Here is a 41,267-nt window from a genome sequence, read left to right on the forward strand (position 1 = left end):
CCTGCTCGTCTCCCGCAAGGGCCAGGCGATCCGGTTCCGCGCCGACGACACCCAGCTGCGCCCGATGGGCCGCGCGACCTCCGGCGTGAGCGGCATGAAGTTCCGCGACGGCGACTCGCTGCTGTCCCTGTCGGTGATCCGCGCCGTCCAGGTCGCGGCCGAGGAGGCCGCCGGCCTCTCCGAGCGCGACGAGGACTCCGCGGGCGTCGAGGCCACCACCGAGCAGGTGGAGGAGGTGAAGGCGCAGTACGTCTTCACCATCACCGACGGCGGCTTCGCCAAGCGCACCCGGATCAGCGACTACCGCCTGCAGTCGCGCGGCGGCCTCGGCATCAAGGCGATGGCGCTGGCCAACGAGGCGCGCGGCCACCTGGTCGGCGCCTTCATCGTCGAGGACGGCGACGAGGTGCTCTCGGTGACCGAGAGCGGCCAGGTCGTGCGCAGCCCGATCAACGACGACTTCCGCCCGACCGGCCGCTCCACGCAGGGCGTGAAGTTCGTGTCGCCCAAGTCCGGCGACTCGGTCAAGGTCGTGGCCCGCTCGGTCGAGGCCAAGGCGGAGCAGGAGGCCGAGGAGGTCGACGCCACCGCCACGGACGGCTCCGACAGCGCTTCGCCCGATGCGGAGGACAGTGCAACAATCGTGGGGACCGACACCGACGAGGGTGCTGACCCTGGGGATGAGGCCTGATGCCCGACCGATCCGTCGAGAGCACCTCGACCCGCCTCCCCGCTCAGGGGACCGACGCCGACGCCCAGAAGGCCCAGAAGGCCCAGAAGCAGGGCACCAAGGGCGGCAAGAAGGGCGCCGGCAAGCCTGCCGAGAACGACACCGAGAAGACGGCGGTGCGTCCCGGCTTCGGCGAGCGGATCCAGGCGAAGCTCGCCGGCGCCGCCGACGAGCACCGTGCCAACACCGGTGCCGCCGCTCCCGCTCCGACCGGCTCGGGCTCGGGGCGTCCGCCCCGGCGCGCCCGGCTGCGCCTGACCCGGGTCGACCCCTGGTCGGTGATGAAGACGGCGTTCCTGCTCTCGATCGCCTTCGCCGTGGTCACGATCGTCTCGGTGCTGATGGTGTGGTCCGTGCTCGGTGCGGCCGGCGTCTGGGAGTCCATCAACTCCTCGGTGCGCGACATCGTCGGTGGTGACCAGGCCGAGGAGTTCAACATCGAGAACTACCTCGGGACCGCCCGCGTGCTCGGCTTCACCACCATCGTCGCGGTCGTCGACGTGGTGCTGCTCACCGCGATCGCGACCCTGGGCGCGTTCTTGTACAACATGGCTGCGGCGCTGCTCGGCGGCGTCGAGGTCACCCTGGCCGAGGACAACTGAGGCCTGCACCACATCGCCCCTCCCGCACGGGCCCCGTTTTGTCCGGGTCCGCGCGGGTGGGGTAATGTCACCGCTCGGTTGCCCCGTGCGACCGCGGCCGGTTCGTCCGGTTGCGGGCCTATAGCTCAGACGGTTAGAGCGCTTCCCTGATAAGGAAGAGGTCACAGGTTCAAGTCCTGTTAGGCCCACCGAAGTTCCCAGCACCACCAGCTCAGCCCACGTCCGCGAAGCGCCGGGAGGCATGATGAAGAAGATCATCCTGGTGGCGCTCGCCGCCCTCGGGGCCGTCACCGCGAAGCGCCGGATCGACGCCGGTCGCGCCGAGCAGGCACTGTGGGCCGAGGCGACCGACTCGGTCACCGGCAACCGGCCCGCCGAGCGTGCCTGACGCCCGCACCGCACCCGCACCGGGGGCCTTGGCGCAATTGGTAGCGCACCTGCTTTGCAAGCAGGGGGTTGGGGGTTCGAGTCCCCCAGGCTCCACTGACAGGACCTGCAGGCTCCACTGCGGGTCCTGTCTTCATTTCGGGGCCGGCTCGTCCGACGTGGCGTCGGCTCTAGGGCAGTGGACAGAGGAATACGCAACGCTTGGGCTGCGCCCCGCCCCGATCAGGCTCTTCCTCGAGCCCGCTTGAGCTCATCGCGCCTCGCATCTTCGCCCCGCGCACGGGCCAACTGGAATATCGGTGAGACGGAATCCGCGACATTGTCGATGGGAACGGTCGACGTACGACAAGCTTGTGATCGTGTCGAAGCAGATCAACGTCGTGGGGGCCGTCATCGTGCGTGACGGACTAATCCTGTGCGCACAGCGTGGACCGCTCGGCTCTCTCGGTGGTATGTGGGAGTTCCCCGGCGGCAAGATCGAGCCCGGTGAGTCGCCGCGCGATGCCCTCGCCCGGGAGATCGACGAGGAGCTGTGCTGCGACGTTGTCGTCGGGCAGGAGGTCACCACGACGACGCACCTCTATGACTTCGGCACCGTCACCCTGACCACCTTTTGGTGCGAGCTCGTCAGTGGGACACCGACCTTGACCGAGCACGCCGCGGTGCGGTGGTTGGCGCCGGCCGAACTCGACGGCCTCGAGTGGGCGCCGGCTGATGTGCCGGCCGTCGAGATCATTCGCGCTGCATGAACGACGACTTCGTCTGGCCGGAGGGCTTCGATCTCGACATCGAGTTCGGTTATCTCAATCCCACGGTCGTCGCACCCCGACGTCACAACCCGCGGGTCGTCCTCAACACCGACGGGACCTCCGTGCTCCGGACGGTGCGCGAGGAGCTGGGCAACTGCGAGTCTTTTCTCTTCTCAGTCGCCTTCGTGACACCGCGGGCGATCGCGTTGCTCAAACAGGAACTGGTCGACTGTCAGGAGAAGGGGACGCGCGGAGCGATCGTCACCTCCGACTATCTGGCGTTCAACTCACCCGCCGCCTTCGAAGAGCTCCTCAACCTCCGCCAGCTCGACGTCGACGTCCGCATCCATCCTGCCCTGGCGTTCCACCCCAAGGGCTACGTGTTCGGGCGTGCGGATTCGGTGACCGCGATGATGGGCAGCTCCAACCTCACTGAGAACGCCCTGGTGAAGAACCATGAGTGGAACCTGAAGGTCTCGGCCGCGTCGGCGAGCGACCTTGGTCATCAGCTCACGGACCTGGTCGATCGACAGATCGAAGAGTCGGAGCCGATCACGGCCGAGTGGATCAGCAGGTACGCCGAGAGCTACATGCCGCCAGCACCACGCCCGAGGCGGGACGTCGTTCCTGGAGTCCCGGAGATCCCGGTCGAACCGATGCAGATCGTCCCCAACGCGATGCAGGAGACCGCGTTGGCGGCAATCGCCGGCGTGCGTGCGGCGGGGCACGACAAGGCGATAGTCATCTCCGCAACCGGCACCGGCAAGACCATCCTCTCAGCCCTCGACGTGCGCGCCGTCGATCCGGTGCGATTGCTCTTCGTGGTGCATCGTGAGCAGATTCTCGACAAGACGATCACCGAGTACAAGAAGGTCCTTGGTGGCAGTGATCGGGAGTACGGCAAGCTGACCGGCTCGGTAAAGCAGGGTGATCGTCGCTACGTCTTCGCCACGGTCCAGACCCTGTCGCAGCCCGACGTCCTGCACAGCTTCAAGTCAGATGCGTTCGACTACGTGATCATCGACGAGGCGCATCGAGCCGCCTCGGCCACGCACCGGCGAGTGATTGAGCACTTCCGTCCCGAGTTCATGCTGGGCATGACGGCGACGCCGGAGCGCACCGACGGGTTCAACGTCTTTGAACTCTTCGATTTCAACGTGCCTTACGAGATTCGCCTCAACCATGCGCTGGAAGAGGAGATGCTCACCCCGTTCCACTACTACGGGGTCGCCGATCTGACCTACGACGACGGAGGCACCACCACCGAGGACGCCGACTTGCGGGTGCTGACCTCACCCGAGCGGGTAGATCACCTGGTCCATGCCCTCGAAATCTACGGCCACGCCGGAATCGCACCGCGGGGGCTGATCTTCTGTAGCCGCAAGGACGAGGCCCGTGCGCTCGCCGCTGCGCTCAACGAGCGAACCCTGCGGGGCAGACCGCTGCGCGCCGTCGCGCTGACCGGGGAGGACTCGATCACCGAACGAGAACGGCGGGTAGTGCAACTCGAGCGGGGCGAGCTCGACTACATCCTCACCGTCGACGTCTTCAACGAGGGCGTCGACATCCCGTGTGTCAATCAGATCGTGATGCTGCGTCAGACCCAGTCGGCGATCGTCTTCGTACAGCAGTTGGGTCGCGGCCTGCGCAAGGCGACCGACAAGAGCCATCTGGTCGTCATCGACTTCATCGGCAACTACGCCAACAACTTCCTCATCCCGATCGCGCTCTTCGGCGACGAGTCGCTCAACAAGGAGTCGCTACGCCGCAGCTTGATCGCGGCCGAGGAATCCGGAGTTCTTCCGGGGTTGTCGAGTGTTCGCTTCGACCGCGTCGCGCAAGAACGAGTGCTGCGCTCGATCACTGAGACCCGACTCGACTCGATGCAGAACATCAAGAAGTCGATCGACGTGCTGCGCAACCGACTCGGCCGGATGCCCGCACTGAGCGACTTCATGCGCTTCGAGTCTGCCGACCCGGTGCTACTCGCGACCAAGGACAGGCACTATCCGGCATTGCTTGAGCGCCTGTACAAGTCCTACGACGCCGGGCTGAGCGAGACCGAGCGGAAAGCCCTCGAACTGCTGTCTCATGAGGTCCTCACAGCGCGTCGCCTCCACGAGCAGGCGCTCGTCAGGATCCTCTTGCAGCGGGGGTCGGTGAACACGTCCGAGATCGAGGCGGACTTCGCTCGTTGCGGCATCGAGAGCACGACGCGTCAGGTCCGCAGCGCAATGGACACGCTGACACTGGCGCAGCACGCCGAGGTCGACGTCAAGAGATACGGCTCCGGCCTGGCTACGCTGCTCGGCGATCGGGCCGAGCTACGCGCCGACGTTCGCACGGCGTACCGAGCCGGAGGCGCGTTCGCCGGAGCAGTCGACGATCTGCTCGACACGGCACGGGAGCTCGTTGTCAGTCGGTACCTTCCCGGTCGGCCCTTCACCCCGGGCCGGCAGTATTCGCGGAAGGAGACCACTCGGCTGCTGACGATGCCGCGCAAGTGGACTTCTACCCTCTACGGCTACAAGGCCGACCGCGAGTCGATGACCTGCCCAATCTTCGTGACCCTGCACAAGGCCGATGACGTCACCGCGAGCACCGCGTACGAGGACACCCTCCTCGACCGCCACACCATGCTCTGGTACACGAAGTCGAGGCGCCGGTTGGACAGCCCGGTCGAGGCCGCGATCATCGCCGGCAAATTCGACCTGCACGTCTTTGTGAAGAAGGACGACGCCGAAGGATCGGACTTCTACTATCTCGGCCAGGCCACCCCATCAGATGCGGAGCAAGCCAAGATGCCCGGCAGCAAGGGTCAACCACTCGACGTGGTTCGGATGCTGCTGCGGTTCGAAGAGCCGATCGAGTCGGCGCTCTTCGACTACTTCCACCCCGAGATCACGGCCTGAGAGCTCATCGGTGAGAGCGGCTCCGCCCGGGCCGTTCGTCATTTCGGGCCCGGCTCTCCGGCGTGGCGTCGGTCTCGATCGCCGCCCGGGAGGGTGAGTGAACGGGGTGGGCTCCGTACCATGAAGGTCGTGTCCAGACTGCTCGCGCCGCGTGCCTGGGGCGCGCACCTCTTCGCCCTCCTCGCCCTGGTCGTGACCGTGTGGCTCGGGGTCTGGCAGTTCCAGTCCTGGCAGGCGACCCGGGAGGCCGAGGCGGCCGACCTGACCCGGCTCGACCCGGTGCCGCTCGAGGACGTGTTCGGTCCCGACGACCCGTTCCCCGGCGACAAGATCGGCCAGCCGGTGGTGCTGGACGGCACCTGGGTGCCGGACGGCACCGTCTACATCTCCGGGCGCGAGTCCGAGGGCGAGGCCGGCTACTGGGTCGTCACCCCGCTGGCGATCGGGGGTGGAGCCGACGCGCCGGCGCTGCCGATCGTGCGCGGCTGGACCGCCGACGTCGACGACGCGCCCGCGCCGCCGTCGGGCACCGCGGAGCTGGTCGGCTGGCTCCAGCCCGGCGAGGGCACCAACGAGGTCGACACCGACCGCAGCGACGACATCCTGCCCCAGGTGCGGCTCGCCGACCTGGTGCAGCACGTCGACCAGGACCTGTACGGCGGCTACGCGATCGTCGCCACGCCCGAGGACGTCGCGCCGGGGACCTGGCCAACCGGCGGCCGGGCCACCAACGACGGCAGCGCCGGCCTGGTGCCGGCCGAGCTCGACCAGCTGCCGAAGTCGGAGGCCTTCACCGGCCTGCGCAACTTCCTGTACGCCGTGGAGTGGTGGCTCTTCGCCGCGTTCGTCGTCTTCATCTGGGTGCGCTGGGCGCGCGACGAGATCGCCGAGGAGCGGGCCGAGGCGCTGGGCCTCTCCGGTGCCGGTCCCGACCCCGAGGCGCCCAGTGCCCCCGACGGCGCGCTCGCCTCGGGCGCAGCCACGACGGCCACCGGCGTCGCCGCGGAGCCGATGGCGCCCGTGACGCCCGGGCACTCCCGCACCGACCTGGGCTTCCTGCTCTACCGGGTGATGGCGAGCGTCGTGGGTGTGCTGCTGGTGGTGCTGTGCCTGGTCGGCGTACCGCTGGCCAACTTCGACGGCACCGGCATGTGGGGGATCTTCGGCAGCACCCCCGGCCTGGTCACGCCCGGCTCGTCGGTGCAGCAGTTCGGCGACGAGATCACCACCAACCTCGGCGTGCTGCACGGCTGGCTCTACATGGGCTTCCTGCTCACCGCGATCTCGCTGGCCAGGCGCGAGCGCTGGCCGCTCGGGTTCACCGTCGTCACGCTGCTCTCCGGCACCGTGCCGGTGCTGAGCTTCTGGGCCGAGCACCGCGCGGTGGCCCGGGTGCGCGCCCGCCGGGAGGCCGCGCAGGCCGGGGCCGTGCCGGTTGAGACCGCCGCCACGGGAGTACGGTCGGACTCGTGAACCGCTCTCTCGTGGCCTACCGCGTGATGGCCCTCATCGTCGGCGTCCTGCTCATCGTGCTGTGCCTGGTCGGCGTACCGCTGGCCAACTTCGACGGCACCGGCATGTGGGGGATCTTCGACAGCACCCCGAGCTGGGTCACCCCCGGCGGGTCGGCCCAGGAGGCCGGGGAGTGGATCACCGGCACCCTCGGCGTGCTGCATGGCTGGCTCTACATGGGCTTCCTGATCGCGGCGTTCAACCTCTCGCGCAAGGAGGGCTGGGAGGTCGGGTTCACCATCGTGACCCTGCTGTCCGGCACCGTGCCGGTGCTGAGCTTCTGGGCCGAGCACCGCGCCGTGAAGCGGGTCCGCGCCGACGAGGCCGCGGACCTCGCCGAGGCCCAGGCCGCCGCCTCCGGTTCCGCCGCCGGTCCCTCCACGTCCGCCCCGCGCGGCTGATCCGCACCTGACGGGGCCGCGCCATGACCACCGCCTACGTGCTGGGCGGTGGTGGCGTGCTCGGCGCCGTCGAGGTCGGGATGCTGCGGGCGCTGCTGGAGCGCGACCTGCGCCCCGACCTGGTGCTGGGCACCAGCATCGGCGCCGTCAACGGCGCGCTGGTCGCCCAGGACCCGAGCCTCACGGTGGTCGAGCGGCTCACCGAGCTGTGGCGCACCGCCAACGACCCCGGCCGTGAGGTGTACGGCGGGCGCCCGCTGGAGGCGGTACGCCGTGCCGTCACCACCGGCACCCACGTCTACTCCTCCGAACCGCTCGAGCGGCGGCTGCGCGAGGAGCTCGGCGCCACCACGTTCGAGGAGCTCGCGGTGCCCTTCCAGGTGTGCGCGTCGAGCATCGAGCGCGCCGCGGAGCACTGGTTCGACAGCGGGCCCGTGGTCGAGGCGGTGATGGCGAGCGCCGCCGTGCCCGGCCTGCTGCCGCCGGCGCGGGTGGGGAAGGAGCACTACCTCGACGGCGGCATCGTGAACTCGATCCCGCTCGGGCGCGCGGCCCGGCTCGGGGCGACCCGGATCTTCGTGCTCCAGGTGGGCCGCAGCGACCGGCCGCTGCCGGTGCCGCGCCGGCCCTGGGAGGTCGCCCGGGTCTCCTTCGAGATCGCCCGGCGCCACCGCTTCCACCGCGAGCTCGAGGAGCTGCCCGACGGCGTGGTCGCCCACGTGCTGCCGGTCGCGGGCACCTCCGAGCGCGACGACCGGCTGCGCTCGGCCTTCGACTTCTCCACCGTGCAGCAGCGCATCGAGGCGAACCACCGGGCCGCGGCCGCCTATCTCGACGGCCTCGAGTGAGCGCCCGCACGCTCGGCACCTGGGTGCTGCGGCGCTGGGTGCTCGCGCCGCTGGTGCTCGCCCTGACCGGGCTGCTCTGGGTGGCGGCGCCGGCGTGGCTGCTCGTGACGATCGCGCTCTCGCCGCTGCTGCCGGGCCACTGGCGCGCGCTGCGCGTGGCCTGGCTCGCGCTGGTCTACCTGACCATGGAGAGCCTGCTCCTGCTGGTGCTGCTGGGCTTCTGGATCGCCTCGGGCTTCGGGGCGCGGCTGCGCACGCCGTACTGGGAGGGGGTGCACTACGACCTGGTCCAGGGCGTGCTGTGGGTCTTCTTCACCGAGGCGCGCCGGGTGCTGCGGCTGCGGATCGTGACCGACGGCCCGACACCGGACGCGCACCCCGGCGTACCGATCCTGGTCTGCTGCCGTCACGCCGGGCCGGGGGACTCCTTCACGCTGCTGCACGCGCTGATGCACTGGTACTCCCGCGAGCCGCGGGTGGTCCTCAAGGACACCCTGGCCTGGGACCCGGCGATCGACGTGGTGCTGCGGCGGGTGCCCGCGCGGTTCATCTCGCCGGACCCGCGGGCGGGGGAGGACCTCGAGGCGCAGATCGCCTCGCTGGCCGAGGGCCTGGACGAGAACGACGCGTTCGTGATCTTCCCCGAGGGGGGCAACTTCACCCCGGAGCGCCGCGACCGGGCGATCGCGCGCCTCGAACGGCTCGGGATGCACCGGATGGCGCGCCGGGCGGCGGCGATGACCCACGTGCTGGCGCCGCGGCCGGGCGGTTTCCTGGCCGCGCTCGACGCCGCGCCGGACGCCGACGTCGTGCTGGTGGCCCACACCGGGCTCGACCACCTGCTGACGGTGGGAGACGTGTGGCGCGCGCTGCCGATGGACAAGCAGATCGTGATGCGGTGGTGGCAGGTGCCGCGCGAGCAGATCCCGCTCGGTCGCGAGGAGCGCATCGACTGGCTCTACGCCTGGTGGGAGCGCGTGGACGCCTGGATCGAGCAGAACCGGCCGGAGGAGCTGCGCCGCTAGGCGGCGAGTCCTCCGGCCGGTCCGGGTGCCGTCAGGAGCGGCGCTGCTCGTCGAGGTCGACGACCTCGGCGGGGGCGTCCGGCGTGGTCGGCGTGTGCGGGGCCTCGGCCTGGTCGGCGAGGGCCTCGTCGGGCGACGCGCCGCCCGCGTCGTCCTCGGGGGTCACCTTCGGCGCACCGGGGGCACGCGGCGAGGTGGGCCCGGCCGGCGGCGGCGCCGGGACGTAGGAGGACTGCCAGCTGTCGGTGCGACCCGCCTGGATCTTCTTGGCCACGAACCCGGCGGCGCCGGCCACGAGCGCGACCAGCGCGACCTTGCGCAGCCTGCCGCCCTTCTTCTCCGGCGGCGGCTCCGTGGCGGTGAGCTCCGCGAGCTTGACGTCGGCGGCGCTCTTGGCCGCGGCCGCCTTCTCGCTGGCCAGCGCGACGCCGGACGCGATCACCGGGGCGGCCTTGGCGCGGGCGTCGGCGATCACGGGACCGGCCTTGTCCTTGGCCTCGAGGGCCTGGGCGACGGCCTTCTCCCGGGCATCCGCGAGGACGGGCCCGGCCTTCGCACGCGCGTCGGCGATCGTGGGCCGAGCGGTGTCGTCGACGAAGTCGTGAACTGCCCCGCGTGCGTGGGCGACGGCCTGCTCGACTTGAGGACGCACCACCCCGACGTAGGACTCCACGCTCTCGGTCGCCTGCTCGAGAAGGGACTTCTTCTTGCGGAGACGCATCGCGTCACTTCCTCTCGTTCGGTGCTGCCATTCGACCACGTCGCGCAAGCCGCCTGCCCTGGATCGACCTTCCGGGCCGGGCGCTGGGCTGGCGTGCAAGGATCGACGGCGCGACGAGCGACGTGAGCCGTTCGTGCCCAGTAGTACCCAGCCGGCGTACGGATCCAACGCGCCGGCCCATCCATCGATATCGGCACCATCAGAAGGGCAGCCATGGCGCAGCAGCAGGCCATCCTGAAGACCAACCGGGGCGACATCGTCCTGAACCTCTTCCCCGACCACGCACCCGAGACGGTCGCCAACTTCGTGGGTCTGGCGACCGGCGAGAAGAAGTACGACGCCGGCAACGGCCGTACCGGCCCGTTCTACGACGGCCTCGGCTTCCACCGGGTCATCGACGGCTTCATGATCCAGGGCGGGTGCCCGCTCGGCACCGGCACCGGCGGTCCCGGCTACACGTTCAAGGACGAGCCGCACCCCGAGCTCACCTTCGACAAGCCCTACCTGCTCGCGATGGCGAACGCCGGCCCGGGCACCAACGGCTCGCAGTTCTTCATCACCGTGGGCGCGACCCCGTGGCTGAACTTCAAGCACACGATCTTCGGCGAGGTGGCCGACCAGGCCTCGCGCGACGTCGTGGACGCGATCGCGACCACCAAGACCGGCCCCGGCGACCGCCCGGCCGAGCCGGTCGTCATCGAGAAGGTCGAGATCGTCGAGGCCTGAGGCCTCGCAGACCCGCTCATGAGCGACTCGTCGACTCCCCAGGCCGGGGTGCCCGTCTGCTATCGGCACCCCGGCCGGGAGTCGCACATCCGCTGCCAGCGGTGCGGGCGACCGATCTGCCCGGACTGCATGAACGACGCCGCGGTGGGCTTCCAGTGCCCCGACTGCGTCGCCGAGGGGGCGCGCACGACGCGCCAGGCGCGCACGACGTACGGCGGCGTACGACCGGGGCGACCGGGGGTCGTCTCGCTCACCCTGATCGGGATCAACCTCGCGGTGTACGCCGCGATCATCCTCACCGGGTGGAGAAGCAGCCGACTGCTCGACTGGCTGATGCTGCGCCCCAACGGGGTGTGCGCGGTCGAGGACCGCGGCGGCTTCGCGATCAGCAGCGCCCAGTGCGCCGACGTCGCCGGCGGTGAGTGGCTCCCCGGTGTCGCGTCCGGCGCGGTGTGGCAGGTACTCACCAGCGCCTTCACCCACGTCGAGATCTTCCACATCGGCTTCAACATGCTGGCCCTCTACGTCCTGGGCCCGCAGCTGGAGACCCTGCTGGGCCGGGCGCGCTTCGTGGCGCTCTACCTCCTCAGCGCCCTCGGCGGGTCCGCGGCCGTCATGTGGCTCGGTGCGGAGTACGGCGGCGTCCTCGGCGCCTCCGGCGCGATCTACGGCCTGATGGGCGCGCTGCTGATCGTGATCCGCAAGGTCGGCGGCGACCTGTCCCAGCTGATGCTGTGGATCGGCATCAACGTCGCGATCACCTTCATCGCCCCCAACATCTCCTGGCAGGGCCACCTCGGCGGCTTCGCCGTCGGCGCCGTCGTCGCCGCGATCCTCGTCTACGCCCCCCGCGGCCCCTCGCGCGCCCGCGTCCAGGTCCTCGGCCTCTCCGCCGTCACCGTGGTCGTCCTCGGCCTCATCGCCACCCGCGCCGCCCTCCTCGCCTGACCACCCCCCGCTCTTCGCCGAGTCGGCCCGTGTGGCGCGCCGAGTCGGCCCTTGTGGTGCGGCGAGTCGGCCCTTGTGGTGCGCCCAGTCGGGGCTTGTGGCGCGAGAGGCGGCGTACGCCGCGCGCTCAGCTCCGTAGCGCCGCCAACCGGTCGCGGATGCGGGCGTACGCCAGGGAGCCGTCCCGTTCCGGCGCGGCGACGCGCACGAGCGGTGGATGGCCCAGGGCGGGGACGACCAGGTCGCGCAGCGCGTCGTGATAGGCGCGCTGCGCCTGGCGTCGGTTCGCGCCGAAGGCGATGGCGGCCTTGCCCGGGCGATAGCGGTCGGCGCGGGAGGACCACTCGTGGCAGAGCGCGGCGTACTCCTCGAGGTCGAAGGCGAGAGGGGCGTTCTCGGGGTAGAGGTCGAGCGTTGCGAGGCGCCGGGTGGTGAAGTGCTGGTGCTCGTCCACCTCGATGAAGGTCATGGACTCGAGGTGGACGAAGTCTCCCGGTAGCGCGGTGAGCCGTTTGGCGGCCTGCTCCGGCTCGTTGCCGCCGAGTGCGAGGAAGATGCTGCGCAGAGCGGGGACGACCGACGCGGCGGCGTCCGGCAGGCCGAGATGCCCCCGCTGGTTCAGCCAGGGGACCCGGGCGCGCACCAGCGCGATGCCGTCGTCCGCCGCGGCTCTCTGGAAGGCGTTCTCGGTGTCCCCTCGAGGCATGTGGCGACCCTAGGGATCGACGCCCCACCACGCCCCGCATTCGCCGAACCGACCGGCTCCCCACCACAAGCGCCGACTCGGCGCACCACAAGCCCCGATTCGGCGCACCACAAGCCCCGACTCGGCGCACCACTGGAGCCGACTCGGGGGACCACTGGAGCCGACTCGGGGGAGAGTTGTCCACAGGAGGGGGTGGGGAGGGGGTTGCCTGTGGGTGCGTCGTACCCAGGTCTGTCCCCAGCTGTGGACAACCTTGCGAAAGGGCAGGCGAGGCCGGGGGTGGCGATGTGGAGGCTGGGGAAATCTGTCCACACCTGTGCAATGACATGTGGATAACTACACGGATGTAGTTCTCCACAGGGTTCTCCACCGCGGTGCATAACTCTGGATGTGCACAGGCCGGGCCCTCCGGGAACGCGAAACGGCCCGCCGCTGAGCGACGGGCCGTTCGTTCGGTGAAGGGTTCAGCGAGGGGGGAGGACTACTCCCACTTGGTCGCGTAGGCGAAGCCCACGGCCATGAAGCCGATGCCGACGAAGAGGTTCTTCTGGCCCAGGTCGTTGAAGACCGGGAGGTCGGAGAGGTCGTTGCTGAAGATGTAGAACAGGCAGATCCACACCAGGCCCACGAGGAAGCAGCCGAGCATGCCGACCACCACGCCCCGGCCGCGGCCCAGCGGCGTCGAGGGGTGCGCGGCGAGGATCAGGCCGAGGAAGATCGCCCCGAAGCCGATCAGGTAGTTCCAGTCGCCGAGGTCGGCCATGAAGGCCGGGGAGCCCGGGTCGCCGGTCTCGGCGCGCACAGCGAGGTAGTAGTACGCCATCCAGGCGATCCCGAGCACCATCGCCGCGAGCGACACCAGGAACCGCACCGAGAACCTGGGTCCCGCGGTGGGATCGACCAGGTTGCTGTTCGGCTTCGACTTCGACACGCGTGGCTCCTCGTTCGTCACTGCCGTGGGGTCGGCCCACCGGTCCCGGGCTACCTTAGTGGTCGTGACATCTGGAACCCACGCGAGGCCGCACCGGCCTGCCGAGCACGAGTCCGAGGCGCCCCAGCCCTCGGGACGGCGCTGGCAACGGCGCCCGTTCCGGGTGTGGGCGCTGGGTACCCCGATCGTCGTCCTGCTGTGCGGCGGACTGTTCGTCGTGAGCGCGGACAACAGCGACGGGACCGACCTGCGCCCGGGGCGCTACACCGACCTCGCCTCGCTCGTCGCCTCGGAGTCGCGGGCCTACGAGCGCCTGCAGGAGCGGGTCGACCGCCTCAACGCCGACATCGACGCGCTGGCCGTCAGCGTCGACGACCGCAACGTGAACCGCTACCGCGGTCGCATCGACGAGCTCAAGGACCCCGCCGGCATGGTCCCGCAGACCGGCGCCGGCGTGACCGTGACCCTGACCGACAGCGACCCCAGCCTCGCCGACGAGGCCGCGGAGAACGCCGACAGCGGTCTGGACGTCAACTGGTTCCTGGTCCACCAGCAGGACATCCAGGCGGTCGTCAACGCCATGTGGAAGGGCGGCGCCAAGGCCGTCACCGTCCAGGGCAAGCGGATCATCTCCACCACCGGCATCAAGTGCATCGGCAACTCGGTGACCCTGCAGGGCCGCCCCTACTCCCCGCCGTACACCATCACCGCGGTGGGCGACCAGGGCGAGCTGATCACCGCGATCCAGGAGGACGAGTACCTCAAGGAGTACCGCGCCCAGGCCGAGCGCCCCGACATCGCGATCGGCTGGGACCTCCAGCTGGAGGACGAGGTCACGGCCCCGGCGTACGACGGCCTGCTCGACCTGTCGTACGCCGAGCCGATCCGCTGAGGGTCGCCTGGTCCAGACGCTCCAGCAGGCTGGGCACGCCGCTGGGGACCTCGGTCTCCGGGTCCTCGGGGTCCTCGCCCTCGTCGGTCGGGCTCCCGCTGGGCGAGGGGTCGGGCGTCTCGCTCGGCTCCACGTAGCTGGAGACGGTGATGTAGACGCTCGCGCCGTCGTCGGCCTCCTGGCCGGCGGGCGGGTCCTGCGCGATCACCGTGCCCGCGGGCTGGCGGGTGTCGTCGGAGCGGACCACCTTGGGCACGAAGCCGCGCTCCTTGATCTTCTGCTCCGCGATCCGCTGACGGTCGTTGACCACGTCGGGGACCTGCTCGCGGCCGTCGGAGTAGTAGACGACCACGGTGGTGCCGGTCTGCACCTGCTCGCCGGGGACCGGGTCGGTGCGGACCACCTGGTCGGCGGGCTCGTCGGACTCGGTCTCCTGCAGGTCCGGGACCAGGTCGAGCTCGAGCAGCCGGCTGCGTGCCTCCTGGCTGGTCGTGCCGACGATGTCCCCGGGGATGGCCACCTCGGGCTTGCCGGTGGAGACGGTGAAGGTGACGGTGGTGCCGGGGTCGACGTAGCGCCCGGCCGGCGGGTCCTGGGTGCCGGGGATGACCCGGTTGGGCCGCACGGTGTCGTGGGGCGCGGTGTCGATCGGCCCCACCGCCAGGCCGGCCTCGCCGATGGCGGTGCGGGCCTGGTTCTCGGTCATGCCGCGCAGGTCGGGCACCGCCTCCTTGGGCGGGGCTCCGGGGAAGATCCGCGGCCAGAGCACGAGGCCGGCGACCACGAGCGCGAGCACCAGCAGCACCGCGGCGATCACGCCGCCGCGGCCGCGACGCTCGTCGGCCTCCGGAAGCGCGGGGCGCTCGGCGGTGGGGTCGGGGACCGGCGCGCCGGCCACCGCGGTCGGGGCGGTGTCCGGGAGCGGCGGCGGCACGGTGGCCTGCACCGGGTTGCCGGCGAGGTAGCGCTCGATGTCGTTGCGCATCGCGGCGGCCGACTGGTAGCGGTCCTCGAGCCGCTTGGCCAGCGCCTTCATCACGATCGCGTCGACCTCGGGCGGCAGGTCGGTGTCGTGGTCCGACGGGGGCCGGGGCTGCTCGCGCACGTGCTGGTAGGCCACCGCGACCGGGCTGTCGCCGACGAACGGCGGGCGACCGGTGAGCAGCTCGTAGAGCAGGCAGCCCGCGGAGTAGACGTCCGAGCGCGAGTCCACGGTCTCGCCGCGCGCCTGCTCCGGGGAGAGGTACTGCGCGGTGCCGACGACGGCCGCGGTCTGGGTCATCGTGGAGGAGGCGTCGCTGATGGCGCGGGCGATGCCGAAGTCCATCACCTTGACGTCGCCGGACGGCGTCAGCATCACGTTGCCGGGCTTGATGTCGCGGTGGATGATGCCGGCGCGGTGGCTGTAGTCCAGCGCGGAGAGCACGCCGCTGGTGAACTCCAGGGCGCGCTCGGGCAGGATCTTGCGGCCCTCGCGGAGGATCTCGCGCAGCGTGCGGCCCGCGACGTACTCCATCACGATGTAGGGCTGGTATACCCCCGACCCGTCGGCCGCGGGCTCCTCGCCGGTGTCGTAGACCGCGACGATCGAGGGGTGGTTGAGCGAGGCCGACGACTGCGCCTCGCGCCGGAAGCGCGCCTGGAACGTCGCGTCGCTGGCGAGGTCGGTGCGCAGGCGCTTCACGGCCACCACGCGTCCGAGGCGGGTGTCGACGCCCTTGCGGACCTCGGCCATGCCGCCGCGGCCGAGGAGCTCGCCGAGCTCGTACCGGCCGCCCACGACGGTGGGATTGCTCATCCGGTGGTGCCTCCCTCGGAGGGCTCAGGGGTGGTGTCGGTCGGCGCCGACGAGCTGGGGGTGCGGGGGGTCTGCGTCGGTGTGGCCGGCGGTGCCCCCCAGTAGCGGACGGTGACGCGCGAGCCGCGCTCGACGTCGCCGGAGGGGCTGACGCTGACCACGACGCCCTCGGGACGGTCACCGGGGTTGTCGGCCTCCTCGAGGGTGACCTCGAGGCCCAGGCCGCGCAGCGCGGACTCCACCGCGGCCACGTCGCGCCCGACGTAGTCGCCGGCCACGACCGAGACGGTCTCGGGCGCTGGCGGCTCGGTGGTCGGCGGGGCGCTCGTCGTCGGCGGCGCGGTCGTCTCGTCCTCGGTCGGGGTCTCGGTGGGCGAGGGCCGCTCGCTCGGCGAGGTCGTCTCGCGCGGCTCCCGGGTCGCCGTGTTCGTCGGCCGGTTCGGACGGTCGTCGTCGGGGGAGCCATCGTTGTCGCCGCTCAGCAGCACGTACGCCGCCACCGCGAGCGCCACCACCAGCAGGACGACCAGCAGCGGCACCCAGATCCGACGGCGCCTGGCCGCCTCGTCCTCGTCGGGGTCCGCGAGCGGGGTGCCCTGGGTCGGCGTGGGGAGCGGCGTCGCGCCGGTGCTCAGCACCTGCGTCTGCTCGCCGGGCGGTACGGCGCCGACCAGCTGCGTCGGCTGGTCGGCCGCGGCCGCGGGGTCGCGCAGCGCGGCGGCGAAGGCGTTGCCGTCGGGGAAGCGGGCGACGGGGTCCTTCTCCAGTGCCCGTCGTACGACGCGGGCCAGGGCGGGCGGCACGCTGCCGGGCAGCTCCGGCACCGGCTCGCGCAGGTGGGCCAGGGCCGTCGCGACGGGGGTGTCGGCCTGGAACGGGCGGCGCCCGGCGAGGCACTCGTAGGCGACCACGCCGAGGGAGTAGACGTCGGAGGCGGGGGTGGCCACCTCGCCGCGTGCCTGCTCGGGGGAGAGGTACTGCGGGGTGCCCATGACCTGGCCGGTCTGGGTGAGCCCGACGCTGTCGCTGGCGCGCGCGATCCCGAAGTCGGTGACCTTGATCCGCCGGTCCGGGGTGACCAGCAGGTTCGCGGGCTTCACGTCGCGGTGCACGATCCCGGCGGCGTGGGCCGCGCCCAGCGCGGCGGCCGCCTGGGCGAGCAGGTCGCGCGCCGCGTCGGGGTCGAGCGGCTGGCCGGCGCGCAGCAGGTCGGAGAGCGGTCGGCCGTCGACGAGCTCCATCACCAGGTAGGGCCGCGGCGTGCCGGACCCGTCGTCGGGGTGGGCCTCGCCGAAGTCGTAGACCGACGCGATCCCGGGGTGGTGCAGGGCCGCGGCGTGCTGGGCCTCGGTGGCGAAGCGCGAGCGGAAGCCCGCGTCGTCGGCGTACTCGGCCTTGAGCACCTTGATCGCGACCTCGCGGTGCAGCGTGGTGTCGCTCGCGCGCCAGACCACGCCCATGCCGCCGGTCGCGATGCGCGACTCCAGGCGGTAGCGCCGGGCGTCGTCGACGAAGCTGCCGGGACCGGACCCGGGGCTGGTGGTCATCGCAGCACCGCCTCCATCACGGCCTTGGCGATCGGCCCGCCGATGCGGCCGCCGGCGATCTCGCCGCGGTCGATGTCGGCGGACTCCAGCATCACCGCGACCGCGACCTGCGGTTCGTCGGCGGGCGCGAAGGAGACGAACCAGGCGTACGGCGGGTCGTCGGTGCCGCTCTGGGCGGTGCCGGTCTTGCCGGCGACGCTGCGACCGGGGATCGCGGCGGGGCTCGCGGTGCCGGAGTCGACGGTGTAGACCATCATCTTGGTCAGCTCCGCGGCGGTGGCCGGCGAGACGGCCTCGCTGAACTCCTCGACCGGGGTGGTCGCGACGACGTCGAGGTCGGCGGACTGCACCTCGTCGACGACGTAGGGACGCATGACGACGCCGTCGTTGGCGATCCCGGCGGCGACCATCGCCATCTGCAGCGGGGTCGCGCGCACGTCGAACTGGCCGATGCCGGCCTGGCCGGTCTGCGCCTCGTCGGCGTCCTCGGGGTAGGTGGAGATCGCCTGGGGGCGCAGGTCCTCGAGGTAGTCGCGGTTGAAGCCGAACTTCTCGGCCTGCTCGAGCATCGCGTCGGCGCCGACCTCGATCGCGAGCCGGGCGAAGGTCGTGTTGCACGACTGGCCCAGGGCCTGGGTGAACGGGATCCGGTCGGTGCCGCAGGAGCGGCCCTCGTTGTCGATCAGGCCGGTGTCGCCGCTGGTCAGCGGGAGCTGGTAGGTCGCCCCGCCGGGGACCAGGTCGTCGGCAGCGGCGTACTCGCCGCTCTCGATCGCGGCCGCGGCGGTGACGAGCTTGAAGACCGAGCCGGGCGGCAGCGTCTTCTGGATGCCGCGGTTGAGCAGCGGCTCGGCGGGGTCGTCGTTGAGCTCGGCCCAGTACTTGTTGACCTCGCTGAAGTCGTGCGAGGCGAGCCGGTTGGGGTCGTAGGTCGGCAGCGACACCATCGCCAGCACCTTGCCGGTGCGCGGCTCCAGCGCCACCACGGAGCCCTCGACGCGGCCGGAGACCGCCGAGAGGGCCTCGTACGCCGCGTCCTGGGCCGCGCGGTCGATGGTGAGCGCGACGTTGCCGCCCTTGGTGCCGTCGTTGCTGAGCAGGTCGACCAGCCGGGTCACGAAGAGCCGGTCGTCCTCGCCGGACAGCACGGCGTTCTGGCTGCGCTCGATGCCGCTGGCGCCGTAGGAGTAGGTGAAGTAGCCGGTCAGCGGGGCGTACTTGAACGGCTGGGGGTAGGTGCGCAGGTACTTGTACTGGTCGTCGACCGGGCGGCTGGTGGCGACCGGGTCGCGCCCGACGATGATCGAGCCCCGCTCGCGGGAGTACGCCGCGTTGAAGACCCGCGCGTTTCCGGCGTGGTCGTTGAGGTTGTCGGCGCGGAAGTACTGCAGGTAGGTCACGTTGGCCATCAGGGCCAGGAACAGCACGAGGCAGAAGATCGCGATCGTGCGGATGGGCTTGTTCACGACAGCTTCACCACCTGGGTCGCCTCCGAGTCAGAGCCGTCCTGCGGGTCCGCCGACAGGTCCGGGACGGGGCGCCGGGCCTGGTCGGAGATGCGCAGGAGCAGGGCGATGATCACCCAGTTGGCCACGAGCGAGGAGCCTCCGTAGGAGAGGAACGGTGTGGTCAGTCCGGTCAGGGGGATGAGGCGGGTGACGCCACCGATGACCACGAAGATCTGGAGCGCGAACACCGCCGCCAGACCGGTCGCCAGCAGCTTGCCGAAGCCGTCGCGCGAGATCAGCGCCGCGCGCAGCGCGCGCTCCACGATCAGGCCGAACATCAGCAGCACGGCGAGCACGCCGGTGAGGCCGAGCTCCTCGCCGATCGCGGCCATGATGAAGTCGGACTCGGCGTAGGAGATCCGCCAGGGACTGCCCTCGCCGAAGCCGCGGCCGATCAGGCCGCCCCACGCCATGCCGAACATCGACTCGACGATCTGGCGGCCCTTGTCGCTGGTGCCCTCGCCGTAGTAGGCGAACGGGTCGACCCACAGGTCGACGCGGGTCTGGACGTGGCTGAAGATGGTCGCGGCCATGAAGGCGCCGGCGAAGAAGAGCAGCCCGCCGACCACCAGCCAGCCGGGCCGTTCGGTGGCGACGTAGAGCATCACCAGGAAGAGGCCGAAGAAGAGCAGGCTGGAGCCGAGGTCCTTCTGCAGGACCAGGACGCCGAGGCTGATCGCCCACATGACCAGGATCGGGCCGAGGTCGCGGCCGCGCGGCAGGTCGATGAAGAGCAGCCGGCGCCCGGCGAGCGCCAGGGCGTCGCGGTGCAGCACCAGGTAGCCGGCGAAGGCGACGACCAGCATGACCTTCGCGATCTCGCCGGGCTGGAGGCTGAACGGGCCGACGCTGATCCAGATGCGGGCGCCGTTGATCTCGCGCCCGACGCCGGGGACCATCGGCAGGATCAGCAGCACGAGGGCGGCCAGGCCGCAGGTGTAGGTGAAGCGCTGGAGCACCCGGTGGTCGCGCAGCACCACCAGGGTGATGATGAACAGCACCACGCCGACGGTCATCCAGGTCAGTTGCTGGCGCGCGAACGTCGTGTCGCCGGCGGCCAGGTCGAGGCGGTGGATGACCGCCAGCCCGAGGCCGTTGAGCGCGGCCACCAGTGGCAGCAGCACCGGGTCGGCGTACGGCGCGACGATGCGCACCACGATGTGGGCGGCGATGACCAGGCCGGCCAGCCAGCCGCCGTACCCGAGCAGGTCGGCGGGGACCTCGCCCTGCACACCGATGCCGACCGCGGCGTAGGCGCCGATGCCGACGAGGAGCGCCAGGACGAGCAGGAAGAGCTCCGCGCCCCGGCGCCGCCGGTGCACGAAACCCATGATTGCGCCTTGCTGAGCCATCGTCCTCAGCCGCCCGTCCTGGACGCGCTCGGCTCGAGCGGCGACATCTCGTCGGCGAGGTTCTGCACGATCGTGCGGGCCCGCTCGCGGTCGTCGGCGGCCATCCCGTCGGAGACCTGCTCGCGCAGGTGGTCGGGGAGCCGGTCGACGGCGACGTCGGTGGTCTCGTAGGGCTCGGAGAGGGAGACGCCGGGCAGGTCGGCGTTGAGGCCGCGGAAGATCACGACCAGGCCGTCCTGCTCGCCGACGAAGTACTGGTGCTGGCTCCACGACCAGGCGGCCGCGGCGGCGATCCAGCCGAGGCCGAGCAGCACGAGGGTGACCAGCACCCGGCGCAGCCACAGCAGCCGGTCCGGCGGGCGCGGGGCGTAGCGGGCCTGCTCGGGGTCGATCGGGTCCGCGGGGATCGCGTGCACGTCGTCGGGCAGGTCCGGGACCGGCTCGAGCTCGCCGGTGTCGCCGGTGCGGTGGGCGCGGAACAGCCCGGTCATCGGTGCCCGGCCGGGACGGCGGCGCAGCTCGGCGGCCGCGCCGACCAGCAGCGGGCTCAGCTCCTCGCCCTCGGCGTCGACGACCGGCTTGCCGTCGTCGTCGACCGCGTCGGCCACGACGCAGGTGACGTTGTCGGAGCTGCCGGCCTCGATGGAGGCGCGGACCAGCTCGACGGCGGCGTACGCCGGGGTCCCGTCGCCGAGCACCGCGGCCAGGCGCGGGTCGGTGAGCGCCCCGCTGGCACCGTCGCTGCACAGCAGCAGCCGGTCGCCGGGGGCCAGGTCGAGGAGGAAGAGGTCCGGCTCGGTGTCGCCGGGGCCGCCCAGCGCGCGCAGGATCAGGTTGCGGTGCGGGTGGACGCGGGCCTCGTCCTCGGTGATCCGGCCCTCGTCGATGAGGCTCTGGACGAAGGTGTGGTCCTTGGTGAGCTGGCTCAGCTCGCCGTCGCGCAGCAGGTAGGCGCGGCTGTCGCCGACATGGCCGAACGCGACGCGGTGGCCGTCGAAGAGGGCGACGGTGGCGGTGGTGCTGGTGCCGTTGAGGGAGGCGTCCTCGTCGACCAGCTCGTTGATGCGGTCATGGGCGCGGTGCAGGGCGCCGGAGACGAGGCCGAGGAGGTCCTCGGGGGACTCCACGACCGGCGCGACGTCGAGGCGGCGCAGCTGGCTGATCGCGGTGGAGGAGGCGATGTCGCCGCGCGCGGCGCCGCCGACGCCGTCGCAGACGGCCAGCAGCCAGGGCCCGGCGTACCCGGAGTCCTGGTTGTCCTTGCGGACCCGCCCCACGTCGGAGACGGCCGCGTAGGAGAGGCGGAGCATCGTGGTGGACGTCACTTGCGCAGCTCGAGGATCGTCTTGCCGATGCGGACCTGGGTGCCGAGCGTGAGGGTGGTGGGCTGGGTGATCCGGCTGGTCCCGATGTAGGTGCCGTTGGTGGAGCCGAGGTCCTCGACGAACCACTGGTCGCCCGACGCGGCGATGCGGGCGTGGCGGGTGGAGACGTAGTCGTCGTCGAGGCGGATCGCGGCGTCCGAGCCGCGGCCGATCAGCACCGGGGCGTCCTCGAGGCTGGCCTGCTCGCCGGCGTTGGCGCCCTCGACCACGAGGACGTGGGTGGGCGAGCCGCGCCGCCGGCTGGGCGGCTTCGGCGCCTTCTCCTTCTTCGGGCGCTGCCCGCGGCGGCGGTCGGCCTCCGGGACGCGCGCGCCGAACATGTCGGAGCGGATCACCGAGACGGCCGAGAGGACGAAGATCCACAGGATCGCCAAGTAGGCGATCTTGACGAGCAGGAGGGTGAGCTCAGACAACGTGGTCCTCCTCGACCACCCGGACGGTCAGGGTGGTGGTGCCGATGCGCACCACCGAGCCGTCGTGGAGCCGGGCGCGGGGCACCTTCTGCCCGTCGACCAGCATGCCGTTGGTGGAGCCGAGGTCGTGGACCTCGATGCGCAGGTCGGCGGCGCGCCCGGCGTCCTCGCCGACCCGGAACTCGATGTGGCGCCGGCTCACGCCGGGGTCGTTGATGCGCACGTCGGCGTCGGTCCCGCGGCCCACGACCACGCCGGGCGCCTGGAGCGGCTGGCGGGTCCCGTTGACCTCGAGGAACGCGCGGGCGCGGCGTACCTGCGTGGGGGAGGCGTGCCCGGTGACCTTCGCCTGGACCCGGCCGCGGACCCGGAACCGACCGGTGGTCAGGTCCTCGGCCTCCTCGAAGGAGAGCGTGATCGGCCCGGGGAAGGAGTAGCCCTGCTCGCGGGCGTGCTGCTGGACCTGGGCGACGAGCTCCTCGGCCATCGCGCTGTCGTACGGCGCGAGCCGCTCCAGGTCGGAGCCGGCGAGCTCGACGTGGAAGTCGTTGGGGACCAGGCGCCGCTCGCGGGAGAGGATCTGGGCGTTGTTGTCGCACTCGCGCTGCAGCGCGGCCGCGATCTCCACCGGCTGCACGGCGGAACGGAACGCGCGTGCGAACGCTCCGGAGATCATCTCCTCCAGGCGCTGCTCGAAGCGCTGCAACCCACGCACGTCGCCTCCTCTCGCCCGAACCCCGGGTCGTACGTCGGACCGGTCGCGATCCGTGGCGGACGGCCGCAGACCGAGGACCCCGGACGAGCCGGGGTACGGCCCGATCGTAGCCATGCCCTGTCGGTCGATCTCGTTACCCGTTCGCCGGTTTGGGAATGTCGGCGCGCCTGGGCTAATCTCAAGGCGCTTCAGAGCGCGAGTGGCGGAATAGGCAGACGCGCACGGTTCAGGTCCGTGTGTCCGAAAGGACGTGGGGGTTCAACTCCCCCCTCGCGCACAGAAGCGGGGCAACACCCCGCACCCGAGGCCGGGACACCCAGAGATGGGGGTCCCGGCCTCGAGTGGTTTCCGGGGTCGGTACGCCGCGGTGGCGAGCGCCACTGCGTGCCTCGATCCGCCGAGACGGCACCGCACAACGACGACGGGCCGGGCTGGAGCAGTCTTCGACTGTCCGCCCGGCCCGTCGTCGCACGGGGTGGTGAGAGGTGCTGAGGGTCAGCCGCCCAGACCGGCGAGGTCGACGACCTCGTCCTTGGTGGGCGCCTGCACGTCGAGGGGCTCGTTGAACTCCGAGAAGGTGAACTCGCCGGGCTCGTCGCCGCCGACGACCTCCATCTTCAAGATGTAGTGCTTGTCCTCCTCGCTGCCGATCCAGACGGTGGTCTCCTCGTCGTCCTCCTTGGAGACGATCTCGACCGCGGGGGTGCCGTCGAGCTCGGTCTCGCCGACGACCTCGCCCTTGTCCTTGTCGGACTCGGACGCGTCGTCGTCATCGAGGTTGTCGAGGAAGGCGTCCAGGTCGCAGATCTCGCTGAAGCCGCCGCCGGGGACGACCGCCCACTTGTCGCCGATCATCTGGATCATGGCCTGGGCCTGCTGCTCACCGCCGGGGCCGGCGCTCTGCGTCCAGAACTCCTCCGAGCCGCGGAGGTAGGAGTCCTCGCCGATGCCGATGATCTCGGCCTCGGCGCCGTCCATGGAGATGCTGCCCGTGCAGTCACCGGCAGTGGTGAGGCGCAGGTCCAGCGACATCTCGGCGCCGTCGTCGGTGATCGTGCCGGCCATCCGGACGGAGTCGAGCGCCTTCATGTCGGTCAGCGCGGCGTCCTGGATCTCCTCGACCGGCTTGTCGGCGAAGCTCTCGGAGGACTCCCCGGATCCGTTGCTCGTGTCGTTGCCGTCCTCGTCGTCGCCGCACGCTGCGGCGGTCGCGGTCAGCATCACGGCACCCGCCACGGCTGCGGCCAGGCGGGTTCGCCTCTTGTACGTCACGTGTTGTTCCTCCTGCGTCTGGGGCGTGTCAGTCCTCAGTGTCTCCTTCCGGGCCTGAGGTCATGCAGGCGCACCGCGGCCACGCGGAGGTCAGGGCGAGCGCAGGAGGTCGGCCGGCGGATCAGTCCGAGGGCGAGGCCGAGGGGTTGGCGAGGTCGAGGACGTCGCTCTTCGGGGGCTCCTTCACCTCGAAGGCGTCGTTGAACTCCGAGAACCTGAAGTCGCCCGGGTCGTCGCCGCCCTTGACGCGCATCTTCAGGATCCAGTGACGTCCCTCCTCGCTGCCGACCCAGGCGGTCGCGACCTCGGGCCCGTCGTACAGCTTGAGCTCGACGGCAGGGATGTCGTTCACGGTCGTCTCGCCGACCACCTCGTCCTGGACGTTGTCCGGCGAGTCGGAGGCGTCGAAGTCGTCCAGCTCGTCGAGGAAGGCGTCGAGGTCGCAGAACTCGTCGAAGTTGGCGTCGGGGATCTTGGCCCACTTGTCGCCGATGAGCTCGACGAGGGCCTGCGCCTGCTGGGCGCTGCCTCCCCCGGAGCTCTTCTGCCAGAACTCCTCGGAGGCCTTGAGGTACGACGCGTCGCCGATGCCGATGATCCGGGCCTTGGCGCCGTCGATGGAGACGGTGCCGGTGCAGTCGCCCTGGGCGCTGAGCCGCAGGTCCTGGGCGAGCTCCACCCCGTCGCTGCGCAGCCGTCCCTGCATCCGCACGAACTGCAGGGCCCGCATGTCCTTGACCACCGCCTCCTGGATCTCGGTCACCGACTTCTCGGCGAAGGCCTCGGACTCCGAGTCCTCCGAGCCGGACATCGAGTCCGAGGGCATCGGGGACATCGACTCGGAGGCATCCATCGACTCGGAGGAGGACTCCGAGTCCGCTGCCGGCTCGTCGGAGTCGTCGCCGCACGCCGCGGTCGCGGTCAGCAGGGCGGCGCCCGCCAGGGCTGCGGCCAGTCGTGTTCGCCTGTTGTACGTCACGTCGTACCTCCTGGGTCCGGGGCCGCTCCGGTCCCGGGTCTGCCCCGCGTCCTCGACGCCCGGTGGGCGGCGTACCTGCCGCCGGCGCCTGCGCGTGCGGGCGGCTGTGGCGGGTGGCGCGGCTGTGGTGGTCCCCCTCGGATCTCCTCAGGCTCTCACGCCCTTTCCGGGCCGTCACGGGCCCGATGTCACGGGTCCTTCGTCACTCCCGGCCCTGTGCAGCGGCGCGGTGATCCCCGACACGGCCACCCCGGGCGGGGCCCCGCAGCCCTACCCTTGTCAGACGTGAGCGTCGACGCGATCCCCCCGGCCCGGCTGCCCGACGACCGGGGCGCGCACGGCTGGGCATCGGTGGCCGGCGCAGCGAACCGCGAGACCCTCCAGCTGCTGGCCGAGACGGTGACCGACCTGGCCGGCTTCCGGGTCGCGGCGATCAGCGTGGCGCGCGACGACGGGCTGCTGGAGGTGGTCGCCGTCTCCGGGCCGCCGGAGGTGCGCCGCCAGCTCGAGGGCAATCGCACCCCGCTGCCCTGGCTCGTCGAGGAGCTGGCCAAGGGCGAGGACTGGGGACCGGTCCGCTTCGTCCCCCACGAGCGCCGGGACGGCGGCACGCGGGACTGGGGGTGGGTCGCCGACGTCGCCCCGCTCGACGTGCCGGACGCCTGGCACCCGCTGGACGTGCTCGTGGCGCCGCTGCACGACGACGCCGGCACCCTGCGCGGCGTGCTCTCGCTCGACCTGCCCGTCAGCGGCCGGCGGCCGGCGCCCGAGCAGCGCCGGGCGCTGGAGCGCTGCGCCTCCCAGGTCGCCCGCGGGGTGATCGCCGAGCTGGTCCGCGAGGAGCTGGCGGGCCAGATGCGGCTCGCCGAGGCGGCGCGCACCGTCGTACGCAGCGTGACCGGGGAGCCCTCCCTGGAGCGGGTCCTCGCGCTGGCCGAGCCGGCGCTGACCGAGGGGTTCCAGGCCGCGGGCCTGGTTGTCTGGATCCACGACGCGCCCGGGCCGGACCGCGTGCACCGCACGCCGGGCGTGCCCACCGAGCCACCGCACCTGGCCGCCGCGCTGCGCCGGGTGGCACGCGACCTGTGGCGCGAGCAGCGCCTGAGCTTCGCCGGCCGCGGCCAGCGGAACCTCGCGCGGCTCGACGACGTGGAGGCGGGTGCGCTGCTCGAGCACCTGACCGAGATCGGCGTCGCCTCGATCCTGGTGGTGCCGATCGGCGTCGCCGACCAGTGCCTCGGCTGCGTGGTCCTGGGCCGGCGCGAGGGCGACCACGACTGGAGCGACGTGGAGGCGGCGGGCGCGCTCGCGGTGGGCCACGACCTGGGCAGCGTCGTGCTCAACGCGCGGGCACTGGAGCGCGAACGGCGCACGAACGAGGAGCTGCGCGAGCTCGACCGCTACCGCACCCGCCTCATCGCCACGGTCTCCCACGAGCTGAAGAACCCGCTCACCTCCGTGCTCGGCCACCTGGAGATCCTCGACTCCGTCGACGGCCTGCCGCGCCCGGTGGAGCGCTCGCTGGGCGCGATGGAGCGGGGCGCGCGCCGGATGCGCCGGGTCGTGGACGACCTGCTGCTGCTCTCGCGCGTCACCGACCCCGACACGCCCCTGGCCCTGCGGCCGACGGACCTGCGCGTCCTCGTCGACGAGGCCGTCGACCTGCACGCGGTGACCGCGGCCCGCAGCGGCGTCAACGTGGAGGTGGTCGACGACGGCCGCTCGGTGCGGGCCGTGGTGGACGTCGACGAGATGGACCGGGTGGTCAGCAACCTGCTCGGCAACGCCGTGAAGTACTCCCCGGAGGGCGGGACGGTGCGGCTCTCGCTGCGCCGCGTCGGCGGTGAGATCGAGCTGTGCGTCACCGACGAGGGCATCGGCATCTCCGCGGAGGACCAGGAGCGATTGTTCGAGGAGTTCTACCGCTCGACGAACCCCATCGCGCTCGCGCTGCCCGGCACCGGCCTGGGCCTGCCGATCGTGCGCCGCATCGTGGACCGCCACGGCGGCCGGATCGAGGTGGACTCCGAGCTCGGGCGGGGATCGACCTTCCGGGTGGTGCTCCCGGCCGGCTGAGCCACGGGGCAGGGCCGGGATACTGGCTCCATGTCGTCCCCGACCCCGCTCGCGAGCCCGCGCCGCGCCCGCCTCGGCCGCGGGGTGGTCCTGCTGCTCCTCGTGCTCGTCCTGGTGAACCTGCCGACGCTGATCGGCGCCTTCAACCGCCAGCAGGTGCGCAGCGGGGGCGAGGACGTCGCGGCCCGCGTGATCGAGACCCGCGACACCGGTGCGGGGGTGCTGGTGAGCTTCACCTACCCCGAGGACTCCGGGGTGGAGGGCGGCGGCGCCACGGCGTACGCCGTCGAGGTCGACCAGGAGACCGGTGAGCGCGCCGAGGAGAGCGGCACCCTGACCGTGCGGGTGCGCCCCGACCACCCCGCGACGTACGTCGTGGACGGCGAGGTCAGCAACCCGGGCGCGCTGTGGATGCCGATCGGCCTGAACGCGCTCGTGCTCCTCATCGCGCTGCTGCTGTGGCGGGTGCGCGGGCGGCTGCGCCCCGAGCTGGTGCTGCGCGCCGGCGGGGACCTCGAGGCCGGCGGCGCCGAGCCGCTGCTCGAGCGGGTCGCCGGGCTGGAGTACGTCGTGCAGGGGCGGGTCGTGGCGCTCGAGCCGGCCGGCGACGGCGGTGACGACGAGCTGCTGCTGGAGGTGGCGGACCGGCGGGTCCGGGTGCTGCTGGACGGGCACGCGAACCCCGTCGAGGTCGGCGCCGACGCCCGGGTCCAGGGGGTCATGGTCGGCTGACGCCGGCTGCTGACCAGACCGGCTTGCCGGTGAGCGCCAGACTGTCGCCATGCACACCCTCGCCGACTTCTCCGCCCGCTCCATCGAGGGCCAGGACATCGACCTCGCCGACTACCTCGGCCAGGTGGTCCTGGTCGTCAACACGGCCTCGAAGTGCGGGCTGACGCCGCAGTTCGAGGGCCTGCAGGCGCTCTACGACCGCTTCGGCGAGCGCGGCTTCACGGTGCTGGGCTTCCCCTGCGACCAGTTCCGCGACCAGGAGCTCGACGACGACGCCGAGATCGCGGGCTTCTGCCAGCGCAACTACGGCGTCAGCTTCCCGATGTTCTCCAAGATCGACGTCAACGGCGAGGACGCCCATCCGCTGTACCGCTGGCTGCGCGCGGAGCAGAAGGGCGTGCTGAGCGACCGGATCAAGTGGAACTTCACCAAGTTCCTGCTCGACCGCGACGGCACCGTGGTGGCGCGCTACTCGCCCACCACGAAGCCGGAGAAGATCGCTGCGGACATCGAGCGCGCGCTCGGCTGAGGCCGCCGAGCGGGCCGCGACCGCCTGAGGGCCCAGCACGCCGTACGGCCCAGGAGCACCGGGGTGCTTCCTGGGCCGTACGTGTGCGTGCGGGTCGTGCGGGTCTCAGACGGAGACGCGCTCGCGCTCCTCGACCTTGAGGTGCGGCCGCTCGAGGCTCTCGCCCTCGACGTCGACGTTGGGCAGGATCTTGTCCAGCCACTTCGGCAGCCACCAGGCCTTCTCGCCGAGCATGTACATCAGCGCCGGGACCAGCGCCATGCGGACCACGAACGCGTCGAGGAACACGGCGACGGCGAGCGCGAAGCCCATCGACTTGATGATCGGCTCGTCGATCAGGATGAAGGCCGCGAAGACCGAGATCATGATCAGGGCCGCCGCGGTCACCACGCGGGCGCTGTTGCGGAAGCCGTCGACCACCGCCTCGCGGGTGCTCATGCCGTGGACGTGCGCCTCGCGCATGCGGGTCACCAGGAAGACCTGGTAGTCCATCGCCAGGCCGAACACCAGGCCGATCAGGAAGATCGGCATGAAGCTGACGATCGGCTGGCCCTCCATGATGCCGAAGGCGCCCTCCTGGAAGACCGCGACGGTGACGCCGAGGGTCGCCAGCACGGACAGCAGGAAGCCGAACGTCGCGGTGAGCGGCACCAGGACCGAGCGGAAGACCAGCATCAGCAGGATGAACGCCAGCCCGATGACGACGGCCAGGTAGATCGGCAGCGCGTCGTCGAGGCGGTCGGAGACGTCGGTGGTGATCGCGGTCAGGCCGGTGATGCCGATCTCGGTGCCGGTCTCGGCCTCGAGGGCGTCCTGGCCGTCGCGCAGCGAGCTCAGCAGGTCCTTGGTGGCCTTGTCCTCGGCGCCGGACTCGGGCGTGATCATCACCAGCGCGCCGGTGGCGGGCTCGGTGACGGCGCCCTCGTCGTCGACGACCTCGTTGCTCGCGACGACCTGGGCATTGGCCACGTCGTCTTGGCCGGCGGCCCAGGCGGCGACCTCGCCGAACACCTCGCCGCGCTCCTCGGCGGGCACGTCACGGGCGTCCACGACTACCTGCAGCGGCGCGTCGCGGCCGGGGCCGAACGCCTCGGCGGTCAGGTCGGAGGCCTTGCGGGTGGTGGTGTCGCTCGAGGCGGTGCTGTCGGTCGGGAAGGCGAGGTAGAGCTCCTTCATCGGGATCGCCAGCGCGCCCAGCACGATCACCGAGACCAGGGCGACCGCCCACGAGCGCTTGCCCACGAAGCGGGCCCAGCGCACGCCGTTGTTGAGCACCCGGCCGTCGTCCTCACGGGCGGGGGCGTACTTGCGGACCTGGCCGCCGAAGGCCTTGGACTTCAGCAGGCCGAGGATCGCCGGCAGCAGGGTCAGCGCCACCAGCACGGCGATGAAGACGGTGCTCGCGGCCGCGAGGCCCATGGTGGTGAGGAACGGGATGCGGACGACGGCGAGCGCGGCGAGCGCGATGAGGACCGTCAGTCCGGCGAAGACGACCGCGGAGCCGGCGGTGCCGACGGCGACGCCGACGGCCTCCTGGCTGTCATCGGTGTGGTCGTGCTCGGAGCGGTAGCGCGCGAGGATGAACAGCGCGTAGTCGATGCCGACCGCCAGACCGATCATCGTGGCGAGCATCGGGGTGGTTGAGCCGATCTCGGTGAACGCGGTCATCGCGGTGACCCCGGCGATGCCGATGCCGACGCCGAACACCGCGGTCAGGATCGGCAGGCCGGCGGCGACCAGCGAGCCGAAGGTCAAGACCAGCACGAGCAGCGCCACGGCGATGCCGACGAGCTCGGAGGTCATGCCGATATCGAGCGTGCCGGTGGAGCCGGAGCCGTTGGCCTCGATCTCGAGGCCGTCGACGCGGTGCTCGTCCATGGCGTCACGCAGTGCCTCGATGGTCTCCGGCTCGACGTCGGCGACGGTGTCGACGTCGAACTCGAAGCTGATCTGGCCGACCCGGCCGTCCGGGGACAGCGGCGACACCGCCTCGGCGTTGGCCTCGGCGACGTCCTTCGGGGTACCGCTCTGCTGGGCCTGGCCGACGATCATCTGGCGCTGCTGCTCCGCGGCCTCCACCGGGTTGGCCAGCGGGGCCTTCCCCGGCATCTGCGGCAGGGCGGCGAGGTCCTCGATGAGGGCGTCGACCTCCGCGGCGTACGCCTTGTCGCGCAGCGTGCTGCCCTCGGGCGCGGCGACGACGACGTTGACGGTGGCCTGGTCGAAGGGGTCCTTGGCGCCGGGGAAGAGGTCGGCCTGCATGTCGGCGGCCTTCTCCGAGGGGATGCCCGGGATGGAGAAGGAGTCGCTCATCGGCTTCGACATGGTGGCGGCGAAGCCGCCCACGGCGACCAGCACGACCAACCAGCCGGCGATGAAGAACGGCCAGCGCCGGAAGGCGGTCCTGCCGAGTCGGTACAAGAGGGTGGCCACGGTGGTCTCCTGAAGATGTCGTGCGGGGTGGGGCGCTGCGAGGGCGGGGTCGGGAAGTCGGGGGGTGTGGCAGAGGTCAGCTGAAGAGGTCGCGGGCCGCGGCCAGGGTCTGGTCGAACAGCTCGGTGATCGGCCGTTCGTCGCCGGCGACGAAGCTGGTGAGCGCGGACTCGAAGACGGTGACGAACAGGCGGATGAGCAGACGTGCCCGGAACGCGTCCACCCGTCCCTGCTCGCGCTCGACGATCAGGTCGACGAACCCGCCGACGAACTCCTCGAAGCGATCGATCACCGCGGTGAGCAGGCGGGGCGTGCCGGTGATCAGGCAGGTCACTCGGGCGATGTCCTCGCGGTCGAGCACGTCGCTCTTGCCGTCGAGCACCTCGTGGGCGATCACGGAGAGGTCGTCGACCAGCGTCCCGTGCGGGCCGCCGGCGAGGAACGCCTCGCGCGTCGAGTCGCCGATGACCGGGACCGGGCCGAGGACGGCGTCGAGCTTGCCCGGGTAGTAGTTGAACAACGTGCGGCGCGACACCGCGGCGGCCTCGGCGAGGTCGTCCATGGTGAAGCCGTCCAGGCCGTGCTCGGTGGTGAGGACCTGGGCGCAGCGTGCGATCCGCATCTCGGTCGCGAGGCGACGGGCCTCGCGGGCCGAGAGGGCGGGTGCGGTCATGACGGAATTCTTGCACTAAGGTCCAAAAAGTGCAGAACTGTGAGGGTGGTCACAGGGCGTCCCGTCACAGGGCGTCCAGCGTCCCGTCCCGCGTGGGACAAGGTGGGGCACAGCCCCTTGCTGCGGCGTCGCGCCCGGCGGATGGTGGGAGGGTGCCTCCTGTTTCCAGCATGCGTCGGGTGCCATGACGGCCCCGGTCCGGCGGTACGCGCGCGGGCCCGCCCGCGCCGCCTGGGCGCTCGCGCTGGCCGTGGCGCTCTCGGGGCTGGGGTGTGCCTCGGCGCCGCCGGGGCAGGACGGCGTACCGGACGGGAGTGCGTCGCGGTCGTCGGCCTCCTCGGCCTCGTCCGGGCCGCCCGGGCAGGTGGCGCGCGATCGCCCCGAGGCACCCGCGCAACCCACGGGGCCGCGCCGCCGGGTGCTCGCGGTCTCGGTCGACGGGCTCGGCAGCGCCGTGCTGCGCCGCCTCGGTCCGCGGCAGGCGCCGACGTTCCACCGGATGCTGCGCCGGGGCGCCTCGACCCTCGAGGCGCGCACCGAGGTCGAGATGACCGTGACCCTGCCCAACCACACGAGCATGCTGACCGGGCGCCGCATCGACGCCGCGCGCGGCGGGCACGGCGTGACCTGGAACGACGACGTCGCGGACCGCTCGGTCCCCCGGGACGCGAGCGGCCGGGTGGTGCGCTCGATCTTCACCTCGGCGCACCGGGCCGGGCTGCACACCGCGATGTTCGCGGGCAAGCAGAAGTTCCACACCTTCGACAACACCTGGTCACGGGCGATCGACCGGGTGCTCGTCACCTCCGACCAGGCTCGGCTGGTGCGGGCCGCGCGGCACGACCTGGTGCACGGCCGCCGCGCCTTCACCTTCCTGCACCTGCGCGGTCCCGACTCCGCCGGCCACGAGGACGGCTTCGACTCCCCGGCGTACGTCGCGGCGGGGCGGGAGGCGGACCGGCAGCTGGGCGGAGTGCTGCGCACGGTGCGCACCCACCCGCGGCTGCAGCGACACCTGGTCGTGGTGCTCACTGCCGACCACGGCGGGCGCGGCGCCGACGGGCACGACGTGGCGACCCGGGCGGCGAACTACCGGGTGCCGTTCCTGGTCTGGGGACGCGGGGTGGTGCACCGCGACCTCTACCGGCTCAGCCCCGGTCGCCGGAACCCGGGCGGCGCGCAGCCGGGCTACGGACGCCCGCGTCAGCCGGTGCGCAACGGCGACGTGGCCAACCTGGCCGCCGACCTGCTCGGGCTGCGCGCGGTCCCGGGCAGCACCATCGGGGCGCGCCAGGACCTGCGGGTGCTCGCCCGGCGTCGCTGACCCTCTCCTCGGCGGCGGGGGAGGGGCGGTCGCGGGTCGGTCGGGGTCAGCCGCGGGACGCGAGCAGCGCGGCCCCGACGATGCCGGCCTCGTTGCGCAGCGTCGCCGGCACGATCTCGGTCTCGAGGTCGAGCAGCGGCAGGAACTCGTCCGCGCGCTTGCTGATCCCGCCGCCCACGACGAAGAGGTCGGGGGAGAAGAGCTTCTCGAGGGTCGAGTAGTAGCGCTGGAGGCGGTGCGCCCACGACCTCATCGACAGGTCCTCGGCCTTGCGGGCGCTGTTGGCGGCCCGTTTCTCGGCGTTGTGGCCGTCGATCTCGAGGTGCCCGAGCTCGGAGTTCGGGATCAGCACGCCGTCGTGCACCAGGGCCGAGCCGATGCCGGTGCCCAGGGTGGTGACGATGACCAGTCCGCGGCGCCCGCGCGCGGCGCCGTACTCCACCTCGGCGAGGCCGGCCGCGTCGGCGTCGTTGACCACGTGGACCTGGCGTCCGGTCGCCTCGCTGAACAGCACGTCGGCGTCGGTGCCGATCCAGGAGCGGTCGATGTTGGCGGCCGAGCGCACCACCCCGTGCCGCACGACGCCGGGGACCGTCACGCCGACCGGCCCGTCCGCCTCCGGGAAGCGGCGCAGCAGCGCCACCACCGTCTCTGCGATCGCCGGCGGGGTCGAGGGCTTCGGGGTCTCGACCCGCGCCCGTTCGCCGGGCTCGCCGTTCGCGAGGTCCACCGGGGCGCACTTGATGCCGCTGCCGCCGAAGTCGATGCCGACGGGCGAGCCCTGCAGGGGAGTGGGTGGGGTGCTCATGGACTCACGGTAGAGCCCCGGCGTGCTTGACAGATATCCGTCCCTTGTCAAGCAGGTTGACATTCCCTAGTGTTCTGTCAATCACGCGGCATGACCGCCGTCACGCTCCCTCGACGCATCTCCCCCAGGAGGACCCCATGGCAGCGCGCAGCACGACCTCGACGAACCCGAGAACCACGAGGGAGACCATCGCGAACAGCACGGTCCCGCCGGGCTCGGTCGAGCGCTGGCGCGACCCGAAGCGCCACCTGTGGCTGATCGGCCTCGTGGTGCCCTCGCTGGCGTTCGTGGCGTACGGCGGCTGGGCGCTGACCGGCTTCGGCGGGTTCTTCTGGGTCGGGCCGCTGGTGATCCTCGTGGTCGTACCGGTCATCGACCTGCTCACCGGGCTGGACCGCTCCAACCCGCCGGACGACGTGCTCGAGCAGCTGGAGGAGGACCGCTACTACCGCTGGATCACCTATCTCTTCCTGCCCGTGCAGTACGTCGGGTTCCTCGGCGCGATGTACCTCGTCGCGCACGGCGACCCGTTCCTCGGCCAGGGCGACCTCGCGACCTGGGAGAAGATCGGGCTGGCGGTCTCGATCGGCTGCATCGGCGGGATCGGCATCAACACCGCCCACGAGCTCGGGCACAAGAAGGAGAGCCACGAGCGCTGGCTGTCCAAGATCGCGCTCGCGCAGAGCTTCTACGGCCACTTCTACATCGAGCACAACCGGGGCCACCACGTCCGCGTCGCCACCCCCGAGGACCCCGCGAGCAGCCGGCTGGGGGAGACCTTCTACGCCTTCTGGCCCCGCACCGTCCTCGGCTCGCTGAAGAGCGCCTGGCGCCTGGAGAAGCGCCGCTACGCGCGCCGCCAGCAGCACCCGTTCCGCCCGGGCAACGACGTCCTCAACGCCTGGGTGATGTCCGCGGTGCTGTGGGGCGCGGTCGTGGTGTGGCTCGGCCCGGGGGTGCTGCCCTACCTCGTGGTGCAGGCCGTCGTCGGGTTCTCGCTGCTCGAGGTCGTCAACTACATGGAGCACTACGGAATGCTGCGCCAGAAGGTCGGCGTCGGGAAGCGCGAGCGCTACGAGCGCGTCGACCCCTCGCACTCGTGGAACTCCAACAACGTCGCCACCAACGTGCTGCTCTACCACCTCCAGCGCCACAGCGACCACCACGCGAACCCGACGCGGCGCTACCAGACCCTGCGCGACTTCGAGGAGAGCCCGGTGCTCCCGACCGGGTACGCCGGGATGATCGTGCTGGCCCTGGTCCCGCCGCTGTGGCGCCGGGTGATGGACCCCCGCGTGCTCGCGCACTTCGACGGCGACGTGACCCGCGCCAACATCTCCCCGCGCCGGCGCGAGCGGGTGCTGGCGGCGTACCCGCCCCCGGTCGCCGAGGCGGACGAGGCCCCGCGCGCCGACCTCACGGCCGTGGACGCCGACGAGGTGCTCGCCGCCGCCTGCCCGGGCTGCGAGTACGTCTACGAGGTCGCCGCGGGCGACGAGCACGAGGGCTTCGCGGCCGGCACCGCCTGGGCCGACATCCCCGCCGACTGGTGCTGCCCGGACTGCGGGGTGCGGGAGAAGGTCGACTTCGTCCCCCTCGAGCGGGTGGCGGCCGGCTGAGGCGTGGCCGGTCGGCGGGCGGTTCCTAGACTGGAGCCATGACCACCCGCGAGCGAGTCCTCGACGCTGCGGTCGCGATGACGACCGAGGACGGGTGGGCGAAGGTCACCATGGCCCGCCTCGCCGACCGGGTGGGCGTGAGCCGCCAGACCGTGCACAACGAGATGGGCACCAAGGCCGGCCTCGCCGAGGCGATGGTCCAGCGCGAGCTGGAGCGCTTCCTCAGCGTGGTCAGCGCCGCCTTCGACGCGCACCCCGACGACCTGGTCGCCGCGGTGCGTGCGGCGTCGCTGGGGGTGCTCGAGCACGCCCAGGACAACCGGTTGCTGCACGCGGTCGTGTCCGCCACCCACGGCGCGGACACCGAGCTGCTCCCGCTGCTGACCACCCACTCCGCCTCGCTGCTCGCGGGCGCCAAGGCGGTGGTCGCCCTGCGGCTCTCTGCGTACGACGTCCCGCTCGTGCCGGCCGAGCTCGAGGCCGGCATCGACATGATCGTCCGGGTCGTGCTCAGCCACGTCATGCAGCCATCCGGCTCGCCCGCCGCCACCGCCGACTCGATCGCCTGGGTCGCCGCGCGGGTGCTGGGCGCGGAGCTGCCGGGTCGCTGAGGCGGCCGCTCAGCCCTCGACGCGTACGCCGAGCGCCTCGGCGAACGCCGGGGCGAGCAGCGTGAGCTGGTCGGGGGTGACGGTGGCGCCGCGCAGGTCGAGCGGGCCGTCGATGACGGCGAGGTCCGCGCCGCGCAGGTCGAGGGCCTCCAGCGTGCTGCCGCGGACGTCGAGCTGGGCGACGCGGGTGTCGGTCAGCCGGACGCGGCGCACCTTGGCGCTGCTCAGGTCGAGCTCCTCGATCAGGCAGTCGGTGAACGCGACGTCGAGCAGCTCGGCCCCGCGCAGGTTGACGAAGCTCAGCTTGCAGCCGACGAAGTGCACCGAGCGCCACTGCGACTCGTAGGCCTCCAGCGAGCCCAGCCGGCCGCTGACCCGGACGTCGCGCCACTGGCCCCGGGCGGCGCGCACCACCGGCATCGCGACCCGGTCCAGGTGCACCTCGGAGAGCCGCGCGCCCTTGAGATCGGTCTCGTCGGCGGACACGGCCGTCAGCTGGGTGGAGGCCAGGACCGCGCCGGTGAGGTCGAGGTGCCCGAGCGTCAGGTCGGCGTACCGCACCGACTCGAGGTCGGCGTTGCGGCGCAGGTCGGCGGGGTCGCCCTCGCCCAGCGCCCCGAGCCGGAGCTCGTCGATCTGGGGGGCCTGCGTGGTGGTGCGGCGGCGGGAGGCGCTCACGGGGGTCCTGACGGGTCGTTCGGCTGGATCGGGGCCAGCGTAGGCCGGGCGGGCGGACCCGGTGGCCCGCGGCCCCGACCGGGCGCATGCTGGAGGTGTCGGTGACGCGCGGGCGCACGTCCGCGGCCGGGCTCCGGCGTCCCGGGAGGACCCGATGTGTCGATGGCTCGCCTACTCCGGCTCGTCCGTGCCCATCGAGGCGCTCGTCTACCGGCCGGAGAACTCGCTGGTGGTGCAGAGCCTGCGTGCGCGCATGGGCGCGGAGCCGACGAACGGGGACGGCTTCGGCGTGGGCTGGTACGGCACCGCGCCGACCCCTGGGCTGTTCCGCAGCCCCGCGCCGGCCTGGAACGACCTCAACCTGCGCGAGCTGGCGGCGCAGATCAGCTCGCCGCTCTACTTCGCGCACGTGCGCGCCTCCAGCGGCACCCCGGTCCAGCAGACCAACTGCCACCCGTTCCGGCACGGGCAGTGGCTGTGGATGCACAACGGGCGCCTCGCCGGCTTCACCGCGATGAAGCGGGACCTGCTCCTGGCCGTCGACCCGGAGCTGTTCGCCACGATCGAGGGCTCGACGGACTCGGAGGTCTTCTTCCACCTCGCTCTCACCCTCGGGCTGACCGAGGACCCGCCGGGCGCGGTCGCCCGCGCGGTGGGACTCATCGAGGGGACCGCGCGCCGCCACGGGATCCCCGCGCCGGTGCAGATGACCGTCGCGACGACCGACGGCCGGACGGTCTGGGCGTTCCGCTACTCCAGCGACGGACACTCCCGCACGCTCTTCCACAGCACCGACGTGTCCACGCTGCGCCACCAGCACCCCGAGAACCCGGTGCTGCGCCAGCTCTCCGACGAGACCCGCATCGTCGTCTCCGAGCCGCTCGGCGACCTGCGCGGCGCCTGGCGCGAGGTCCCGGAGTCGACCTCCATCACCGTCCGCGGGGGTGTCGAGGAGCTGCGCCCGTTCGCGCCGGCGTAGCGGCCGGCGACGCCCCGCGAGGCGGAGGCGCCGGTCAGGGCCGATCGAGGTGGGACGGCGTGCTGTCGGCGACCACCGCGCCGCGCTGGCCCTGCGGGCGCTCCGGGCCGATGGTGGAGTCGCGCGAGGTCTGGCGTTCGGACTCACCGTTGACGGCTGCTCCGATGACGACGAGCAGGACGGTGAGCCAGAGCCAGAGCATGCTGATGGCCACCCCCGCCAGCGAGCCGTACGTCGTGCCGTAGGTGCCGAGGTTCTGCACGTAGGCGAACAGCGCGGCGGAGGTCGCCGCCCACAGCACGGTGGCACCCATGGCACCCCACGTCGTCCAGCGCCACCGCGGGTCCTTGCGATCGGGGGCGAATCGGTAGAGGACGGCCAGCATCGTGCTCATCAGCACCGCCAGCGCCGGCCACACCAGCACCGCCGCCAGGGCACGCACGTGGCCCGAAGAGTCCGCCAGGCTCCGGGTGGTCACGCCGGCGAGGGAGATCACCGCGCCCAGCAGCAACGCACCGCCGAGGACGAACAGCAGCCCCAGGAGGGTGCGCCGGAGGAAGCCGCGGGTCTCCTTCTCGTGGTAGGCCACGGTCAACGCGTCGATGAGAGCCATCACGGCAGTCGTGGCGGTCCACAGCGCGAGCACCAGACCGACGAGCCCGCGCACCGTCAGCACCTCGGTCGAGGCGGTGGTGATGCTGGTCAGCTGGTCGCTGACCAGCGATTGCACCTGCGGCGGCAGCACCTCCGCGACCCGGGACAGCTGGCTGCGCGCCTGATCGGGAGTGTTGAGGGCCCCGTAGACCGACAGCGCGGTCACCAGCACCGGCGCCACCGACAAGACGGCGAAGAACGCCACCCCGGCACTGAGGATGGGAAGACGCGCCTCGACCACGTGCGCTCCGGCCCGACGCAGGAGCTGTCGCCAATCCTGGGCGGACAGCTGGGCAGGGGTGACAGCGCCGTCGGCGGCGGTGTCGGCGTCTGTGTCCTCCTGCGAGCTCCGCGTCACCGGTCCCATGATTCGCCGCGCCGGCGCGGGTGTCGAGGCCAGCCGACGCCCGCTCGGCCGGTGTCGGCGCTAGCGTGGGTGGATGGTGACCTACCGCTTCCTCGACGGTCTGGGCCAACCGTTGCTCGAGCGCGAGTTCGCAGACCACGCCGCCGCCCTCGCCTGGGCCGCCGAGGAGGACGAGCTCGACGCGGAGGTGCAGCGGGTCGAGTACCGCGGGCCGGATGGTGACTGGCGCTGGGCGGGGCCGTTGTTGGGGTGAGGTGCGGGTGGACGCATCGATGGGCGAACTGCTCGCGCAGGTCCGCTCACTCTGGTCCGTTCTTGTTGTGTCCAAGCGATCGCGCCTGAAGCACTTCCTTCCAGTACGACTCCCGCTCTAGGACGTGTGCGTCGTCGGTCCGCATGGACCAATACTCAAGAAGCGCGAACCGCATGTTGGTCCGGTAGTACTCCTCGCCCTTCTGCTCGGCGAGTTCCTTGAGGCCGACGTTGCCCCCGTGCAGCGTGGCCGCGTACGTCGCCCACCGTTGCCAGACGCCGGTGTCGCCGTAGGCGGATCCGACGTAGCGCTGCCCGGTCTCCTTGTCATGGATGACGTAGACGCCCTTCATGCTCTCCAGTGCGATCCGCCAGTCGACTCGGGCCTGAGCGACGACAGCCTGTAGATCGGCGAGGCTGTGGTTGATTCGGTCGTGCCCCGGGAAGGGGTCACCGGCAAACGGCTCTTCCAGGATCGACGAGACGGTCATCGCGGGCAGCACCGACTCCATCCTGCGTCGAATGTTCCAGTTCCAGCCCTGCCACTCCTCGTGGTTGGTCGCCAGCACGTCGATGGCCTGCTTGTTGCCGTCCCAGACTGCGAAGTGGACCTTGAATGCTGTCGGGTCCAGGCCGGCGGGGAGGAGCGCGGCGAGCGGAATGGCTTCCCTAGGTGGACCATGGGCAGTCCCCGCCGAGTAGCGGGTTCTGCGCGCCGGGGGCAGCATCCAGGATCCGGACGCCGAGGTGACACGCTCTGCGCCGAGGTCGATCGACTAGTGCAGCCTCCGGATGCGGTAGCTAGCAACCAGATTCGCGGCGGCCGACCTCCGCTCTGGGCGGTCGGGCGGTTGTCCACAGGGCCCCTGACCTGCGACGACGACGGTCCGGGACTGTCGGTGGTCGGTGGTTGAGTAGGTCCATGGAAGCACCTCGTCAGCCTCGATCCGGCCACCCGCTGGCCGCGGCGGTGGCGTGCGTGCACGAGGTTCTGGACAGCGTCGCTGATGCTCCGGTGTGGTCGCTGAGCGAGGCCGAGGCCGGTGCTGCCTTGCTGGAGCTGGGTGCCGAGATCGACCGGTTGCAGGAGCTGCGGCTGCGGGTGGCGGCGCACGCGCATGCGGTTGAGGTGGGTGATGCGGTGGGTGCGACGAGCACGGCGAACTGGTGGGCGCACCAGTCGCGGCTGACCCGGCCGGAGACGCACCGGTTGATGCGCGTTGCCCGGGCGCTCGACAGCGGTCACCACGACGGCGTCCGCGACGCACTGGGAGCTGGGCGGATCCACCTGGATCAGGCGCAGGTGATTGTCGATGCCGTCGAGGATCTGCCCGCGGACCTCGTGGACGACGAGATCCGCGCGAAGGCAGAGGAGTTCCTCCTCGAGCAGGCGGATGAGCACGATGCGATCACGCTGCGGCGCCTGGCGAAGCGGCTGGTGGAGGTCGCGGCCCCGGAGCAGGCGGACGCTGCTGAGGCCGCCCGGTTGGAGCGTGAGGAGGCAGCCGCCCGCGCCGCCGCGCGACTGACGATGTCCGATGACGGGCACGGCAAGACCCATGGTCGGTTCACGATTCCCACCCACCACGCCGCCATGCTCCGCGCGGCGCTGTTGGCGATCGCGGCGCCGAAGCACCAGCACGCGGTGAACGGCGCCGGAGCCGCGGGCGCCGAGCGGCGGCCCGGTCCGGAGCGGATGGGGCAGGCGTTCTGCGAGTTCCTCGAGCGCTACCCCACCGACAAGCTCCCCGACGCCGGTGGGGTGGCCGCCACGATCGTGGTCACGATGCCGCTGGACTCGCTGCTCGGCGGTCTGCGCGCGGCGCACCTGCACACCGGCGAGACCATCTCGGCCACCGAAGCCCGCCGCCTCGCCTGTCAGGCCGGGATCGTCCCCGCCGTCCTCGACGGCGAAGGCCGCCCCCTCGACGTCGGCCGCAAGCGCCGCTTCCACACCAAGACCCACCGCGTCGCACTCGCCCTACGCGACGGAGGCTGCACCGCAGAAGGGTGTGACTGGCCACCCGGCCTGTGCCACGCCCACCACGACGTCCCGTGGTCACGCGGCGGTGTGACCAGCGTGGCCAGCGGCCGGCTCCTCTGCCCCCGCCACCACGCCCGAGCACACGACCCCGGCTATGAGACCAAGACCCTCCCCGGCGGGAAGCTCACCTTCCACCGCCGGTGTTAGACCGAGCGTCCATGCGCGGCGGTGATGCGGTCGTCGTCTGCTGTCCTCGATTCGCCCTACTGCCGCACCTGGGGTTCGCAGCGAGCGGTCCGGCATGTCCCCAACGCGGCGGAAGGACGCAACCTCGGTTCGGCAATGCGAGGTCGACCAGTCTTGGGGACTGCCCCCGGTCTTGTTGACACTCGGGGTTTGCGGGGATCAGGCCGCTTCTGAGATCGCGTAGATCATCTCAAACTCGACCGGGGTGAGCTTGCCGAGGCCTCGTTGGCGACGCCGGCGGTT

At 71.7% G+C, this 41,267-nt stretch carries 39 protein-coding genes and 3 tRNA genes (1 of these 42 only partly in view); 24 read left to right on the forward strand and 18 right to left on the reverse strand.

Annotated elements, in window-relative coordinates; all coding sequences use genetic code 11:
• The 11 genes from gyrA to HOQ23_RS18710 all read left to right on the forward strand — a co-directional run.
• A protein-coding gene (gene gyrA / locus HOQ23_RS18660; protein ID WP_172216758.1) for a DNA gyrase subunit A crosses the window boundary here: on the forward strand, window positions 1–691 show its end. The gene continues 2,030 nt to the left of window position 1, outside the view; 691 of the gene's 2,721 nt are visible here — the last part of the coding sequence; its start codon lies beyond the left edge, outside the window; its stop codon occupies window positions 689–691.
• Window positions 691–1,332: a DUF3566 domain-containing protein gene (locus tag HOQ23_RS18665; protein WP_172216760.1), complete on the forward strand. Its 642-nt coding sequence runs from the start codon at window positions 691–693 to the stop codon at window positions 1,330–1,332. The genes gyrA and HOQ23_RS18665 overlap by 1 nt, the downstream gene beginning before the upstream one ends.
• 114 nt (window positions 1,333–1,446) lie before the next feature.
• Window positions 1,447–1,520, forward strand: a tRNA-Ile gene (locus HOQ23_RS18670).
• A 56-nt stretch (window positions 1,521–1,576) separates the two neighbouring features.
• Window positions 1,577–1,720: a DLW-39 family protein gene (locus HOQ23_RS18675; RefSeq protein WP_172216639.1), complete on the forward strand. Its 144-nt coding sequence runs from the start codon at window positions 1,577–1,579 to the stop codon at window positions 1,718–1,720.
• 22 nt (window positions 1,721–1,742) lie between these two features.
• Window positions 1,743–1,815: transfer RNA gene (locus HOQ23_RS18680), tRNA-Ala, on the forward strand.
• Between the two features lie 263 nt (window positions 1,816–2,078).
• Window positions 2,079–2,468 (forward strand): (deoxy)nucleoside triphosphate pyrophosphohydrolase, encoded by a 390-nt coding sequence (locus HOQ23_RS18685; protein WP_172216762.1) that lies wholly within the window; start codon window positions 2,079–2,081, stop codon window positions 2,466–2,468.
• Window positions 2,465–5,380 (forward strand): DUF3427 domain-containing protein, encoded by a 2,916-nt coding sequence (locus HOQ23_RS18690; protein WP_172216764.1) that lies wholly within the window; start codon window positions 2,465–2,467, stop codon window positions 5,378–5,380. The genes HOQ23_RS18685 and HOQ23_RS18690 overlap by 4 nt, the downstream gene beginning before the upstream one ends.
• A gap of 129 nt (window positions 5,381–5,509) precedes the next feature.
• Window positions 5,510–6,853 (forward strand): SURF1 family cytochrome oxidase biogenesis protein, encoded by a 1,344-nt coding sequence (locus tag HOQ23_RS18695; protein ID WP_172216766.1) that lies wholly within the window; start codon window positions 5,510–5,512, stop codon window positions 6,851–6,853.
• Entirely contained in the window at window positions 6,850–7,293 is a 444-nt protein-coding gene (locus tag HOQ23_RS18700) for a DUF3817 domain-containing protein (protein ID WP_216654425.1), read from the forward strand. Before HOQ23_RS18695 ends, HOQ23_RS18700 begins: the two co-directional genes overlap by 4 nt.
• 23 nt (window positions 7,294–7,316) lie before the next feature.
• On the forward strand, window positions 7,317–8,141 hold the full coding sequence (locus HOQ23_RS18705; RefSeq protein ID WP_172216768.1) for a patatin-like phospholipase family protein: 825 nt from the start codon (window positions 7,317–7,319) through the stop codon (window positions 8,139–8,141).
• Complete coding sequence (locus HOQ23_RS18710; RefSeq protein ID WP_172216770.1) at window positions 8,138–9,166, forward strand: 1-acyl-sn-glycerol-3-phosphate acyltransferase; 1,029 nt, start codon at window positions 8,138–8,140, stop codon at window positions 9,164–9,166. The genes HOQ23_RS18705 and HOQ23_RS18710 overlap by 4 nt, the downstream gene beginning before the upstream one ends.
• Window positions 9,167–9,197: 31 nt before the next feature.
• Here the strand turns inward: HOQ23_RS18710 and HOQ23_RS18715 are convergent, their stop codons facing one another.
• A complete protein-coding gene (locus tag HOQ23_RS18715) occupies window positions 9,198–9,887 on the reverse strand; it encodes a hypothetical protein (RefSeq protein WP_172216772.1) in 690 nt (229 codons plus the stop codon).
• A 213-nt stretch (window positions 9,888–10,100) separates the two neighbouring features.
• Between HOQ23_RS18715 and HOQ23_RS18720 the strand changes: the two genes are divergently transcribed.
• Both HOQ23_RS18720 and HOQ23_RS18725 read left to right on the forward strand, forming a co-directional pair.
• The gene (locus tag HOQ23_RS18720) at window positions 10,101–10,613 is read left to right on the forward strand and encodes a peptidylprolyl isomerase (protein ID WP_172216774.1); all 513 of its coding nucleotides are present in this window, start codon (window positions 10,101–10,103) and stop codon (window positions 10,611–10,613) included.
• A gap of 129 nt (window positions 10,614–10,742) precedes the next feature.
• On the forward strand, window positions 10,743–11,561 hold the full coding sequence (locus HOQ23_RS18725; protein WP_253945694.1) for a rhomboid family intramembrane serine protease: 819 nt from the start codon (window positions 10,743–10,745) through the stop codon (window positions 11,559–11,561).
• Window positions 11,562–11,688: 127 nt separating this feature from the next.
• On the opposite strand, the gene HOQ23_RS18730 is transcribed toward HOQ23_RS18725, so the two are convergent.
• Together HOQ23_RS18730 and HOQ23_RS18735 are read right to left on the reverse strand one after the other, a co-directional pair.
• Complete coding sequence (locus HOQ23_RS18730; RefSeq protein WP_172216778.1) at window positions 11,689–12,267, reverse strand: hypothetical protein; 579 nt, start codon at window positions 12,265–12,267, stop codon at window positions 11,689–11,691.
• Between the two features lie 481 nt (window positions 12,268–12,748).
• Complete coding sequence (locus HOQ23_RS18735; RefSeq protein WP_367650577.1) at window positions 12,749–13,198, reverse strand: cell division protein CrgA; 450 nt, start codon at window positions 13,196–13,198, stop codon at window positions 12,749–12,751.
• Between the two features lie 64 nt (window positions 13,199–13,262).
• On the opposite strand from HOQ23_RS18735, the gene HOQ23_RS18740 reads away from it, so the two are divergent.
• Window positions 13,263–14,090, forward strand: coding sequence for a DUF881 domain-containing protein (locus tag HOQ23_RS18740; protein ID WP_172216780.1), 828 nt, complete (start codon window positions 13,263–13,265; stop codon window positions 14,088–14,090).
• Here the strand turns inward: HOQ23_RS18740 and pknB are convergent.
• From pknB to HOQ23_RS18775, 7 genes are read right to left on the reverse strand one after another with little or no spacing between them, the layout of a single operon-like run.
• Window positions 14,032–15,888, reverse strand: coding sequence for a Stk1 family PASTA domain-containing Ser/Thr kinase (gene pknB / locus HOQ23_RS18745; RefSeq protein ID WP_172216782.1), 1,857 nt, complete (start codon window positions 15,886–15,888; stop codon window positions 14,032–14,034). The two genes, HOQ23_RS18740 and pknB, sit on opposite strands and share 59 nt — an antisense overlap.
• Window positions 15,885–17,435: a serine/threonine protein kinase gene (locus HOQ23_RS18750; protein ID WP_172216784.1), complete on the reverse strand. Its 1,551-nt coding sequence runs from the start codon at window positions 17,433–17,435 to the stop codon at window positions 15,885–15,887. The genes pknB and HOQ23_RS18750 overlap by 4 nt, the downstream gene beginning before the upstream one ends.
• Window positions 17,432–18,901 carry a penicillin-binding transpeptidase domain-containing protein gene (locus HOQ23_RS18755; RefSeq protein WP_172216786.1) on the reverse strand — a complete coding sequence of 490 codons (1,470 nt, stop codon included), beginning with the start codon at window positions 18,899–18,901 and terminating at the stop codon, window positions 17,432–17,434. Before HOQ23_RS18755 ends, HOQ23_RS18750 begins: the two co-directional genes overlap by 4 nt.
• Complete coding sequence (locus HOQ23_RS18760) at window positions 18,898–20,274, reverse strand: FtsW/RodA/SpoVE family cell cycle protein (protein ID WP_253945695.1); 1,377 nt, start codon at window positions 20,272–20,274, stop codon at window positions 18,898–18,900. Before HOQ23_RS18760 ends, HOQ23_RS18755 begins: the two co-directional genes overlap by 4 nt.
• A gap of 26 nt (window positions 20,275–20,300) precedes the next feature.
• A complete protein-coding gene (locus tag HOQ23_RS18765; protein WP_367650578.1) occupies window positions 20,301–21,620 on the reverse strand; it encodes a PP2C family serine/threonine-protein phosphatase in 1,320 nt (439 codons plus the stop codon).
• Window positions 21,617–22,093, reverse strand: a complete 477-nt coding sequence (locus HOQ23_RS18770) for an FHA domain-containing protein (protein ID WP_172216789.1) — start codon at window positions 22,091–22,093, stop codon at window positions 21,617–21,619. Before HOQ23_RS18770 ends, HOQ23_RS18765 begins: the two co-directional genes overlap by 4 nt.
• Window positions 22,086–22,808: an FHA domain-containing protein gene (locus HOQ23_RS18775; protein ID WP_172216791.1), complete on the reverse strand. Its 723-nt coding sequence runs from the start codon at window positions 22,806–22,808 to the stop codon at window positions 22,086–22,088. Before HOQ23_RS18775 ends, HOQ23_RS18770 begins: the two co-directional genes overlap by 8 nt.
• 193 nt (window positions 22,809–23,001) lie before the next feature.
• On the opposite strand from HOQ23_RS18775, the gene HOQ23_RS18780 reads away from it, so the two are divergent.
• Window positions 23,002–23,085: transfer RNA gene (locus HOQ23_RS18780), tRNA-Leu, on the forward strand.
• Window positions 23,086–23,303: 218 nt separating this feature from the next.
• Here the strand turns inward: HOQ23_RS18780 and HOQ23_RS18785 are convergent.
• The gene (locus tag HOQ23_RS18785; RefSeq protein WP_172216793.1) at window positions 23,304–24,080 is read right to left on the reverse strand and encodes a hypothetical protein; all 777 of its coding nucleotides are present in this window, start codon (window positions 24,078–24,080) and stop codon (window positions 23,304–23,306) included.
• 121 nt (window positions 24,081–24,201) lie between these two features.
• A complete protein-coding gene (locus tag HOQ23_RS18790) occupies window positions 24,202–25,059 on the reverse strand; it encodes a hypothetical protein (RefSeq protein WP_172216795.1) in 858 nt (285 codons plus the stop codon).
• Window positions 25,060–25,344: 285 nt separating this feature from the next.
• Here HOQ23_RS18790 and HOQ23_RS18795 point away from each other — a divergent pair, with 285 nt between their 5' ends.
• The 3 genes from HOQ23_RS18795 to HOQ23_RS18805 are packed head-to-tail and all read left to right on the forward strand — an operon-like array spanning window position 25,345 to window position 28,396.
• Window positions 25,345–27,135 carry a GAF domain-containing sensor histidine kinase gene (locus tag HOQ23_RS18795; protein ID WP_172216797.1) on the forward strand — a complete coding sequence of 597 codons (1,791 nt, stop codon included), beginning with the start codon at window positions 25,345–25,347 and terminating at the stop codon, window positions 27,133–27,135.
• Between the two features lie 30 nt (window positions 27,136–27,165).
• The gene (locus HOQ23_RS18800) at window positions 27,166–27,867 is read left to right on the forward strand and encodes a DUF3592 domain-containing protein (protein WP_172216800.1); all 702 of its coding nucleotides are present in this window, start codon (window positions 27,166–27,168) and stop codon (window positions 27,865–27,867) included.
• Window positions 27,868–27,916: 49 nt separating this feature from the next.
• The gene (locus HOQ23_RS18805; RefSeq protein ID WP_172216802.1) at window positions 27,917–28,396 is read left to right on the forward strand and encodes a glutathione peroxidase; all 480 of its coding nucleotides are present in this window, start codon (window positions 27,917–27,919) and stop codon (window positions 28,394–28,396) included.
• A gap of 105 nt (window positions 28,397–28,501) precedes the next feature.
• On the opposite strand, the gene HOQ23_RS18810 is transcribed toward HOQ23_RS18805, so the two are convergent.
• A complete protein-coding gene (locus HOQ23_RS18810) occupies window positions 28,502–30,829 on the reverse strand; it encodes an MMPL family transporter (protein WP_172216804.1) in 2,328 nt (775 codons plus the stop codon).
• Between the two features lie 76 nt (window positions 30,830–30,905).
• The gene (locus HOQ23_RS18815) at window positions 30,906–31,502 is read right to left on the reverse strand and encodes a TetR/AcrR family transcriptional regulator (protein ID WP_172216806.1); all 597 of its coding nucleotides are present in this window, start codon (window positions 31,500–31,502) and stop codon (window positions 30,906–30,908) included.
• A 184-nt stretch (window positions 31,503–31,686) separates the two neighbouring features.
• On the opposite strand from HOQ23_RS18815, the gene HOQ23_RS18820 reads away from it, so the two are divergent.
• A complete protein-coding gene (locus tag HOQ23_RS18820) occupies window positions 31,687–32,826 on the forward strand; it encodes an alkaline phosphatase family protein (RefSeq protein WP_172216817.1) in 1,140 nt (379 codons plus the stop codon).
• 46 nt (window positions 32,827–32,872) lie between these two features.
• Here HOQ23_RS18820 and ppgK read toward each other — a convergent pair whose 3' ends face one another.
• Complete coding sequence (ppgK, locus tag HOQ23_RS18825; RefSeq protein WP_172216820.1) at window positions 32,873–33,634, reverse strand: polyphosphate--glucose phosphotransferase; 762 nt, start codon at window positions 33,632–33,634, stop codon at window positions 32,873–32,875.
• Between the two features lie 137 nt (window positions 33,635–33,771).
• Between ppgK and HOQ23_RS21350 the strand changes: the two genes are divergently transcribed.
• Window positions 33,772–35,253 carry a fatty acid desaturase gene (locus tag HOQ23_RS21350; RefSeq protein ID WP_172216823.1) on the forward strand — a complete coding sequence of 494 codons (1,482 nt, stop codon included), beginning with the start codon at window positions 33,772–33,774 and terminating at the stop codon, window positions 35,251–35,253.
• 38 nt (window positions 35,254–35,291) lie between these two features.
• Complete coding sequence (locus HOQ23_RS18835; RefSeq protein ID WP_172216826.1) at window positions 35,292–35,864, forward strand: TetR/AcrR family transcriptional regulator; 573 nt, start codon at window positions 35,292–35,294, stop codon at window positions 35,862–35,864.
• Window positions 35,865–35,873: 9 nt separating this feature from the next.
• Here HOQ23_RS18835 and HOQ23_RS18840 read toward each other — a convergent pair whose 3' ends face one another.
• Window positions 35,874–36,542, reverse strand: coding sequence for a pentapeptide repeat-containing protein (locus HOQ23_RS18840; protein ID WP_172216828.1), 669 nt, complete (start codon window positions 36,540–36,542; stop codon window positions 35,874–35,876).
• 154 nt (window positions 36,543–36,696) lie between these two features.
• Here HOQ23_RS18840 and HOQ23_RS18845 point away from each other — a divergent pair, with 154 nt between their 5' ends.
• Complete coding sequence (locus HOQ23_RS18845; protein ID WP_172216830.1) at window positions 36,697–37,521, forward strand: class II glutamine amidotransferase; 825 nt, start codon at window positions 36,697–36,699, stop codon at window positions 37,519–37,521.
• Window positions 37,522–37,555: 34 nt separating this feature from the next.
• Here HOQ23_RS18845 and HOQ23_RS18850 read toward each other — a convergent pair whose 3' ends face one another.
• Entirely contained in the window at window positions 37,556–38,533 is a 978-nt protein-coding gene (locus HOQ23_RS18850; protein WP_216654427.1) for a YihY/virulence factor BrkB family protein, read from the reverse strand.
• Window positions 38,534–38,615: 82 nt separating this feature from the next.
• Between HOQ23_RS18850 and HOQ23_RS18855 the strand changes: the two genes are divergently transcribed.
• The gene (locus HOQ23_RS18855; RefSeq protein WP_172216834.1) at window positions 38,616–38,795 is read left to right on the forward strand and encodes a hypothetical protein; all 180 of its coding nucleotides are present in this window, start codon (window positions 38,616–38,618) and stop codon (window positions 38,793–38,795) included.
• A gap of 46 nt (window positions 38,796–38,841) precedes the next feature.
• On the opposite strand, the gene HOQ23_RS18860 is transcribed toward HOQ23_RS18855, so the two are convergent.
• Window positions 38,842–39,522, reverse strand: a complete 681-nt coding sequence (locus tag HOQ23_RS18860) for a GIY-YIG nuclease family protein (RefSeq protein ID WP_172216836.1) — start codon at window positions 39,520–39,522, stop codon at window positions 38,842–38,844.
• 194 nt (window positions 39,523–39,716) lie between these two features.
• Between HOQ23_RS18860 and HOQ23_RS18865 the strand changes: the two genes are divergently transcribed.
• Window positions 39,717–40,985, forward strand: coding sequence for an HNH endonuclease signature motif containing protein (locus HOQ23_RS18865; RefSeq protein ID WP_172216838.1), 1,269 nt, complete (start codon window positions 39,717–39,719; stop codon window positions 40,983–40,985).
• Window positions 40,986–41,267 lie beyond the last annotated feature (282 nt).

It is taken from the genome of Nocardioides sp. zg-DK7169 (assembly GCF_013155365.1).
In the GTDB taxonomy this organism is placed as follows: Bacteria; Actinomycetota; Actinomycetes; order Propionibacteriales; family Nocardioidaceae; genus Nocardioides.

Coding starts and splice junctions, on each gene's coding strand:
- HOQ23_RS18665 (WP_172216760.1), top strand. CDS start 691: ATGCCCGACCGATCCGTCGAGAGCACCTCGACCCGCCTCCCCGCTCAG.
- HOQ23_RS18675 (WP_172216639.1), top strand. CDS start 1,577: ATGAAGAAGATCATCCTGGTGGCGCTCGCCGCCCTCGGGGCCGTCACC.
- HOQ23_RS18690 (WP_172216764.1), top strand. CDS start 2,465: ATGAACGACGACTTCGTCTGGCCGGAGGGCTTCGATCTCGACATCGAG.
- HOQ23_RS18705 (WP_172216768.1), top strand. CDS start 7,317: ATGACCACCGCCTACGTGCTGGGCGGTGGTGGCGTGCTCGGCGCCGTC.
- HOQ23_RS18715 (WP_172216772.1), bottom strand. CDS start 9,887: ATGCGTCTCCGCAAGAAGAAGTCCCTTCTCGAGCAGGCGACCGAGAGC.
- HOQ23_RS18720 (WP_172216774.1), top strand. CDS start 10,101: ATGGCGCAGCAGCAGGCCATCCTGAAGACCAACCGGGGCGACATCGTC.
- HOQ23_RS18725 (WP_253945694.1), top strand. CDS start 10,743: ATGAACGACGCCGCGGTGGGCTTCCAGTGCCCCGACTGCGTCGCCGAG.
- HOQ23_RS18730 (WP_172216778.1), bottom strand. CDS start 12,267: ATGCCTCGAGGGGACACCGAGAACGCCTTCCAGAGAGCCGCGGCGGAC.
- pknB (WP_172216782.1), bottom strand. CDS start 15,888: ATGAGCAATCCCACCGTCGTGGGCGGCCGGTACGAGCTCGGCGAGCTC.
- HOQ23_RS18750 (WP_172216784.1), bottom strand. CDS start 17,435: ATGACCACCAGCCCCGGGTCCGGTCCCGGCAGCTTCGTCGACGACGCC.
- HOQ23_RS18760 (WP_253945695.1), bottom strand. CDS start 20,274: ATGGGTTTCGTGCACCGGCGGCGCCGGGGCGCGGAGCTCTTCCTGCTC.
- HOQ23_RS18800 (WP_172216800.1), top strand. CDS start 27,166: ATGTCGTCCCCGACCCCGCTCGCGAGCCCGCGCCGCGCCCGCCTCGGC.
- HOQ23_RS18805 (WP_172216802.1), top strand. CDS start 27,917: ATGCACACCCTCGCCGACTTCTCCGCCCGCTCCATCGAGGGCCAGGAC.
- HOQ23_RS18815 (WP_172216806.1), bottom strand. CDS start 31,502: ATGACCGCACCCGCCCTCTCGGCCCGCGAGGCCCGTCGCCTCGCGACC.
- HOQ23_RS18820 (WP_172216817.1), top strand. CDS start 31,687: ATGACGGCCCCGGTCCGGCGGTACGCGCGCGGGCCCGCCCGCGCCGCC.
- ppgK (WP_172216820.1), bottom strand. CDS start 33,634: ATGAGCACCCCACCCACTCCCCTGCAGGGCTCGCCCGTCGGCATCGAC.
- HOQ23_RS21350 (WP_172216823.1), top strand. CDS start 33,772: ATGGCAGCGCGCAGCACGACCTCGACGAACCCGAGAACCACGAGGGAG.
- HOQ23_RS18835 (WP_172216826.1), top strand. CDS start 35,292: ATGACCACCCGCGAGCGAGTCCTCGACGCTGCGGTCGCGATGACGACC.
- HOQ23_RS18845 (WP_172216830.1), top strand. CDS start 36,697: ATGTGTCGATGGCTCGCCTACTCCGGCTCGTCCGTGCCCATCGAGGCG.
- HOQ23_RS18855 (WP_172216834.1), top strand. CDS start 38,616: ATGGTGACCTACCGCTTCCTCGACGGTCTGGGCCAACCGTTGCTCGAG.
- HOQ23_RS18860 (WP_172216836.1), bottom strand. CDS start 39,522: ATGCTGCCCCCGGCGCGCAGAACCCGCTACTCGGCGGGGACTGCCCAT.
- HOQ23_RS18865 (WP_172216838.1), top strand. CDS start 39,717: ATGGAAGCACCTCGTCAGCCTCGATCCGGCCACCCGCTGGCCGCGGCG.